Source organism: Sphaerisporangium melleum (assembly GCF_014646695.1).
Taxonomy (GTDB): Bacteria; Actinomycetota; Actinomycetes; order Streptosporangiales; family Streptosporangiaceae; genus Sphaerisporangium; species Sphaerisporangium melleum.
This window is the reverse complement of the sequence record NZ_BMNT01000005.1, coordinates 1-56849: the sequence shown is the minus strand read 5'-3', so window position 1 is coordinate 56849 and position 56849 is coordinate 1. Positions and strand designations below refer to the sequence as shown.

General features: G+C 72.2%; 52 protein-coding genes and 3 tRNA genes (1 of these 55 running past the window's edge). 37 read left to right on the top strand and 18 right to left on the bottom strand.

Annotated features, from left to right (window positions below; all coding sequences use genetic code 11):
- The 4 genes from IEY93_RS05640 to IEY93_RS05625 form a co-directional block, all read right to left on the bottom strand.
- Nucleotides 1-283: the beginning of a response regulator transcription factor gene (locus IEY93_RS05640; RefSeq protein ID WP_189161884.1), read on the bottom strand. It extends 410 nt beyond the left edge of the window; only the first 283 of its 693 coding nucleotides appear in the window; the start codon lies at nt 281-283; its stop codon lies off the left edge, out of view.
- Nucleotides 284-700: 417 nt separating this feature from the next.
- Nucleotides 701-2410, bottom strand: coding sequence for a heparinase II/III domain-containing protein (locus IEY93_RS05635; RefSeq protein ID WP_189161883.1), 1710 nt, complete (start codon nt 2408-2410; stop codon nt 701-703).
- 135 nt (nt 2411-2545) lie between these two features.
- Nucleotides 2546-2830 (bottom strand): hypothetical protein, encoded by a 285-nt coding sequence (locus IEY93_RS05630; protein ID WP_189161882.1) that lies wholly within the window; start codon nt 2828-2830, stop codon nt 2546-2548.
- A gap of 359 nt (nt 2831-3189) precedes the next feature.
- Nucleotides 3190-3579, bottom strand: a complete 390-nt coding sequence (locus tag IEY93_RS05625; RefSeq protein ID WP_189161881.1) for an antibiotic biosynthesis monooxygenase family protein — start codon at nt 3577-3579, stop codon at nt 3190-3192.
- 444 nt (nt 3580-4023) lie between these two features.
- On the opposite strand from IEY93_RS05625, the gene IEY93_RS05620 reads away from it, so the two are divergent.
- The 3 genes from IEY93_RS05620 to gltX all read left to right on the top strand — a co-directional run bounded on the left by IEY93_RS05620 (nt 4024) and on the right by gltX (nt 10109).
- The gene (locus tag IEY93_RS05620; RefSeq protein ID WP_189161880.1) at nt 4024-7860 is read left to right on the top strand and encodes a DUF4062 domain-containing protein; all 3837 of its coding nucleotides are present in this window, start codon (nt 4024-4026) and stop codon (nt 7858-7860) included.
- An 82-nt stretch (nt 7861-7942) separates the two neighbouring features.
- Entirely contained in the window at nt 7943-8719 is a 777-nt protein-coding gene (locus IEY93_RS05615) for a fumarylacetoacetate hydrolase family protein (RefSeq protein WP_189161879.1), read from the top strand.
- On the top strand, nt 8712-10109 hold the full coding sequence (gene gltX, locus IEY93_RS05610) for a glutamate--tRNA ligase (protein ID WP_189161878.1): 1398 nt from the start codon (nt 8712-8714) through the stop codon (nt 10107-10109). Before IEY93_RS05615 ends, gltX begins: the two co-directional genes overlap by 8 nt.
- 198 nt (nt 10110-10307) lie before the next feature.
- Here gltX and IEY93_RS05605 read toward each other — a convergent pair whose 3' ends face one another.
- The 4 genes from IEY93_RS05605 to IEY93_RS05590 all read right to left on the bottom strand — a co-directional run bounded on the left by IEY93_RS05605 (nt 10308) and on the right by IEY93_RS05590 (nt 15498).
- Nucleotides 10308-10961, bottom strand: a complete 654-nt coding sequence (locus IEY93_RS05605) for a response regulator transcription factor (RefSeq protein WP_189161877.1) — start codon at nt 10959-10961, stop codon at nt 10308-10310.
- Nucleotides 10952-12874, bottom strand: coding sequence for a sensor histidine kinase (locus IEY93_RS05600; protein ID WP_189161876.1), 1923 nt, complete (start codon nt 12872-12874; stop codon nt 10952-10954). The genes IEY93_RS05605 and IEY93_RS05600 overlap by 10 nt, the downstream gene beginning before the upstream one ends.
- Entirely contained in the window at nt 12871-13233 is a 363-nt protein-coding gene (locus IEY93_RS05595) for a response regulator transcription factor (RefSeq protein WP_189161875.1), read from the bottom strand. Before IEY93_RS05595 ends, IEY93_RS05600 begins: the two co-directional genes overlap by 4 nt.
- 270 nt (nt 13234-13503) lie before the next feature.
- A complete protein-coding gene (locus tag IEY93_RS05590) occupies nt 13504-15498 on the bottom strand; it encodes a M3 family metallopeptidase (RefSeq protein ID WP_189161874.1) in 1995 nt (664 codons plus the stop codon).
- Nucleotides 15499-15718: 220 nt separating this feature from the next.
- On the opposite strand from IEY93_RS05590, the gene IEY93_RS05585 reads away from it, so the two are divergent.
- From IEY93_RS05585 to IEY93_RS05570, 4 genes are all read left to right on the top strand, one after another.
- Nucleotides 15719-15790 (top strand) — tRNA-Gln (locus IEY93_RS05585).
- Between the two features lie 435 nt (nt 15791-16225).
- Nucleotides 16226-16393 carry a helix-turn-helix domain-containing protein gene (locus tag IEY93_RS39675; RefSeq protein WP_372444474.1) on the top strand — a complete coding sequence of 56 codons (168 nt, stop codon included), beginning with the start codon at nt 16226-16228 and terminating at the stop codon, nt 16391-16393.
- Between the two features lie 115 nt (nt 16394-16508).
- Nucleotides 16509-16581 (top strand) — tRNA-Glu (locus IEY93_RS05575).
- A 42-nt stretch (nt 16582-16623) separates the two neighbouring features.
- Nucleotides 16624-16696, top strand: a tRNA-Glu gene (locus IEY93_RS05570).
- A gap of 120 nt (nt 16697-16816) precedes the next feature.
- On the opposite strand, the gene IEY93_RS05565 is transcribed toward IEY93_RS05570, so the two are convergent.
- A complete protein-coding gene (locus IEY93_RS05565) occupies nt 16817-18460 on the bottom strand; it encodes a hypothetical protein (protein WP_229690890.1) in 1644 nt (547 codons plus the stop codon).
- Nucleotides 18461-18682: 222 nt separating this feature from the next.
- On the bottom strand, nt 18683-19399 hold the full coding sequence (locus IEY93_RS05560; RefSeq protein WP_189161872.1) for an IclR family transcriptional regulator: 717 nt from the start codon (nt 19397-19399) through the stop codon (nt 18683-18685).
- A 141-nt stretch (nt 19400-19540) separates the two neighbouring features.
- On the opposite strand from IEY93_RS05560, the gene leuC reads away from it, so the two are divergent.
- The 4 genes from leuC (at nt 19541) to IEY93_RS05540 (ending at nt 22225) form a co-directional block, all read left to right on the top strand.
- Nucleotides 19541-20917, top strand: a complete 1377-nt coding sequence (gene leuC, locus IEY93_RS05555; protein WP_189161871.1) for a 3-isopropylmalate dehydratase large subunit — start codon at nt 19541-19543, stop codon at nt 20915-20917.
- A gap of 14 nt (nt 20918-20931) precedes the next feature.
- Nucleotides 20932-21519 carry a 3-isopropylmalate dehydratase small subunit gene (gene leuD, locus IEY93_RS05550; protein ID WP_189161870.1) on the top strand — a complete coding sequence of 196 codons (588 nt, stop codon included), beginning with the start codon at nt 20932-20934 and terminating at the stop codon, nt 21517-21519.
- Nucleotides 21498-21758 (top strand): SCO5555 family protein, encoded by a 261-nt coding sequence (locus tag IEY93_RS05545; RefSeq protein ID WP_189161869.1) that lies wholly within the window; start codon nt 21498-21500, stop codon nt 21756-21758. The genes leuD and IEY93_RS05545 overlap by 22 nt, the downstream gene beginning before the upstream one ends.
- A gap of 167 nt (nt 21759-21925) precedes the next feature.
- Nucleotides 21926-22225, top strand: a complete 300-nt coding sequence (locus IEY93_RS05540) for an HU family DNA-binding protein (RefSeq protein WP_189161868.1) — start codon at nt 21926-21928, stop codon at nt 22223-22225.
- 79 nt (nt 22226-22304) lie between these two features.
- Here IEY93_RS05540 and IEY93_RS05535 read toward each other — a convergent pair whose 3' ends face one another.
- On the bottom strand, nt 22305-22517 hold the full coding sequence (locus IEY93_RS05535; RefSeq protein WP_189161867.1) for a hypothetical protein: 213 nt from the start codon (nt 22515-22517) through the stop codon (nt 22305-22307).
- A gap of 67 nt (nt 22518-22584) precedes the next feature.
- Here IEY93_RS05535 and IEY93_RS05530 point away from each other — a divergent pair, with 67 nt between their 5' ends.
- Entirely contained in the window at nt 22585-23817 is a 1233-nt protein-coding gene (locus tag IEY93_RS05530; RefSeq protein ID WP_189161866.1) for an MFS transporter, read from the top strand.
- Here the strand turns inward: IEY93_RS05530 and IEY93_RS05525 are convergent.
- Nucleotides 23814-24632, bottom strand: coding sequence for a TetR/AcrR family transcriptional regulator (locus IEY93_RS05525; protein ID WP_203968361.1), 819 nt, complete (start codon nt 24630-24632; stop codon nt 23814-23816). The two genes, IEY93_RS05530 and IEY93_RS05525, sit on opposite strands and share 4 nt — an antisense overlap.
- Nucleotides 24633-24900: 268 nt before the next feature.
- On the opposite strand from IEY93_RS05525, the gene IEY93_RS05520 reads away from it, so the two are divergent.
- Nucleotides 24901-26610, top strand: a complete 1710-nt coding sequence (locus IEY93_RS05520; protein ID WP_189161865.1) for an MFS transporter — start codon at nt 24901-24903, stop codon at nt 26608-26610.
- Between the two features lie 12 nt (nt 26611-26622).
- Here the strand turns inward: IEY93_RS05520 and cofC are convergent, their stop codons facing one another.
- A complete protein-coding gene (gene cofC / locus IEY93_RS05515; RefSeq protein WP_189161864.1) occupies nt 26623-27315 on the bottom strand; it encodes a 2-phospho-L-lactate guanylyltransferase in 693 nt (230 codons plus the stop codon).
- A gap of 76 nt (nt 27316-27391) precedes the next feature.
- Between cofC and IEY93_RS05510 the strand changes: the two genes are divergently transcribed.
- From IEY93_RS05510 to IEY93_RS05495, 4 genes are all read left to right on the top strand, one after another.
- Nucleotides 27392-28111: a lysophospholipid acyltransferase family protein gene (locus tag IEY93_RS05510; protein WP_189161863.1), complete on the top strand. Its 720-nt coding sequence runs from the start codon at nt 27392-27394 to the stop codon at nt 28109-28111.
- 115 nt (nt 28112-28226) lie between these two features.
- Entirely contained in the window at nt 28227-29234 is a 1008-nt protein-coding gene (locus tag IEY93_RS05505) for an NAD(P)H-dependent glycerol-3-phosphate dehydrogenase (protein WP_189161862.1), read from the top strand.
- Between the two features lie 14 nt (nt 29235-29248).
- A complete protein-coding gene (locus IEY93_RS05500; protein ID WP_189162039.1) occupies nt 29249-30481 on the top strand; it encodes a trans-sulfuration enzyme family protein in 1233 nt (410 codons plus the stop codon).
- 83 nt (nt 30482-30564) lie between these two features.
- Nucleotides 30565-31680 carry a D-alanine--D-alanine ligase family protein gene (locus IEY93_RS05495; protein ID WP_189161861.1) on the top strand — a complete coding sequence of 372 codons (1116 nt, stop codon included), beginning with the start codon at nt 30565-30567 and terminating at the stop codon, nt 31678-31680.
- A 28-nt stretch (nt 31681-31708) separates the two neighbouring features.
- On the opposite strand, the gene IEY93_RS05490 is transcribed toward IEY93_RS05495, so the two are convergent.
- The gene (locus IEY93_RS05490) at nt 31709-32140 is read right to left on the bottom strand and encodes a DUF3515 family protein (RefSeq protein WP_189161860.1); all 432 of its coding nucleotides are present in this window, start codon (nt 32138-32140) and stop codon (nt 31709-31711) included.
- A 22-nt stretch (nt 32141-32162) separates the two neighbouring features.
- The gene (locus tag IEY93_RS05485) at nt 32163-32396 is read right to left on the bottom strand and encodes an Lrp/AsnC family transcriptional regulator (RefSeq protein ID WP_189161859.1); all 234 of its coding nucleotides are present in this window, start codon (nt 32394-32396) and stop codon (nt 32163-32165) included.
- A 66-nt stretch (nt 32397-32462) separates the two neighbouring features.
- Between IEY93_RS05485 and IEY93_RS05480 the strand changes: the two genes are divergently transcribed.
- The 3 genes from IEY93_RS05480 (at nt 32463) to thiD (ending at nt 35847) form a co-directional block, all read left to right on the top strand.
- Entirely contained in the window at nt 32463-33431 is a 969-nt protein-coding gene (locus IEY93_RS05480; protein WP_189161858.1) for a thiamine-phosphate kinase, read from the top strand.
- Nucleotides 33432-33506: 75 nt separating this feature from the next.
- The gene (locus tag IEY93_RS05475) at nt 33507-34979 is read left to right on the top strand and encodes a hypothetical protein (protein ID WP_189161857.1); all 1473 of its coding nucleotides are present in this window, start codon (nt 33507-33509) and stop codon (nt 34977-34979) included.
- Nucleotides 34980-35061: 82 nt separating this feature from the next.
- A complete protein-coding gene (gene thiD / locus IEY93_RS05470; protein WP_229690889.1) occupies nt 35062-35847 on the top strand; it encodes a bifunctional hydroxymethylpyrimidine kinase/phosphomethylpyrimidine kinase in 786 nt (261 codons plus the stop codon).
- Nucleotides 35848-36052: 205 nt separating this feature from the next.
- On the opposite strand, the gene IEY93_RS05465 is transcribed toward thiD, so the two are convergent.
- Nucleotides 36053-36946 carry a LysR substrate-binding domain-containing protein gene (locus tag IEY93_RS05465; RefSeq protein WP_229690888.1) on the bottom strand — a complete coding sequence of 298 codons (894 nt, stop codon included), beginning with the start codon at nt 36944-36946 and terminating at the stop codon, nt 36053-36055.
- A 111-nt stretch (nt 36947-37057) separates the two neighbouring features.
- Here IEY93_RS05465 and IEY93_RS05460 point away from each other — a divergent pair, with 111 nt between their 5' ends.
- From IEY93_RS05460 to IEY93_RS05445, 4 genes are read left to right on the top strand one after another with little or no spacing between them, the layout of a single operon-like run.
- Nucleotides 37058-37504, top strand: a complete 447-nt coding sequence (locus IEY93_RS05460) for a YybH family protein (RefSeq protein WP_189161855.1) — start codon at nt 37058-37060, stop codon at nt 37502-37504.
- Between the two features lie 44 nt (nt 37505-37548).
- Nucleotides 37549-37914, top strand: coding sequence for a YceI family protein (locus IEY93_RS05455; protein WP_189161854.1), 366 nt, complete (start codon nt 37549-37551; stop codon nt 37912-37914).
- A gap of 52 nt (nt 37915-37966) precedes the next feature.
- Nucleotides 37967-38362 (top strand): hypothetical protein, encoded by a 396-nt coding sequence (locus IEY93_RS05450; protein WP_189161853.1) that lies wholly within the window; start codon nt 37967-37969, stop codon nt 38360-38362.
- Nucleotides 38355-39944, top strand: a complete 1590-nt coding sequence (locus IEY93_RS05445) for a multicopper oxidase family protein (protein WP_189161852.1) — start codon at nt 38355-38357, stop codon at nt 39942-39944. Before IEY93_RS05450 ends, IEY93_RS05445 begins: the two co-directional genes overlap by 8 nt.
- A gap of 240 nt (nt 39945-40184) precedes the next feature.
- Here IEY93_RS05445 and rpmB read toward each other — a convergent pair whose 3' ends face one another.
- Nucleotides 40185-40370: a 50S ribosomal protein L28 gene (gene rpmB / locus IEY93_RS05440; RefSeq protein ID WP_189162037.1), complete on the bottom strand. Its 186-nt coding sequence runs from the start codon at nt 40368-40370 to the stop codon at nt 40185-40187.
- Between the two features lie 256 nt (nt 40371-40626).
- On the opposite strand from rpmB, the gene fakA reads away from it, so the two are divergent.
- The 11 genes from fakA (at nt 40627) to smc (ending at nt 53969) form a co-directional block, all read left to right on the top strand.
- Nucleotides 40627-42234 (top strand): DAK2 domain-containing protein, encoded by a 1608-nt coding sequence (gene fakA, locus IEY93_RS05435; RefSeq protein ID WP_189161851.1) that lies wholly within the window; start codon nt 40627-40629, stop codon nt 42232-42234.
- 266 nt (nt 42235-42500) lie between these two features.
- A complete protein-coding gene (recG, locus tag IEY93_RS05430; RefSeq protein ID WP_189161850.1) occupies nt 42501-44711 on the top strand; it encodes an ATP-dependent DNA helicase RecG in 2211 nt (736 codons plus the stop codon).
- Between the two features lie 549 nt (nt 44712-45260).
- The gene (gene rsmD, locus IEY93_RS05425; protein ID WP_189161849.1) at nt 45261-45830 is read left to right on the top strand and encodes a 16S rRNA (guanine(966)-N(2))-methyltransferase RsmD; all 570 of its coding nucleotides are present in this window, start codon (nt 45261-45263) and stop codon (nt 45828-45830) included.
- A 16-nt stretch (nt 45831-45846) separates the two neighbouring features.
- Complete coding sequence (gene coaD, locus IEY93_RS05420) at nt 45847-46323, top strand: pantetheine-phosphate adenylyltransferase (RefSeq protein WP_189161848.1); 477 nt, start codon at nt 45847-45849, stop codon at nt 46321-46323.
- Between the two features lie 48 nt (nt 46324-46371).
- Nucleotides 46372-46944 (top strand): YceD family protein, encoded by a 573-nt coding sequence (locus tag IEY93_RS05415; protein ID WP_189161847.1) that lies wholly within the window; start codon nt 46372-46374, stop codon nt 46942-46944.
- A 1-nt stretch (nt 46945) separates the two neighbouring features.
- On the top strand, nt 46946-47125 hold the full coding sequence (rpmF, locus tag IEY93_RS05410; RefSeq protein WP_189161846.1) for a 50S ribosomal protein L32: 180 nt from the start codon (nt 46946-46948) through the stop codon (nt 47123-47125).
- Between the two features lie 265 nt (nt 47126-47390).
- Nucleotides 47391-48095: a ribonuclease III gene (gene rnc, locus IEY93_RS05405; RefSeq protein ID WP_229690907.1), complete on the top strand. Its 705-nt coding sequence runs from the start codon at nt 47391-47393 to the stop codon at nt 48093-48095.
- A 4-nt stretch (nt 48096-48099) separates the two neighbouring features.
- Nucleotides 48100-49092: a bifunctional DNA-formamidopyrimidine glycosylase/DNA-(apurinic or apyrimidinic site) lyase gene (mutM, locus tag IEY93_RS05400; RefSeq protein ID WP_189161845.1), complete on the top strand. Its 993-nt coding sequence runs from the start codon at nt 48100-48102 to the stop codon at nt 49090-49092.
- Complete coding sequence (locus tag IEY93_RS05395) at nt 49089-49403, top strand: acylphosphatase (RefSeq protein WP_189161844.1); 315 nt, start codon at nt 49089-49091, stop codon at nt 49401-49403. Before mutM ends, IEY93_RS05395 begins: the two co-directional genes overlap by 4 nt.
- A 189-nt stretch (nt 49404-49592) precedes the next feature.
- Entirely contained in the window at nt 49593-49787 is a 195-nt protein-coding gene (locus tag IEY93_RS05390; protein WP_189161843.1) for a hypothetical protein, read from the top strand.
- A 501-nt stretch (nt 49788-50288) separates the two neighbouring features.
- The gene (gene smc, locus IEY93_RS05385; RefSeq protein WP_189161842.1) at nt 50289-53969 is read left to right on the top strand and encodes a chromosome segregation protein SMC; all 3681 of its coding nucleotides are present in this window, start codon (nt 50289-50291) and stop codon (nt 53967-53969) included.
- A 189-nt stretch (nt 53970-54158) separates the two neighbouring features.
- Here smc and IEY93_RS05380 read toward each other — a convergent pair whose 3' ends face one another.
- Nucleotides 54159-54869, bottom strand: a complete 711-nt coding sequence (locus tag IEY93_RS05380; RefSeq protein WP_203968362.1) for an alpha/beta fold hydrolase — start codon at nt 54867-54869, stop codon at nt 54159-54161.
- Between the two features lie 151 nt (nt 54870-55020).
- On the opposite strand from IEY93_RS05380, the gene IEY93_RS05375 reads away from it, so the two are divergent.
- Together IEY93_RS05375 and IEY93_RS05370 are read left to right on the top strand one after the other, a co-directional pair.
- Nucleotides 55021-55662 carry a TetR/AcrR family transcriptional regulator gene (locus IEY93_RS05375; protein ID WP_189161841.1) on the top strand — a complete coding sequence of 214 codons (642 nt, stop codon included), beginning with the start codon at nt 55021-55023 and terminating at the stop codon, nt 55660-55662.
- Between the two features lie 312 nt (nt 55663-55974).
- The coding region (locus IEY93_RS05370; protein WP_189161840.1) for a signal recognition particle receptor subunit alpha at nt 55975-56849 on the top strand (875 nt) is incomplete at its 3' end.

Genomic DNA, 56849 nt, shown 5'->3' with positions numbered 1-56849 from the left:
AGGTGTCGACCAGGGCCAGGAACCGGGGCGGCGACGCCGGCGGCTTCGCGGCGAGCTTGCCCACGGCGCCGACCGAGGTGACGCAGTCGGTGAGTGAGCCGATCACCACGACGTCGGGAGAGAGATCCCGGATGCCGCGAGCCGTGCCGCCGAAGTCCACCGTCTCGCCGGCCACCACCATGTCGCCGGCGGTCTGGACGACCTGCCGCAGGCCGACCCGGAGAAGTGTGCGGCTCTCGGCCAGCAGGATCGTTCTGTTTCGCGGAGCGGACTCGGCCGTCACCGCGCCGGACGGGCGAGCGAGGTCGGGGGCACGAAGCCGATCGGCGTAGTCTCAGGTGAGGGGAGTAAGAGACGCAACAGAGGGACCTCCGGAATCCGAAGTCTCATATCTCCTATTTATAACAAATTAGGCCGTGTTATTGCCAGCGGATAAAAGGTGTCCAGGTCATGACCTGGAGTGCCCGGTGCCGGAGTTCTTGCGGCGGCACAAAAATGCCATTATCGCCTGGTCCGCATGGTGTGCACCTCGTCAGGGAATTCCGGATTCTGTGGCACCGAATCGAATACGGCGGTGTACGCAGCGTGGTGGCCCTGGAGGAGACCTGCTTTTCGTATTTCCGGTGCGGCCTATCCCGGGCTTTCGGTCCATCGGCCCGCGTGACGCCGGCCACCGTGCGCCGCGCCCGGCGTCACGCGGTCAGGACAGGTTGCCCGCCGTCGCGCGGAAGGACGTCGCGCCGTCGGAGGTCGTGACCGTCACCCGCCCGCCCGAGCAGGTGACGTCCGGGTCGCCGGTGCCGGGGACCACCACGGTGAGCAGCGACCCGGCCGGCGGCGAGACCACCACCGAGGCGGGCACCTTGCCCATGTACGAAGGCGACACCCAGCCCTGGTACGGGCCGGTCTGGCCGCGCACCACCGACTGGCCGCCGACCGGCGTGCAGGACGGCATCGCGAGCTGCACCAGCGTCGCCTTCCAGCCCGCCTTGTCCTTCACCACGACCCGGCCGCCGCTGGTGGACACCGGGGTCAGCGCCGGGTCCAGATGCCAGTAGCCGCGGATCCGCTCACCGGCCGGCACCGTGTCGAGCACGGCCATCAGGTCGTCCCCATGGTTGACCAGCACCGTGCGGTCACGGCGCACGCCGTACGCCTTGTCGGCGAAGCGGTACACCTGCCGCCCGTCCTTGACCGACGAGCCCACCAGGGAGGTGGCCGTGCGGCCCCGGAAGGGCCTGCCGACGACCACCGGCACGTTGTGCGCCTCCGGGGACATCGTCCAGTAGCGGTAGGCGCTGCGCTCGTAGGAGTGGAACCCGGCCTCCACCAGTACGTCGTGGCCCTGCGCGTAGTAGGTCACGCCCATGTGGTCCTCATGCCCGTGGAACTTCAGCCCGGGGCCGAACCTGATCGAGTAGTACGCCGACCCCGGCTCGTCCCACTTGGTCCGCCCGAAGACGTAACCGGCCCGGAACACCTGCACGGTCTTCTTCGGGTGCTCGTACCCGGCCGGCTTGACGTCGGCGCCGCCGTCCCCGATCGGCACCATGAACCCGCTCGGCTCGGTGGCGTGCGTGATGTACCCCTCCAGCGTCGCCCAGCGCTTCTTGATCTCGGCGGGCACCTTCCGGCCGCAGTCCTCGATGGCCTCCATGCCGACCTTGAGTCGTTCGTGCACATAGATGCCGTACCGCGGCGCCTGTTCCTGCAGCGCGCCCTGGGAATCGATGTCGAGCTTCACCGACCCGGTCATCCGCCGGATCGCCAGCTCGCTCCACTCCTTGTGACCTGTGCGGCAGCCGATGCGCAGCAGGGCGATGTCCTGGTCCAGGCCGTGGTTGTGGCCCTTCTCGTACAGCGCCGGATCGGCCAGCATCCTGGCGTGGTCCACCAGGCTGCCGGTCAGCCAGGACGCCTTCACGTGCCGGCTCAGGCAGACCAGCACGGGCGCGCGCAGCGCGATCGGGTGCTCCTGCCAGGCGTACTGGCTGGCCCCGGAGCCGCCCCGCGGGTTGCTCTCCACCCAGCTCTTGATCAGCTCGGTGGCGCGGGCGAGCAGCTTGTCGTCCCCGGAGGTCTCGTAGTCGGCCACCAGGCGGCCCACCCAGCGCAGGGAGGAGAACACCATGTCCCACGAGCGGTTCTTGTACGGGCTCCACCGCCAGTTGATCGCCTGGCCGATCTTGACGGGCGGCAGGTCGAGGAACTGCACCTCGCCGGACATCACCTGCGCCGAGGTCGGCGTCGCGGGCAGCCAGTCGCCCTGACACTCGGCGGTGCGCTTCACGGCCGACGTCCCGGCGGAGGCCTGCGCGGGGGTGGCGGACGCGGGGGCCGCGTGCAGAATGCCGCCCCCGGTCAGGAGGAGGGTGGTGAGAAGACCGAGGGCTCGTGTCCGGCGGCGCACGCCAGTTCCTTCCGTGACCGATGATGGGGGGCGGATCATGCTGTCCGATTCCTGACGAACAGGTCAAGCCGCAGCAGTCCCCTCAGCCACATCGTTACAACCAGATGCCCACCCCCCTCGCAGCTTCGCGAGGCGTCACGGGCAGGTGGAGGTCGTCATGGCGAGGTCGGCGGGTACGCGCCAGACGGCCCCTCGGCGGTCCACGACGACCGTCACCCCTTCGGCGGAGCCGAGGAGCAGTACACACCCGGCCGTGCCCACCGGACGGTCGCCGACCCCCTCCAGCCGGACGGCCGTCGCCCTTATCGCGTTGAGCAGGACGCCACAGCCGAAGCTCGGAATCAGCAGATCCACGGAGAGCGGCACGCCCACCCGGAGGGCGAGCAGGAGCACGCCGAGCGCCGTCGCCGCCCCGGTCACCGCCGCCACCTGCCGGCGGCCGGCGCGACGCGCGATGGTCCGTCCCAGACCGGTCGCCGCGCGCCACACCCTACGCGGGCCGGTCGTCCATCCACCGGGCCGCATCCGGAGACTCACCGTCTCCCACAGAAATACACCGACACGTAAGGATGACGCTCGATCACGCCCCGTGGACGGCTTCAGACACCCACGGGGTGGTCCAAGGCGCTCAACACGTTCTCCGGCCCGAGGCGGCCACGGTCGCCTCCGTGCCCGATGGCCGGCAGGTCGGACGCGGGGGGCGCGGACCGGAGGAGTGCCCGCCGTGGCAGGAGCGGTCAGGGCGATGCCGCTGCCGCCCCGTGATGGGGGATGGCCGGTCAGGGTTGCTTGTGGCCGGTGCTCTGGATGACCTCGAAGGTCCACAGGTCGGAGTCGGTCGCGGCCGGGCCCTGGCCGTGCCCATGGCCCGCGGCCTGCCCGTGACCGTGCCCCTGGCCGTGACCGTGGCCCTGGGCGGCGGCGTCGCCGGCGGCCTGGGCGTGGCCGCGCTGGAACGCCGCGCTCTGCTGCCAGCGCTGGAAGTCCTCCTCGCTGCGCCACCGCGTGTACACCAGGTACCGGTCGGTGCCGTCCAGGGGGCGCAGCAGCTCGAACCACTCGAAACCGTCCGAGGACTCCACCATCCCCGCCCGCCCCGCGAACCGGCGTTCGAGCTCCTCGCGCATCTCGTCAGGCACGGTCAGCACATTGATCTTCACAACCGACATGTCCAACTCCCTCGCCACGTGACGTTGTAGCCAGGCCCACGGCCGCACGCGCGCGGAACGCGGTGGGGCCTTGACCCGGCACAGCCACCCTACGATCCGCCCCCGTCGCCCTCGCGGAAGCCACCCGCCCCGGCCCCATCTGGCTTGGAGGCCCCCCTCCTGCTCGCTTCTCGTGGTCCCGGTGGGTGCGGGTGGCCGGCTTTCTCGAAGTGCCGGCTCCGGCACCGGCTGATGTTCGGTTTCTGCGATATGGGTGGGCGTTCTCCGGGATACTCGTGCTGCGCCGGAGATCGGGGGAATTCCGGCCTTTGAGCAGGGCGGCGGGCGGCGGTGCCGACGTGGGAGGGGCTGTACGGGGTCGGCCGGGGGCGAGACCTCCGAGAGGTTGATTTCGGGCGTGCGGTTTTTCGGGAACTCGGGGGAATCGGGTTAGGGCGATCGGTGATGAAGAAGTCATATGTCTCCTCGACCTACCGAGATCTGCGGGACGAACGCGCGGCCGTACGGCAGGCGCTGCACGAGATGCGCGTCGCGGACCTCGCCATGGAGGCGTACGTCGCCGGCACCCGTCCCGCCGCGGAGAAATGCCTGGCGGACGTGCGTGACTGCGACATCTACATCGGCATCTTCGCCTGGCGGTACGGCCACGTCCCGCCCGGCCACAAGCGGGCGATCACCGAAATGGAGTACCGGGCGGCGGTCGAGGCCGGCAAACCCGTGCTGATCTTCCTGCTGCACGAGGACGCCCCCTGGCCGCGATCGAAGATGGACGACGACCTCACCCGCATCGAGACCCTGCGTGCCGAACTCGCCGGGAAGCACATCATCAGCTTCTTCACCTCTCCGGAGGAGCTGGGTCGCAAGGTCGCGGCGGCCGTCCACCTCACGCTCGGCGATCAACGACCCGCTCTGCCGTCCGGCACGCACCTCGACTCCGAGGCCGTGCGGGCCTACTACCAGCGGCTCATCCGGCAGTACAGCAGGCTGGACCTGGAGACGCTGACCCCGCCGCGGTACGCCGACGAGATGCGCTTCGCGCTCGGCTCGGTGTTCGTGGAGCAGGACGTCCGGGAGGACGTGCCGCCGCTGGACCTGCCCAAGGAGCTGTGGCAGTGGATCCGCGCCGAAGGGAACCTCGATGCGCGTGATCTTCCCGACCATGTCGACCGCGAGGAGGTCCGCCGCCTCGCCACCGCCTACCGGGAGCGCCCCCGGCGCAAGGTGCTGGAGTTCCTCACCGGCGGTGAGGCCCGTAACACCGTGCTGCTCGGCGACCCGGGTGCCGGCAAGTCGACCCTGGCCCGTTACCTGATGCTCGCGCTCGCCGGGGCCGGCGCCGAACTGCCGGCCTTCAAGGGGCACCTGCCGCTGCTCGTCGAGCTGAAGTCCTACGCGGGGTCGGGCCGCGCGACGTTCCTCGACTACCTGGACCACCTATGCCGCACCGAGTCGCTGGGCCTGACCTGCGACGACCTGCACGCCTACCTCGGTGCCGGTGGGCCCGCGCTGGTCGTCTTCGACGGCCTGGACGAGATCTTCGACCCCGGGGAGCGGGCGACCGTGACCCGGCGCATCGCCGGATTCGCCGAGCGGTACCCCTCGGCCCGCGTCCTGGTCACCTCGCGGATCATCGGCTACGCCAAGGCCACCCTGGCGGACGCCGGGTTCGCCCACGCCACCCTGCAGGACCTCGACCCCGACCAGGTCAGGTCCTTCCTCGCCTCCTGGTACCACCTCGCGCTGCACGACCGCCCCGCCGACGCGGTCAGCCGTACCGAGCGGATCGCGGACGCGGTGCAGAACATCCGGTCGGTGCGCGAGATGGCGGGCAACCCGCTGCTGCTGACCATCCTGGCGATCATCGGACGGCACCAGGAGCTGCCGCGCGAACGCTGGAAGGTCTACGAATACGCGGCCACGGTGCTCGTGCAGCGCTGGGACGTCGAGCGCTACCTGCGCGACGAGAGCATGCACGTCGACCACATCGGCGAGGAGGAGAAGGGCGAGCTGCTGCGCCGGGTCGCCCTGCGCATGCAGCTCGGCGGCCGGGGCGGGACCGGGGGCAACCACCTGACCGCCGAGGAACTGCGGCAGGAGTTCGAGGACTACCTGACGACCCGGTTCCGCCACCCGCCGGCCGAGGCCACGCGCATCGCCCGGGTGATGATCCGCCAGTTCCGCGAGCGCAACTTCATCCTCAGCCGGTACGGCACCGAGGTGTACGGGTTCGTGCACCGGGCCCTGCTGGAGTACTTCTGCGCCGAGGCGTACCGCTGGCAGCTCGAACGCGACGGCACACTGAGCCTCGACGAACTCAAGACCGAGGTGTTCGGCGCGCATTGGGACGACCCGGCCTGGCGCGAGGTGCTGCGCCTGATCGCCGGCATGGTCACCGACGCCCGCACCGCCGAGATCGTCACCTACCTGGCCGACCAGGTCAACTGGCCCTGGCCCTGGACCATCTCCGGCGACGGTCTGCCGTGGAACGTCATCCTCGCCGCCCAGTGCCTGGAGGAGAAACGCCCCTCGGCCGAACTGGAGGAGGCGGGCGGCCGGGCGATCGTACGTATCGTGCAGGTACTGGAGCACGGCGGCAATGCGCGGAACCTGTTCACCGTGGTGCTCGGCATGCAGATCCTGACCACCGTCCAGACTCTGGGCCCGGCGTGGCCGGGACGCGAGGGCTACCTGGCATGGTTCCTCCGGCGTGGGGCGCACCAGCCCTGGAGACCGGCCGCGGAGTTGGCGGCGGGGATCGCCGTCGCGCTGTTCCCGGGTGACCGCCGGCTGCTGAATGCCTTGCTGAGGATGGTGCAGGCGGACTACTCCCGTCGACGGCCCTCTTCAGACGGAGACGATGGGCCTTTTGGCGCGTTGCCGCTGGTGCTGCGCTTCACGCGGGAAGCCCTCCAGCGGTTCTTCGGCCACCCGGACCACCGTGCCACGCTGCTGCGCCATGCCATGGAACCGGGAGGTGAGGTGCGCGCCGCGGCGGTGGCGGGTCTGGCGGGGGCCCTGGACGACCCCGCTGTGCCGCCCCTGCTGCTGGAATCGACGGCCGATGAGGATTGGCGAGCCCGTGCCGCCGCGGTGACGGCGCTGTCGGGCATGCTGGACGACCCGGCGGTCCGCCGGGCGGTGCTGGACCGGGTCGCCGATGCGGCCACCGAGGTCCAGACCGCCGTGGCGCGGGCACTCGGCGGCATCGCGCACGAGCCCGACGTGCTCCCGTCGATCCTGCGCTGGACCAGGAGCGAGTACAGCGTGATCTGGGACACGGATCATGACCAGCCGGCCATCGTCGCCCGGGGCCATCTTCCCGGCGTGGCCGGTGACCCCGGCGGACTGGCCCTCCTTTTGCGGTACGCGACCGGTGCCGATCATGCGCTTCGTGCGGCCGCGGTGGCCGCACTCGGTCACGCGCCACCGGACGACCCCGCTGTGCGGGACGTGCTGACGCGAGCGGTGGCCGACGCGGACTCGGAGATCCGCGCCATCGCCCTGCGCGCGGCCGTCGGCGCCGTCGCCGATCCCGGCGTGCGCGCGGCCGTGCTGCGGTGCGTTGCCGACGAGGACGGCGAGATACGCGCCGCGGCGGCGCAGGCCCTGGCCGGGGCCGTCCATGACCCCGACGTCCGGACGGCACTCATCGGACTCTGCGCCGACTCCGAAGACAAGGTTCTGCGGGCCGCCGTGACCGCTCTGAGCAAAGCGGCCGGCGACCCCCTGGTGCGAGACATGATCCTGGCGATGGCCGTCGACGAACGACGCGAGAGCAGGGCCGCGGCGATCACGGTCCTGGCGGAGCTGGCCGACGAGCCCGAGGCGCGGCGGCTACTGATCGCCGCCGCCACCCACGGGTCCATCGACATGCAGATCAGCGCCCTTCTGGTGTTGAAGGAGCTGAACGAGGACGCCGCGGTACGTGCTGCGCTGATCGAGTGCGCTCGGACCGAAAGCGCTCAGACCAAGAGAGACATGTTGATCCGGCTGCTGGCCGTGCAGGCGCTGGGCCACCGGCCGGACGCCTCCGCGTCGCGTACGGCACTGATGGAGTCGATGCTCAGTGATCATGGCGAACCGGTCCCGGCGACGATGAGGACCCTCGTCTCGCTCAGTCCGACCCATGAGGAGCTGGCGGAGGCGCTGACGCGTGCCACCCAGTCCGCCGAGCTGAACGAGGTCATCACCAGACACCTGGCCTGCTGCGCGGCGGACTTCTCGATCGCGGACCTGCCCGATCTGCCCGATCCGCTCGCGGAAACGGGGGCCGAGGAATGACCGGGCCACTCGCCGGTGCCCTGTAGGTGGGGCGCTGGTGGCGGTGTCAGCGAGGGGCGGCGGGCGGCACTAGCCTTGTGGGGTGCGTATCGCAAGGTTCTCCACAGGTGAGGGTGTCGCGTTCGGCGTGGTCGAAGGCGCTCAGGGTGAGGAGTTCGTCTCCCGGATCGACGGGCACCCGTTCGGGTCGATCCAGTTCACCGGCGAGCGCTACCCGCTGCAGGAAGTCCGTCTCGTGACGCCGATGCTGCCCAGCAAGGTCATCGCGATCGGGAAGAACTACGCCGAGCACGCCCGCGAGATGGGCGGCGAGCCCCCGGCCGAGCCGCTGATCTTCAGCAAGCCGTCCACCTCGGTGATCGGCCCCGGTGAGGCGATCGCCTACCCGCACAAGCTCTCCGAGCGGGTCGACTACGAGGGCGAGCTGGCCGTGGTGATCGGCCGCCTGTGCCGCGAGGTGCCGGCCGAGCGCGCCCACGAGGTCATCTTCGGCTACACCTGCGCCAACGACGTCACCGCCCGTGACCTGCAGCGCAAGGACGGGCAGTACACCCGCGCCAAGGGCTTCGACACCTTCTGCCCGCTCGGCCCGTGGATCCAGACCGAGCTCGACCCCGCCGACCTCGCCCTCACCACCACCGTGAACGGCGAGCTCAAGCAGAGCGCGCGCACCTCCCAGCTCCTCCACGACATCCCCAAGCTGATCGCCTACATCACCGACGTCATGACGCTCATCCCGGGCGACGTGATCCTCACCGGCACGCCGGAGGGGGTCGGCCCGCTGCAGGACGGCGACGAGGTCAGCGTCGGCATCGAAGGCATCGGCACTCTCACCAACCGGGTGGTTCCCCGTGACTGAAACGCACGAGCCCGCGCTCCGCGTCCGCTTCGCCCCCTCGCCGACCGGCATGTTCCATGTCGGTGGCGCCCGTTCCGCGCTGTTCAACTGGGCGCTGGCCGAGCAGTCGGGCGGCCGTTTCGTGCTGCGCATCGAGGACACCGACGCCGCCCGCAACCGGCCCGAGTGGACCGAGGGCATCATCTCGGCCCTCGCCTGGATCGGCATCCACGGCGACTCCCCGTACTTCGAGGGCCCCTACTTCCAGTCGGCCTACGAGGAGCAGCACCGCGCCGCCGTCGCCAAGTTGATCGCCGACGGCCGGGCGTACCACTGCACCTGCACCCGGGACGACGTCAAGGCGCGCACCGGCTCCGAGCACCAGGGGTACGACGGGTTCTGCCGTGACCGCGGTCTCAGCGAGGGCGCGGTCCGCTTCCGTACTCCGGACGAGGGCGTCACCGTGGTGGACGACCTGGTCCGCGGCCGGGTGGAGTTCCCGAACCAGGCCATGGAGGACTTCGTCATCGCCCGCAGCGACGGCTCGCCGCTGTTCGTGCTGGCCAACGTGGTCGACGACATGGAGATGCGCATCACGCAGGTGGTCCGGGCCGAGGAGCACCTGTCGAACACGCCCAAGCAGCAGTTGCTGTGGGAGGCGCTCGGCGCCACGCCGCCGGTGTGGGCGCACATCCCGGTGATCGTGAACGAGAAGCGGCAGAAGCTCTCCAAGCGCCGCGACAAGGTGGCGCTGGAGTCCTACCGCGACGAGGGCTACCTGCCCGAGGCCATGGTCAACTACCTCATGCTGCTGGGCTGGGGGCCGGGCGGCGACCGCGAGATCATGCCGTGGTCGGAGATGGTGCCGCTGTTCAAGCTCTCCGACGTGAACCCCTCTCCGGCGTTCTTCGACGTGAAGAAGTTGCGGGCGTTCAACGGCGAGTACATCCGGGCGCTGTCGCCGGAGCTGTTCATCGCCCGCTGCGAGCCCTACCTCGACCCCTCGTGGGGGCGTGAGACGTTCGCCAAGGTCGCGCCGCTGGCGCAGACCCGCATCTCGCTGCTGTCGGAGATCCGGGACAACGTCGACTTCCTGTTCCTGGAGGAGCCGGTCTTCGACCAGGCGAGCTGGGACAAGGCGATGAAGCCGGGCGCCGAGGAGATCCTGGCCGGTTATCTCGACAGGCTGGAGACGGTGTCGTTCGACCCCGAGTCGCTGAAGACCGCCCTGGAGGAGGTCGGCGCGGCGCACGGCCTCAAGCTGGGCAAGGCGCAGGCGCCGGTCCGGGTCGCGATCACCGGGCGGACGGTCGGGCTGCCGCTGTTCGAGTCCATCGAGGTGCTCGGCCGCGAACGCGCCATCGACCGCCTGCGCACCGCCCTGACCAAGCTCACCGCCACCGCCTCCTGACCCGGCCACGGCCGCGACGCCCGCGGCCGGGCTCGTGCCCGGCCGCCGTCGCCTCGCGTTCTCCGGGTTTCCCGGAGGCGGAGGCGGCATCGTACGGATGTCGGAACGGGCGTCCCCGAGGAGCACCGGCAGGCGTTCGCGCAGGCAGGCCGGACGCCAGGGGAGGGCACGCGGAGTCCGCGGCAGGCGCCTTGGCGGTCACCCGTCGCGGCCGGTCAGGTAGGTGAGGACGGCGGTGACCCGCCGGTTGCTGGACGGCTCCTCCACCAGGCCGAGCTTGTGGAAGATGCTGCGGATGTGCGTACCGACCGTGGTGACCGCCACGGTGAGCCGTTCGGCGATGCCCCGGTCGGAGAGCCCCTGGGCCATCAGCGCGAGCACCTCCCGCTCCCGTTCGCTCAGCAGCAGCAGCGGATCGGCCGGACGTGGCGCGGCCAGCAGGTGGGCCACCACCTCCGGGTCCACGGCATTGCCGCCGCGCCGCAGGTGGGCGAGGACCTCGTCCAGCATGTCCGGGTCGGTGACCCGGTCCTTGAGCAGATATCCGACCCCGGCCCGCGCCGAGTCGAGCAGCGCGGTGACGTAGGAGCTCTCGACGTAGTGGGACAGGATGAGCACGGGGACGCCGGCGTGGCGGCGCTGGATCGCCGCCGCGAGCCGCAGCCCCTCGTCGGTGAGCGTCGGCGGCAGCCGGACGTCCAGGATGACCAGGTCGGGACGGTGCCGGGCCACCAGGCCGAGCACCTGCTCGGCCCGGCACGCCGCGGCGACCACCTCGTGGCCCAGCGCGGTCAGCACCCGGGCCAGCCCTTCCCGTACCAGCAGCGAGTCGTCGGCGATGATCAGGCGCATGGCAGGTCCACGGTGAGTTCGGTGCCCTGGCCGGGCGGACTGTGCAGGGTGAGCGTCCCGTCGACGGCCGCCACCCGGTCGGCCAGACCGGCGAGGCCCGAGCCCGGCAACGCGGACGCCCCGCCGGCTCCGTCGTCGGCGACGGTGACGATCAGGCGGCCGTCCCGGACGCGGGCGCGGACGTCGATGCGCGAGGCCGCCGCGTGGCGCACGGCGTTGGTGAGCGCCTCGCCGACCACGAAGTAGGCCGTCGCCTCGATCTCCGGCCGCAACCGCGGCAGGTCGTCGAGGTCCAGGTGGACGGGGGCCTTGCCGCGCAGGACGAGCTGCCGCAGAGCTGCGCCCAGTCCCTGGACGGTGAGGATGGCCGGGTGGATGCCACGGGCCAGTTCGCGCAGCTCGGCTCCGGCGGTCCGCAGCTCCTCCTCCGCCTCGTCCAGCAGCTTCATGGTCTCCGCGGCGGGTGCGCGTGCGGCGAGGTCGAGGCGGAGCAGGCGGAGCGCGAGGCCCGCGGAGAGCATCCGCTGCTGGGCGCCGTCGTGCAGGTCCCGTTCCAGCCGCCGCCGCGCCTGGTCCCCGGCCGACACCAGACGGGCACGGGAGGCGCGTACCTGGGCGAGCTGGGCCCGGACGGCGGCCTGCAGCCGGGCGTTCTCCAGGGCCAGATGGGCGACGGCGCTGACGGCCTCCACCAGCGCCGGCTGCCGGGACAGGCTCGGGTCGTGCACCAGCAGGGCGATGGGCGCCCGCGTATCGCCCACGGCGGTCACCGCACGCCCCCGGCGCGCCCGCGCGAGGTCCAGCGGACGGCCCTCGGCGTCGCTGTGGCCGTCCGCCAGCGGGAAGGCCAGGGTGAGATGCGGATCGCCCAGGGCGGTCGCCAGCGCGGCGCACAGCCGTTCGGCCGGCAGCTCGGCGATGTGACGGGCCAGGTCGGACACCCGCGCCTCGTCCAGGCGTTCGCGCAGCAGGCCCATGAAGAACGACGCGGGCACGGCGACCAGGGCGGCGAACTGCGCCAGGGCGAGCGTCGGGCCGAGGATGTCCTGCCCGACCAGCGGCGACATCGCGGCCTGGGTGTTGACGGCCGCCCAGAGCAGGGCGGTGGCCACCATGGCGACGGCGGGGAAGGCGAGGGTACGGCGTTCGCGGCGCCCCGCCAGCGCGTACCGGCGGACGATGACGGCCCCGCCGACGGTGACCAGCAGGGCGGTGCCGATCGCGAGCCCCTTGGCGCCCGCCATCTGCAGGGTGGGGTTGTCGATCAGGGCGAGCGGGTCGCAGACGTCGACGCATCGCCCCCGGGCGGGCGGCGGCCCGACGACCAGGAGGATGAACGCCCAGACGGCGCCGAACGCGTAGCCGGCGCGCATGACGGCCCGGCCCGCGCGGTCCCGGACGACGCCGGACGGGTAGGCCAGGAAGACGTGCGCGCCGAGGGGGAGCTGCAGCGCGGTGAGCAGCAGCCCCGCGGTGACCAGCACCCGCAGGGGTGGCGGGGTGTCCTCCAGGGCGAAGGCGGCGGGAGCGTCGGCGGCCAGGAGCAGGCCGAGCAGCATCATCAGCATGCCCATCGCCGTCGCCGGCCGCAGCCGCGCGACCAGGGCCCCGGCGAGCAGCCAGACGACGACCTGGACGAGCTCCTTCACGTAGAACAGGGAGCCGTAGGCGCCCCACCGGGAGGCCAGCCAGGCGTCGAACCCGGTCAGGGCCAGGCCGGTGACGAGGATCACCGCGCCGCGCGTCGTCGCGGGTGGCGCGGGCCCGGACAACGCGCGCAGCCCGTCCCCCCGCCGGGATGTGTCGCGGGATTCGCCCGGCCGGTGCCGTGCGGTGGTGGGGGTCGTGGGGCCGGGTAACGCGGCCGGGGCGTCCTGCGGCCCCTGCCCGGTCGCGCCTGCGCCCCGGTTCATGGCGTCCCTCCGGTGAGGGCGGCCAGGCACTCGGCGGAGAAGTCCTCCTTGGTGAGGAACCCCCGGACCGGAGCCGCGGCCAGCCGGTCGCCGAGGTCGGCTCGGGACCGGCTGGAGATGAGCACCACGACGGGTGCGTGCGTGAGCCGGGCCAGCCGGTCGGCCACCTCGATGCCGTCGATGTCCGGCAGCAGCACGTCCAGCACCACGATCTCGGGACTCAGCTCGTCCACGTACCGCAGCGCCTGCGCGCCGTCGGCGGCCTCCCCGACCACGTCGAACCCACCGGCCTCCAAGATGCGGCGGGCCATGCGCCGGAATCCGGGGTGATCGTCGACGAGCAGGATGCGTGGGCCCACGATCCGATGGTGACAGCCCCGGGGCCCGGTCGGCAGATCTCCGCACGGCCCGGTGCCCGGATCTCATGGTTTCTCAGGAGCGCCGACGCTCACCGCTCCCGAATCCGGGCGCGCCGGTGCCGGGTCTCCGTACTCCGGCGTCCGCTCGCCGGCCCCGGATGGCGTCCCCCGCCGGCTCCGGGTCCACGGCGTGCCGATGTCGCGGCTCGGGAGCAGGACGTTCCGCCGGCCGCTCCGGGGCCGGGACATCGGACCCGGAGCGGCTCGGGGTCAGAGCAGGCCGCGGCGCTCCAGCAGCGGCTCGATGCGCGGGTCGCGGCCGCGGAAGGCGCGGAAGGCCGTCATCGCGTCCACGCTGCCGCCCTTGGACAGCAGCTCGCGCCGGAAGGTGTCGCCGTTCTCCCGGGTGAGCCCGCCGCTCTCCTTGAACCACTCGACCGTGTCGGCGTCGAGCACCTCGCTCCAGATGTAGGAGTAGTAGCCCGCGCTGTAGCCGCCGGCCCAGATGTGCGCGAAGTACGTGCTGCGGTAGCGCGGCGGCACCAGCGGCAGGTCGACTCCGGCCTCGCGCAGCGCCCGCCGCTCGAACTCCTGCGCGTCGACCGGCTCCTCGGTCAGGGTGTGCCAGGCCCAGTCGAGCAGTGTGGCCGCGAGGTACTCGACGGTGGCGTAGCCCTGGTTGAACTTGCCGGACTCCAGCATGCGGTCGACGAGGTCCTGCGGCATGGGCTCGCCGGTCTCGAAGTGGCGCGCGTAGTTGGCCAGGATCTCCGGCCAGGTGGCCCACATCTCGTTGACCTGGGAGGGGTACTCGACGAAGTCGCGCGGCACCGAGGTGCCGGAGAACCGGGGGAAGCGCACGTCGGAGAACAGGCCGTGCAGGGCGTGCCCGAACTCGTGGAACATCGTGTTGACCTGCTCCCAGGTCATCAGGGTCGGCTCGCCGGCCGGCGGCTTGACGATGTTGAGGTTGTTGACCACGACCGGCTTGACGCCCTCGAGCGCCGACTGCTTGACCAGGCTGTTCATCCACGCGCCGCCCCGCTTGGACGGGCGGGCGTAGAAGTCGCCGAGGAACAGCCCGAGCGGCGAGCCGTCCTCCTCGGCCACCTCGAAGACCCGTACGTCCGGGTGGTAGCCAGAAAGGTCGGGGCGCTCAGTGAATTGCAGGCCGTACAGCTTGCCCGCCGCGTGGAAGACGCCGTCGCGCAGCACCCGGTCGAGCTCGAAGTACGGGCGCATCTGGCGGCTGTCGATCGCGTAGCGGGTGGCGCGCACCTTCTCGGCGTAGAAGGACCAGTCCCACGCCTCGATGGCGAACCCGGCCTCCTCGCGCAGGTCTTCGGCCTCGCGGTGGGCGTTGGCCACCGCCGCCGGGGTGAGCTTGGCGAGCATCTCGGTGACGGCGCGGGTGCCCGGGGCGGTCTGGTCGGCGACGACGTACTCGGCGTGGTTGGCGTAGCCGAGCAGCGCCGCGCGCTCGGCCCGGAGCTTCGCGATGCGGAGCACGAGCTCGGAGTTCTCGGCCAGGCCCCGCTCGGTGGAGGCACGGTGGATGCGCTCGCGCAGCGCTCGGTCGGCGAGCTCCTCCATCGCCGGCTGGCCGGTCGGCAGCACGAGCGTGAGGACGTACTTGCCGTCCAGCCCGCGCGACCGCGCGCTCTCGGCCGCCGCCTTCACGGCGTCCTCGGACAGGCCGTCCAGCTCGGCCACGTCGTCGACGACGATCGCCGCGGCGTTCATCGCGGCCAGGAGGTTCTGCTCGAACCGGGTGGACAGGGTGGACAGCTCCTCGTTGAGGACCTTCAGCCGCTCCTGGTCCGCAGGCTCCAGCTCGGCCCCCGCCCGGACGAAGTCGGTGACGTACCGGTCGAGCAGCCGGCGCTCCTCGGCGTCCAGCCCGTCGGCCGGGATGGCCCTGATGCGGGCGAACAGCCGCCGGTCGAGGTGGATGGCATCGCTGTGCTTGGTCAGCTTGGGGGTGACGTCCTTCTGGATCTCCTGCACCGTGGGATTGGTGTCGGAGGAGGCCTGGTTGAAGAAGACCGCCGAGACACGGTCGAGCAGCCTCCCGGACCGCTCCAGCGCGGCGACGGTGTTGTCGAACGTCGGTGGCTGGTCGCTGCCCGCGATGGCCTCGACCTCGGCGAGCTGCTCGGCCATGCCCCGCTCGAAGGCGGGGGCGTAGTGCTCCTCGCGGATCTCGGCGAACGGCGGCAGGTGATACGGCAGGGCACTGGGGGCGAAGAACGGGTTCTCGGTCAACGCGCGGGCTCCTCACTCGGCATCGGGGTCTTCCTTGCAGAGTTGCACAGCGGGACCGCCGTCGGCACATCGAGGAGTGCCTCTGTGGACGACCGGGCGGATGTGGGGGAGACCAGGGGGAACTCAGCGGTTCGGCGTTCGTTTTGGTCTTGGCCGCCAAGCTGGGCTATTCTTTCGGAGTCGCAAGCGAGCCCGGCGGCAAGCCAGGGCCCGCGAGCAATGGGGTATGGGGTAATTGGCAGCCCGACTGATTCTGGTTCAGTTAGTCTAGGTTCGAGTCCTGGTACCCCAGCAGGGTTTCCTGCTGAGAGCGCCTATGTCCTCCACGAGGACATAGGCGCTTCGCTTTTCCGTCCGCGCCCGCCCAGGCGCACCTCCCTGCCCGGCGGTTTCCGACGTCGGTCGGCCGCCGTGCCCGGGGGCGGGACCACCGCCGTCAGGGCGCCAGGCCGTGCAGGATTTGCACGATCTTCCGCCAGGCTCGGCGTGGCCGCTCCGGCGGTGCGGGTGCTGGTGCTGACCACCTTCGACGGCGACGGTGACGTCTTCCCCGCGCTCGAGGCCGGTGCGGTGGGCTACCTGCTGAAGGACGCGATGCCCGGGGAACTGTCGCACGCCGTCCGCGCCGCCCAGTGGGGCGAGACGGCGCTGTCGCCGTCCGTGGCGGGGCTGCTGGTCGACCGGTTGCGGTGGCCTGTGGGCGGGGCGCTCAGCGCGAGAGCTCCAGGTGCTCGGAGCGGTCGCCGAGGGGGCAACGAACAGGGAGGTGGCCGCCCGCCTGCACATCAGCGAGGCGAGCGTCAAGACGCACCTGGTTCACATCTGCGCCGAGCCGGACGCCCGCGACCGCGCCTCCGCCGTCGCCGAGGCCTACCGCCGCGGACTCCTCGGCTAGCCGTGCGGGCCGCCCGGCGGGTGAACGGTTTGGTCGTGCTCTGCGGGGTGCGGTAGAGTTACGGCCGTTGCCGGGGCGTCCGAGAGGGCGCCTCCGTCGATTGAGATCACTGCAGGGTCCCGTCGTCTAGTGGCCTAGGACGCCGCCCTCTCAAGGCGGTAACGCCGGTTCGAATCCGGTCGGGACTACTCTGCAGCGGTCGATGGACATGACTCACCTCATGTCGTCCTGGCTCCGTCGTCTAGCGGCCTAGGACGCCGCCCTCTCAAGGCGGTAGCGCCGGTTCGAATCCGGTCGGGGCTACAGATGGGGAAACCCCCGGAAAGCATGCTTTCCGGGGGTTTCGTCATGTTCGCCGGTTCTCACTTTCCCGGACGGGCCCGCGCCCGCGCGGGAAAGGGCCCGCGCGGGCGATCGGAACAGCTACTGGGCGGCGTCCGTCGAGGCCTTGGAGCGGGCCTTGAAGAGGGCGCGCTTGGCGGCCTTGGCCACCTGCCGGTCGGGATGGGCCTCGCCGATGGCCTCCAGCAGCTCCTCGACGTGCGGGTGCGGCACCTTCCAGATGATCTCCAGCAGGCTGCTCAGCACCGGCGCGGGGCCGATGTCGTGCAGGCTGCTGACGAACTCGGGCCGGCCGAGGCCCGCCGCGATCGTCCACATGTCGAGAATCAGCCAGTGGGTGTCGCTCTGGGTGGGCTCGGGCACGTCGTCCACTCCGAGCTGGGCCAGGTGGGTCGCGGCGTACGGGCGCAGCGACGGCTCGCCGAGGGCCTCGCGCCACGCGGGCACGGCGACCGGCCCGAGCGAGCCGACCAGGCTGGCCGCCTGCACGCGGATCAGCGCGTCCGCCTCGTCCTCCGAGGCGGCCTCCAGCAGCTCTTCGGCGGCCGTGGCGGGCTCGCGCAGCTTCATCCACGCGGCGAACTCGGCGTCGGCCTCCTCCTCGGGCAGGTCGGCGCTGAGCGACAGCAGGTCGAGCGCGCTCATGGCGTCGATCGCCGGCCGCGCGTCCACCTCGACGTCGTCGTCGTCCAGCAGGTGGACCACGCCCTCGGTGCCGAGCGAGGTGAGGCGTACGGCGTCGCCGGAGACGGTGACCATGCCATAACCCGACAGCCACGTGAGGACCGGGGCGAGCGGGTCGCCGGCCTCCTCCCAGGCGGCGGCGCCGAGGTCGTCGAACTCGGCGGCGGCCTCGGCCAGCTCGTCGCGCAGCCCGGGAAGCTCCCGCTCGCCGCCGGCCAGCAGCAGCCTGATCAGCAGCGCCCGGGTGAGGCCGGAGAGGGCGAGGGTGAGATCGTCGTCGTCCAGCTCGGGGTCGCCGTAGTCCACCGAGTGCAGGCCGAGCATCCAGGCGTCCAGGACGTCCTCGTCGTCGTCGAACGGCCAGGCGGCGGTGTCCTCGTCGACGCTGACGGTGTCCTCGCCGTCGGGGGCGATGAACTCCAGGTCGACGGCGAGGTTCCACAGGTTCCACAGCGCGGGGACGGCGTGGGCGAGCGGCTTCTCGTCCGGCTCGGGCAGGCCGAGCAGGGCGAGGGCCTGGCGGATCTCGTCGTCGCTCAGCAGGCTGTCCTCGCCGACCTGGCGCGCGGTGCCCACCCACACGGCCAGGTCGCGGGCCTTGCCGATCAGCGGCACCTCGCGCGCCGCCGCGGCGAGCTCGGCGTCCGGGCGCAGGCGGATGGTGGGCAGATCGGCCAGCTCGTCGGCGAAGGGCTCGAAGTCGCCGAGGCCCTCGACCTCCTCCTCGTCGAGCTCCTCGTCCTCGTCGTCCCAGTCGCGTTCGCCGGTGACCTCCTCCATGGCCTCGACGAAGTCCTCCTCGACGGAGTCCAGCTCGTCGAGCAGGGCGTCCAGGTCGTCGGACCCCTCGGCGAGGCGGCCGGTCTCGGAGAGGAAGGTGAGATAGGCCCGCACGGCGGGGATCATGCCGTCCGTGGCCGCGTCGGCATCCTCGACGACCTGCGGCAGGCGCTCGACCAGGACCATGCGCAGGTCTTCGCGCTTCCACAGGTGGACGTCGTCGCGAGCGATCAGGCGGTGCCAGAGAGCGGCGGGTCCCACCAGGTCTGGATCACTGTCCGGTGCGTTGTCGGGTGCCCAGAGAATGAACTCTTGAAGGAGGGGACGCAGCTCCGTCGCGGCTGCCTCGATGCGATCTGTCACTCCGCCAGGCTAGTGCTTGGCGGCGGCCGTCTCTAACCAGTTCGCACGGGTCGGGGGCGGGGCCGCCGGCCGGGGCGCCGGTGGGTGGGGCAGGGGCGCCGGCCGGCCAGGCACGCGAGGTCAGTTGGCGCGGCGCATCGCCTCGGTGATGCGCTCGGCGGCGGCGACGACCGGGGCGGCGTGCAGGCGGCCGGGGGTGCGGGTGAGGCGCTCGATGGGCCCCGAGACCGAGACGGCGGCGATGACCTTGCCGCCCGCGCCGCGCACGGGCGCGGAGACGCTCGCGACGCCCTGCTCGCGCTCGCCGACGCTGTGCGCCCAGCTCCGGCGGCGCACGCTGGCGAGGGTGGCGGCGGTGAACTTCGCGCCGCGCAGCCCGCGGTGCAGCCGGTCGGGCTCCTCCCAGGCGAGCAGCACCTGGGCGGCCGAGCCGGCGGTCATCGGCAGGGAGGAGCCGACCGGCACGGTGTCGCGCAGGCCGCTGGCCCGCTCGGCGGCGGCAACGCACACACGCTCGTCGCCCTGCCGCCGGTACAGCTGGGCGCTCTCGCCGGTCAGGTCGCGCAGGTGGGTGAGGACGGGGGAGGCCACGGCGAGCAGGCGGTCCTCGCCGGCGGCCGTGGACAGCTCGGACAGGCGTGGCCCGAGGATGAAGCGCCCTTGGGTGTCGCGGGAGACGATGCGGTGGTGCTCCAGGGCGACGGCGAGGCGGTGGGCGGTGGGGCGGGCCAACCCGGTGGCCTGGACGAGCTGTGCCAGGGACGCCGGACCGGCTTCGAGGGCGTTGAGCACGAGCACGGCCTTGTCGAGTACGCCGACTCCGCTAGAGTTGTCCATAACCCGATACTGCCGTCTCGCTATCCGAGATGCAACTGGCGTCCTGGTGGGGGGCGGGTAGGCTGTCCGTATCCCGAAATTACTGTCTTGTTATCTGAGACGTAAGCGGGGGGTCACGAGACGCAAGGAGGCGTTGGAGACATGGGTCGCACACTGGCCGAGAAAGTATGGGAGCAGCACGTCGTCCGCCGTGCCGACGGCGAGCCCGACCTGCTCTACATCGACCTCCACCTCATCCACGAGGTGACCAGCCCGCAGGCGTTCGACGGCCTGCGCATGGCGGGGCGCAAGGTGCGCCGGCCCGATCTCACCATCGCCACCGAGGACCACAACGTCCCGACCGTTCTCGGCCCGATCGCCGACCCGGTCTCCAAGGCCCAGGTCGAGACCCTGCGCAAGAACGCCGCCGAGTTCGGCGTCCGCCTGCACCCGATGGGCGACGCCGGTCAGGGCGTGGTCCACATCATCGGCCCGCAGTTCGGCCTGACCCAGCCGGGCATGACCATCGTCTGCGGCGACTCCCACACCTCGACCCACGGCGCCTTCGGCGCGCTCGCCTTCGGCATCGGCACCTCCGAGGTCGAGCACGTGCTCGCCACCCAGACCCTCCCGGCCTACCGGCCGAAGACGATGGCCATCGAGGTCAGTGGCGCCCTGCCGTACGGCGTCACCGCCAAGGACCTCATCCTCGCCATCATCGCCAAGATCGGCACCGGTGGCGGCCAGGGCCACATCGTGGAGTACCGCGGGCAGGCCGTCCGAGACCTGTCGATGGAAGGCCGCATGACGGTCTGCAACATGTCGATCGAGGCGGGCGCCCGGGCGGGCATGATCGCGCCGGACGAGACCACCTTCGCCTACCTCCAGGGCCGCCCGCACGCCCCCACCGACGAGGCGTGGGACGCCGCGGTGGAGTACTGGCGCTCGCTGCGCACCGACGACGACGCCGTCTTCGACACGGTGGTCGAGATCGACGCCTCGACCCTCTCGCCGTTCGTGACCTGGGGCACCAACCCCGGGCAGGGGGCGCCGCTCAACAGCGCGATCCCCGCACCGGAGGAGACCTCCGACCCGGCCGCCGCCGACCGCGCCCTTTCGTACATGGGCCTGACCGCCGGCACCCCGCTCAACCAGATCGAGGTCGACACCGTCTTCGTCGGCTCGTGCACCAACGGCCGGCTGGAGGACCTGCGCGCCGCGGCCGACGTGCTGCGCGGCCGCACGGTGAAGGCCCGCACGCTCATCGTGCCCGGCTCGATGCAGGTCAAGGCCGAGGCCGAGGCCGAAGGGCTGCACGAGGTGTTCCAGGCCGCCGGGGCCGAGTGGCGCCAGGCCGGCTGTTCCATGTGCCTGGGCATGAACCCCGACACCCTCTCCCCGGGGGAGCGCAGCGCCTCCACCTCCAACCGCAACTTCGAGGGGCGCCAGGGCAAGGGCGGGCGCACCCACCTGGTGTCGCCGGCCGTCGCCGCCGCCACCGCCGTCACCGGCCGACTGACCGCGCCCGCCGACCTGTAAGGAGTTCGCCGACCATGGAAGCCTTCACCACGCACACCGGCCGGGCCGTCCCGCTGCGCCGCAGCAACGTCGACACCGACCAGATCATCCCGGCGGTCTGGCTCAAGCAGGTCAGCCGCACCGGCTTCGAGAAGGGCCTGTTCGCCGCCTGGCGCGAGGACCCGGGGTTCGTGCTCAACGACCCGGCGTACTCAGGGGCCTCGATCCTGGTCTCCGGGCCCGACTTCGGCACCGGCTCCTCGCGCGAGCACGCCGTATGGGCGCTCCAGCAGTACGGCTTCCGCGCCGTCATCGCCGCGCGTTTCGGCGACATCTTCCGCAACAACGCCACCAAGATGGGCCTGCTGCCGGTCGTGCTGCCCACGGCGGCGGTCGAGGCGCTGCAGGCCGCCGTCGAGGCCGACCCGGCCACCGAGGTGACCGTCGACCTGGAAGCGCGCGAGGTGCGCTGGGGCGGCGAGACGGCCGCGTTCGAGATCGACGACTACACCCGCTGGCGGCTGCTGGAGGGGCTGGACGACATCGGCCTGACCCTGCGGTACGCCGACGAGGTGGCGGCGTACGAGAATGGGCGGCAGCCATGGCTGCCGACGACCGTCTGACCGACACCGCGGGCTCCGGAGACGAGCTGGCGCGGCGGTTGCGCGATGTTTACCGTCGGGTGGCCGCCGCGCGGTTGTCTCCGGAGGAGAAGGAACGCTTCACGCGACGATTTGTCGTGATATGTGATCTTGCGAAGCACGATCTGGATCATGCTCGTGTCCGTCTGGACGCCTTTCTCGCCGACCTCGAAGCCGAAATCGACACGCCGGGTAGGCGAAACATCGCGGAATGTGATTGAGTCCTGGCCGTGTGTCCCTTAATTTCAAGCGGGTAAGGGGTTTCTGACCGTTGACTGGTGGGTGCGTGCCGAAACCCCGCACCCGGCACACCGGGTGAAGACGGGGCCGCGCAACTGCCGGCCGCGATGTTCATCCTCAGACAGCGGTGACAGGGGGAGCAAGCCAGATGAACAAGCGAGAACTCGTCGATGCGATCACCGATCGGGTCGGCGACAAGAAGACGGCCACCGAGGCCGTGAACGCCATAATCGAGGCCATCCAGCATGCTGTCTCGAACGGGGACAAGGTCTCCATCACGGGCTTCGGGGCCTTCGAGATGGCACACAAGCCGGCTCGCCAGGCCAGGAACCCTTCGACCGGTGCGCCGATCAAGGTCGATGAGAGCTGGGCGCCCAAGTTCCGGCCGGGCGCCGACTTCAAGGACCAGGTGAACGCCGCGGGGAAGAAGCTCGCCAAGAAGAAGTGAACACCTGAGTGGCACCGACGCCCGGAACCCTCACCAGGGGTCTCCGGGCGTCACCGCGCCCGGCCGTCCCGCGGGTGGCTCAGAGACCTTCGCCGGGCAGGGGGAAGGTCGACAGGGTGATCGCGGTGATGATGCCGTCGGTGAGGGAGATGTTCACCCGCTGGCCCGGGCGCAGCAGTCGCAGCGAGCCGGCGCCGAAGGCCACGGCGTCGAACGGGATCTCGGCGCCGTCGTCGAGGAAGACCGAGCCTGACCGGGTGTCGGGGTCGAAGGTCCGCACGGTGGCCTGCACGGCGGCCAGTCTACCGGCCCGTTAATCGGTTGACCGGCCGCCGGGGAGCCGGTCATGGTGGCTCTTCGTGGTCACAACCGGCACTTCCCACGCTCTGCGCCGCAATCGGCCCTACGTCATGTTCGTGGGCGCCGACGCCGTCAGCCAGGTCGGCACCCAGGTCAGCCTCGTCGCCCTCCCGCTGGTCGCCGTCGTGACCCTGAGCGCCGGCCCGTTGCAGGTGGGCCTGCTGACCGCCGCGGAGATGGCCGCGTTCCTGCTGGTCGGGCTGCCCGCAGGCGTCTTGGTCGACCGGCTCTCCCGCCGGCGGGTGCTGGTCGCCGCCGACGCGCTGCGCGCCGTCGCGCTCGGGAGCATCCCCGCCGCCGCACTGGCCGGCGTCCTTTCGCTTCCCCAGCTCTACGCTGTGGCGCTGCTCGCCGGGCTGTGCGCGGTCTTCTTCGACGTCGCGCACATGAGCTTCCTGCCGTCCATCGTGCACGGGCCCGACCTGGCCCGCGGGAACGGGACGGTCGAGGCCATCCGCTCCACGGCCTCGCTCGCCGGGCCGGGGCTGGGCGGCTGGCTGGTCCAGGTCGTCACCGCGCCGCTCGCCCTGCTCGTGGACGCCGTGAGCTACGCACTGTCGGCCACCCTGCTCTCCCGCATCGCGGTCCCCGAGACGTCACCGGACCGGACGCCGGAGCGGGGAAGCCTGGTCAAGGAGGTCGCCGAGGGGGTGCGGTTCGTCGCCGGGCACCCGGTGCTGCGGGTCATCGCGCTGGTCGGCGCGCTCAACATGCTCGGCTTCGGAGCCTGGACGTCGGCACAGGCGCTGTTCGTCCTGCGCGAGCTGGGGCTGGGCCCCGGCCTGTACGGCGCGGTGGTGGCCGCGGGTGCGGTGGGCGGCCTGCTCGGCGCGGTGGCCGCCCCGCGTGCCGTGGCCCGCTGGCGGACGGGGCCGACGCTCTACGTCTCCGCCGCGCTGGCGCTGCCCGCGCTCCTGGTCGCCTGTCTGGCCGCACCCGGCTGGCGGGTGCTGTTGTTCCCGCTCGGCCTGGCCCTGGGCGGGTTCGCGAGCACGATCTTCAGTGTGACGCAGCTCAGCTACCGGCAGGCGATGTGCCCGCCGCACCTGCTCGGCCGGATGAACGCCTCGATGCGTTTCCTGATGTGGAGCGCCATGCCGTTCGGCGGGGTTCTCGGCGGACTGGTGGGGGAGTGGCGTGGAGTGGGGACCGCGCTGTGGGTGGCCGGGGCCGTCATCGCCCTGGCGCATGTGCCGGTGCTGGTCTCCCGGCGCACGTTCGTGGCTCTCTAGCCGGTCGCCTGGCCCGGGTCGTCGCCGCCGCGTTCGGCCGGTCCGGGTTCGCCGGTGCCGTGGCCGGGCGGGATGTAGGAGGCCAGGCCGCGCAGGATGATGTCCAGGCCGAGCTCGAACCGGCTGTCGTTGTTCTCCGCGATCATCATGGCGGCCAGGTCGCGCAGGTGCGGGAACCGGTCGGGCGGCAGCGACTGGAAGTACTCCACCATGCCGGCCCGCAACTCGGGCCAGCTCGCGACCTCGGCCTCCCGGCGGCGCTCCTCCCACATCGACTCCTCGTAGGCGAACCCGTCGAGGTAGGTGGAGAGCATGTCGCCCGCGGCGGCGGCCACCCGGTCGGGCAGTCCCGCCGCGCGGAAGACGGCGAGCAGTTGCTCGATGTGCGGCAGCAGCTCCGGGGTCATCGGCACGCGGGCCATGGAGATGCGCGCCATGTCGCGGTGGGCCCGCAGCCGCGCCCGGCCGTCTCGCGCGTACTGCTTGATCTGCTCGCGCCACCGCTCGGGATCGGGGTCGGGCAGCCCGTGGCCGTCGAACAGCCTGGCGTACATGCGGTCGAGCAGCTCGTCCTTGCTCGTGACGTGCGCGTACAGGGCGGAGACCGCGACCCCCAGCTCGGCCGCCACCTGGCGCATGCTGAGCCGGTCGTACCCCTCGCGGTCGAGCACGGTGTAGGCGGCGTCGACGATGCGGTCGAGGGTGAGCGGCACCCGTACCGGCGCGGCTCGTCTGCGTGCCCGCTCCCAGGGCGGCGCCGGCACGGCCTCCGCGTCGTGGGCCGGCTCGGTCATGGTGCCACCGCCTCCGCTCATCCTGGGTTTCCCCGGAGTCTAGCCCGCCCCCCGAACGGCGCTCGCCGCACAGAACACCGCTCGGTTTCGCGATATATCTTGTCTGCATCGCAATCGCGACATATCTTAAGAACGCCGAACGTTTCGACGAACACTGTTCAATGGTAGAACAGCGATCGGCTATGGTGAACACCGTTCTACTCGCACGTCCGTGGGTGTCGTGGGCCGGTGTCCCGGTACGCCCCGCCCCGTCGTCCTCCCGTTCCCCCACTCCCGTCAAGGAGCCCCCATGACCGCGGCAGACCTCACCGCGCAGACCTCTCCACCGCAGACCGCCCCCTACCGCTGGCGCTGGGCCGCCCTGTTCATCGTCCTCGCGGCCGAGGTGATGGACATGCTCGACGCGATGGTGACCAACATCGCCGCGCCGACCATCCGGGCCGAGCTCGGCGGCAGCGCCGCGATCATCCAGTGGCTGGGCGCCGCCTACACCCTGTCCATGGCCGTCGGCCTGATCACCGGCGGCCGGCTCGGCGACATCTACGGCCGCAAGCGGATGTTCCTCATCGGCGCCGCGGGCTTCACCATCGGCTCGCTGCTGTGCGCCGTCGCCCAGGGGCCCGAGCTGCTGGTCGCCGCGCGCGTCGTCCAGGGCCTGTTCGGCTCGGTCATGCTGCCCCAGGGCCTCGGCATGATCAAGGAGATGTTCCCGCCGAAGGAGATGCAGGCCGCGTTCGGCCTGTTCGGCCCGGTCATGGGCCTATCGTCGGTCGGCGGCCCCGTCCTGGCCGGATGGCTGGTCGACGCCGACTTCTTCGGCACCGGCTGGCGCATGATCTTCCTGATCAACCTGCCGCTCGGCCTGGCCGCCGTCCTGTGCGGGCTGCGCTTCCTGCCCGAGTCACGCTCGCCGCATCCGCTCAAGCTGGATGTCGCGGGTGTCCTGCTCGCCTCGCTGGCGGGCCTGCTGATCATCTTCCCGCTGGTGCAGGGACGCGAGCACGACTGGCCGCTCTGGTCGTTCCTGATGATCGCCGCCTCGATCGCGGTCTTCGCGCTCTTCGGCTGGTACGAGTCGCGCAAGGCCAAGGCGGGCGGCGACCCGCTGGTCGTGCCCAGCCTGTTCCGCAAGCGCGCCTTCACCGGCGGCCTGGTCACCGGCCTGGTCTTCTTCTCCGGCATGACCGGCTTCGCGCTGGTGTTCAACCTCTACACCCAGATCGGGCTCGGCTACGACGCCCTCAAGGCCGGCCTGGCGATGGCGCCCTGGTCGGTGGGCATGGTCATCGGGTTCGGGCTGGCCCAGCCGCTGCAGAAGTACGGCCGCAGGCTGCTGCACGGGGGCACCCTGCTCATGGCGGCGGGCGTGCTGGGGATCCTGGTGACGCTGAACATCGCCGGAGTCGGCGTCAGCCCCTGGCAGCTCCTGCCCGCCCTGCTGGTGACCGGCGCCGGCATGGGCCTGCTGATGGCGCCGTTCTTCGCCATCGTCCTGGCCGGTGTCGAGCAGCACGAGACCGGCTCGGCCTCCGGCACCCTCACCGCGATCCAGCAGCTCGGCAGCGCGTTCGGCGTGGCCCTGCTCGGCACGGTGTTCTTCGGCATGCTCGGCAGCGGAGTCGCCGCCGCGGCCGGCGACGCTGCGCCGAAGCTCCGCGCCGAGCTGGCCGCCGTCCAGGTGACCGGTGAGCACCAGGAGCGCATCGTCGCCGGAGTGCGCGCGTGCACGCACGACCGCGCGGTCGCCAAGGACCAGGAGGCCACCCCCGCTTCCTGCGAACGGCTGGTGGCCGACGTCGGTGCCGCGGCGCCGACCCCGCAGGCCGCCGAACCGATCGGCCGGATCGTGACCCGGGCCGCCGGCGAGGCGGCGAAGCAGGGGTTCAGCACGTCGATGAAGGCGATCCTGTGGGTCGTGGACGGCATGCTGCTGCTGACCTTCCTGGTCGCCTTCCTGCTGCCCAAGCACGCCCGCGAGGAAGACCAGGCCGGGCACTGACCGGCCCGCCGTTCACTCCCGCTCCTCGACCCAGGCCCGCCCCTGCCACGGCCGCATCGCCTGTACGACGGCCCGGGTGCGCGGGCCCACGCCGAGCGTGATCGCCTCCCGCAGGTCGGCCGGGGTGTCGACGTCCCGTCGCAGGGACGGGATGCCGTCGAGCGCCAGCTCCTTGGCCCCGCCCGCCAGATGCCTGGCCCGCGACTCCCCGCCGAACCCCGGCCGGAACGGCACCCCCGCCCGCACCCCGTAGAAGGTGGTGCCGACCTCGGCCGCGTCCGGCACGAACGAGGCGTCGAGATCACCGGCCGCCGCCAGCGCGACCCCGAGCTCGGCGGGCCGCAGAGCCGGCAGGTCGGCCTGCAGCGCCGCGACCGGCCCGTCCGGCACGAGCCGCAGCGCGTGCGCCGCCCCCGCCCGCAGGGCGGCGTTCAGCCCGGCCAGCGGGTCGGGCACCACCAGCGCGCCCAGGGCGGCCAGCGCCTCGGCGGGCACCGGGTCGCCGGTGACGACCACGACCCGTGCCACGGCCGGGCAGGCCAGCGCCGCCGCCACCGTGTCGCCGGCGATCGCCACGGCCAGGGCGGCCCGGTGCGGGCCGGCCGCGTCGGCCAGGCGCGTCTTGGCGGCGATGAGGGTCTTCACCGGCACCACAATGGTCCAGCGCTGCCGCGGGCGGGGCCCGCCGGGTTCGGTACGGCGCATAGCCTAAGCATCCCGCCTCGACATTCCCTGGAGCCAACCGGGAGACTGATGGCGCACTGCATGACTGGAGGAGTCGATGAGCCGCCCCGGACGCCCGCCCATCTTCTGGGAAGTCCTCGTTGTCGCGATCGTGAAGTCGCTGCTGCTGCTGTTCACCAAGCGCGACTGGCGGGGCCGCGCCAACGTCCCCCGCACCGGCGGCGTGATCATCGCGGCCAACCACCTGTCGTGGACCGACCCGCTGCTGTTCGCCCACTTCGCCTACAACAGCGGCCGCTGGCCGGTCTACCTGGCCAAGGCCGGCGTGTTCGACATCCCGGTCATCGGCACCATCGTCCGCAAGTGCCGGCAGATCCCGGTCCACCGCGGCAGCACCGACGCGGCCCGCTCGCTCAAGGACGCCGAGCAGGCGCTCAAGGACGGCTCCTGCGTGATCTTCTACCCCGAGGGCACGATCACCCGCGACCCCGATCTGTGGCCGACGACCGCCAAGACCGGTGTCGCGCGCCTGGCCCTGGCCACCGGCGTGCCGGTCATCCCGGTCGCCCACTGGGGCGCCCAGGAGCTGCTGCCGTACGGGGAGAAGAAGCCGCGGCTGTTCCCCCGCAAGACCTTCCGGGTGCTCGCCGGCCCGCCCGTCGACCTGTCCAAGTACGCGGGGCTGCCCATGCGCTCCCAGGTGCTCAAGGACGCCACGGCCGACATCATGGCCGCCATCACCGCCCAGCTCGCCGAACTGCGCGGAGAGAAGGCACCGGACACCCCCTTCGGCGAGACCGAGAGCCAGGCCGGGTGACCCGCGGCGCCGGCGGCCGGGGCGGTGCCCCGCCCGCCGGTGGGGACGGTGGCCGGCTAAGTGATCGATCCAGCGGCGGCGACGACGCGTCGCGGAGTGGGCGTACGGTGAGCAGATGACCAAGGCCGTCGTTTTCGGGACCGGTTCGTGGGGCACGACCTTCGCCATGATCCTGGCGGAGGCGGGCACGCCCGCGACGCTGTGGGGGCGGCGCGCCGAGGTGGTGGAGGCCATCGACCGGCGGCACGAGAACCCCGAATACCTTCCCGGCGTGCGGCTGCCCGACTCCGTCCGCGCCACCACCGACCCGGCCGAGGCGATGGAGGGCGCCGATTTCGTGGTCCTCGCCGTCCCCTCCCAGACGCTGCGCGAGAACCTCGCCGCCTGGAGCCCGCACATCCCGCCGGACGCCGTGCTGGTCAGCCTGATGAAGGGCGTCGAGCGCGGCACCCGCAAGCGCATGAGCGAGGTCATCGGCGAGGTCGCCGGGGTCCCGGCGAACCGGATCGCGGTGGTCTCCGGGCCGAACCTCGTCGGCGAGTTGATCAGGCACGAGCCGGCCGCCACGGTCGTCGCGAGCGAGGACGACGCGGTCGCCGCCCGCCTGCAGGAGGCCTGCCACCTGCCGTGGTTCCGCGCCTACACCAACACCGACGTCGTCGGGGTCGAGCTGGGCGGCGCGGTCAAGAACGTCATCGCCCTGGCGGTCGGCGTGGCCGCCGGCATGGGGCTCGGGGACAACGTCCGGGCGACGCTGATGACCCGTGGGCTGGCCGAGATCGCCCGGCTGGGCGCCGCGCTCGGCGCCGACCCGCACACCTTCGCCGGTCTGGCCGGCATGGGAGACCTCGTCGCGACCTGCACCTCCCCGTTGTCGCGCAACCGCACGTTCGGGGAGAATCTCGGCCGTGGCATGACCATGGCCGAGACCATCGCCGCCACCAGGCAGACCGCCGAAGGGGTCAAGTCCTGCGAGTCGGTGCTCGACCTGGCGAGGAAGCACGACGTGGAGATGCCGATCACCGAGGTCGTGGTGGGCGTCGTCCACGACGGAATGACCCCCAGCGAGGCCGCGATGCTGCTCATGTCGCGGACTCCCAAGCCCGAACGGTACGGCGTGTGACTTCCTCCCGACGTATGCGCAGGCGGCTCGGCGAGAACAGCCGGGCCGTCCACCTCCCCCCGCCGCCGGACTCGCGCCGGCTCCCCATCGGCCTGCCGGTGTGGCGCACCTCCGCGTGGAGCTTCGACAGCTCCGCCGAGTACGCCGACGTGCTCGGGGAGCGCGTGCCGGGGTACGCCTACAGCCGCATCGACAACCCGACCGTGGCGGCGTTCGCCGAGGGCATCGCCGCGCTGGAGGGCGCCGCCGCCCCCGAGGACGTCGCCGGTCAGGCGTTCGCCTCCGGCATGGCGGCGGTGCACGCCGTGTTCATGACCTTCCTGCGGGCCGGCGCCCACGTCGTGGCGCCCGCGCAGTTATACGCCGGCACCCGCTCGCTGCTGTCGAACGTGCTGTCGCGCTTCGGGGTGTCGGTGGACTTCGTGGACTACTCCGACCTGCGCCGGGTGCACGCCGCCGTACGCTCCAGCACCGAGATCGTCTACGCCGAGACGCTGAGCCACCCGAGCATGGCGGTCGCCGACATCCGGGGCCTGTACCGCATCGCGCGGGACGCCGGTGCGCTGCTCGTCGTGGACTCGACCTCCGCCACCCCGGTGGTCTGCCGTCCGCTGGAGCACGGCGCCGACCTGGTCGTCCACTCGGCGACCAAGTACATCGGCGGGCACGACGACGGCATGGGCGGTGCCGTGGTCGGCCGCCCCGACCTGATCTCCCAGATCCGCGAGGTCCGCGTCGACACCGGGGGCGTCATGGCCCCCGACGAGGCGTTCCTGCTGCGCAGGGGCCTGGCCACGCTGACGCTGCGGGTGCGGCGCATGTGCGCGACGGCGATGGTGTTCGCCGCCGCGGTGGCCAAGCACCCGGCGGTGCGCCGCGTCGACTACCCCGGCCTGCCCGGCCACCCGGGCCACCAGCTCGCCCGCCAGCTCTTCGACGCCGGCCCCGAGGGCACGCGGTACGGCGCCTGCGTCACCGTGGTCCCGCACGGCGGCTACGAGGCCGGGGTCATGCTCGCCGACACGCTGCGGATGCCCCTCATCGCGGCCTCGATCGGCGGCACGCACACCAAGGTCGCGCACGTCGCCTCCACGACCCGGCGGGCGGGCGACGCGGCCCCGGCCTCCTCCGGGGCCGACGCCGGCGCGGTGCGCTTCTCGATCGGCCTCGAGGACGCCGAGGACCTCATCGCGGACGTCACCGAGGCGCTCGACGCCCTTCGCTCCACCTCCACGACCCGGGCCTGACCCGCTGGTTGCGGGGCACTGACCGGAGATGGGTAGGTCCTGACAAGCAGGGACGACAAGGACGCAAGGTAGATTCGGGCATCATGAACGAGCAGCAGGAATCCCGGCCTCGCGTACGGGTGGCGGTGGTCTTCGGCGGCCGCAACTCCGAGCACGCCGTGTCTCTGATGGGCGCGGGCAGCGTCCTGGCGGCCATCGACCGGTCCAAGTACGACGTCGTGCCCATCGGCATCGCGCCGGACGGGCGGTGGGTGCTCGCCCAGGACGACCAGAGGTTCGAGATCGAGGGCGAAGAGCTGCCCAGGGTGGACGACTCGGGCAGGGCGCTCGCGCTGCCCTCCGGCGACGGCTCCCTCGTGGCGTTCGACGCCGGGACCATCCCCGCGTCCCTCGGGCGGGTGGACGTCGTCTTCCCGATGCTGCACGGTCCGTTCGGCGAGGACGGCACCATCCAGGGCCTGCTGGAGATGGCGGGCGTCCGCTACGTCGGGTCAGGGGTGCTGGCCAGCGCCGTCGGCATGGACAAGGCGTACATGAAGACGCTGCTGGCCGCCGCCGGGCTGCCGGTGGGTGCGCACGTCGTGGTGCGCGACCGCGACTGGCGCCTCGACCGCGAGCGGGTGCTCAAGGACATCGAGGTGCTCGGCCTGCCGGTCTTCGTCAAGCCGTCCCGCGCAGGCTCCAGCCAGGGCATCTCCCGGGTGGACGACTTCCAGGACCTGGAACGGGCGGTGGAGCTGGCCCGCGAGCACGACCCGAAGATCCTCGTCGAGGCGGCCATCCAGGGACGCGAGATCGAGTGCGCGGTGCTGCAGTCGCCCGGCGACGACCCGCCCGCCGCCAGCCTGCCGGGCGAGGTGCTGGTGGCGGAGTCGCACGAGTTCTTCGACTTCAGCGCCAAGTACATCGGGTCGGACATGCGGCTGCAGGTGCCCGCCGACATCCCCGAGGCGGTGAGCGAGGAGCTGCGCGCGATGGCGGTGCGGGCGTTCGAGGCGCTCGGCTGCGAGGGGTTGTCCCGCGTCGACTTCTTCTACACCGCGTCGGGCGGCCTGATCGTCAACGAGATCAACACGATGCCGGGGTTCACGGCCATGTCGGTGGCGCCGCAGTTGTGGGCGGCCTCCGGAGTGCCCTACGCCGATCTGGTGGACCGCCTGATCCAGCTCGCGCTGCACCGCCCCGTCGGCCTGCGTTGAGCCTCCGGCGGTGGAGCCGGGGTGGGCGTCAGGCGGAGAAGGCGGCCTTGATGGGCGCGGCCAGGTCGAGGAGGACGCTCGCCGCCTGATGCCGTGGAGAGATCGTCACCTCGACGTAGCCGTCCCGGATCAGCGCCGTGAACAGCGACGGCCTGGCCGGGTCGGCGAACCACGGCACCCCGTTGATCTCGGGCACCTGTTGCGTCGGGTCCAGGGCCGCCGGCCGTGGCACCCCACAGCGGAGCGCGATCTCTCCCTCGCCCCACACCGCGACGTACGGCGAAGGGGGGTCGGACGGGACGCGCTCCGCGCCGTCCAGGGTGCGGGGAAGCCGGTCGGTCAGCGCCGCGCACGCGGTCGCCGCCGTCCCCCGCGGGGTGGGAGGATCCACGCGGACGGCCCCGCCGCACCCGGCCGCCAGCAGCGACAGGGCCGCCACGGCCATGACGGCCCGCTTCATGGCTCCCCCCGGAAAGACTCGCTCAGATGTGCACGATCGGACAGGTAAGGGTACGCGTGATCCCCTCGACGGCCTGAATCTGCGCTACCACCAGTTTGCCGAGCTCGTCCACGTTGTTGGCCTCGGCGCGGACGATCACGTCGTAGGGGCCGGTGACGTCCTCGGCGCGGGTCACACCCTGGATGCCCGCGATCGCGCCGGCGACCGCGGCCGCCTTGCCGACCTCTGTCTGGATAAGGATGTAGGCGTGCACCATCACGTCCTCCCGCGGGGGCGAATTGTTTCAGTGCCGTTACTCGATCAGTCCGAATCGCCACCGTACATGCAACAGACCTGGAGGTGTGCTATCAGAGCCGCAGATCTTGGGGAATTCGGGATCATTGCCCGTATTGTTGGACGATTGCCACAATTTCCGGCGGTTTTGCTCGGTCCCGGGGACGACGCCGCGGTCCTCCGCGCCCCCGATGGACGGGTCGTCGTGACGACGGATCTCCTACTCGAGGGTAGGCACTTCCGCCGCGATTGGTCCAGCGCCTACGACATCGGCCGCAAGGCCGCGGCGCAGAACCTCGCCGACGTCGCGGCGATGGGCGCCGACCCGACGGCCCTCGTGGTCGGCCTCGGCCTGCCCGCCGACCTCCCGGCGGAGTGGCTGGACGGGCTGACCGACGGCTTCGGCGACGAGTGCGCGCTGGTCGGTGCGAGCGTCGCGGGCGGCGACATCACCCGCTCCGAGCAGATCGTCCTGGGGGTGACCGCGCTCGGCGACCTCGGCGGGCGCGCCCCGGTCACCCGGAGCGGCGCCCGTCCCGGAGATGTGGTGGCGATCGCCGGGCGGCTCGGGTACGCGGCGGCGGGGCTCGCCCTGCTCCTCGCGGGCCGGACCGGCGAGGCGTTCCAGGAGTTGACGGACGCGCACCGGCGGCCCCGCCCGCCGTACGCCTGCGGCCCGGGGGCCGCCGTGCTGGGGGCCACGGCGATGGCCGACGTCAGTGACGGGCTCGTGCAGGACCTCGGCCACATCGCCGCGGCCGGTGGGGTGAGGGTGGAGGTCGACCCGGACGCGCTGGAGGTGCCCGCGGAGCTGACCGCCGCCGCGGCCGAGCTGGGAGAGGACCCGCTGCGGTGGGTGCTGACCGGCGGTGAGGACCACGCGCTGGTCGCCTCCTACCCGGCGGGTGTGCGGCTGCCGCCGGAGTGGCGGGTCATCGGGCGGGTCACCGATGGTGAGGGAGTGCAGGTCACCGGGCGGGTCGAGGCGCGGGGTGGCTGGGATCACTTCCGGGATTAACGGGAAAATTGTGACAAAGCCGTGCTGAAGGTGTTATGAAGTGTCCCGCTGTGATTTCTAAGAGGAAGGCGCTTCATGGGACGGGGACGCCACACGTCATGGCGAGGCCGAGGGTCCGAACCGGACGGGGCGGACGGCCGCGGCCGTGCCGGGCGCCCGGACGACGACCAGCGCGGGACCGCGGAGTGGCTGAACGCCCCTGACCCCTCCTGGCCGGCCGAGCCCTCGCCCACCGGCCCTTCGACGGGCGACGTGGCCCCCGCGCACGCCTCCGCCGCGAACGGTCCCTCGCCCAGCGGGCCGTACGCGTCGGTGGGGGAGGAGACACAGTCGTGGGAGCTCCCACAGGAGCCGGAACCACCGCGCCCGAGCGCCTGGGACACCGCTCCGGCGCTGCCCTGGCCCAGCTCCTGGTCGGATGTCGCACCCGACCCGGCCTCCGGTTCGGCGTCCGCCGAGGCCGGCTTCGGCGCGGTTCCCGGCTCCGGCCCAGAGTCCGGGCCCAGGGAGGCGGACTTCGGCTCCGGCGCCAGGCCGGGCCACACGGACCCCGCCACTGCGGAGGACACCGTACGCGTCGGCCTCGGCGCCCCTGATCAGGACGCGGAGGCCGGCGGCGACGGGCCCTGGGCTTCCAGCGCGGACTCAGGCGATGACGGTGCGGACGGGCGCTCGCGCGGCCGGCGCCGCGCGGCCAAGCCGAGGGCGGGACGCGGGCGGCGGATCGCCGCGCTGTCCGCCGCGGCGGTCGTCACGGCCGTCGCCACCGTCGTCATCGGCCTCCGGCTCAGCTCCGGCCAGATGAACCTGGTGGAGACCCCCGACTGCCCGAGCGGCCAGGTCTGCGCGGCCGTCGGCCCGGCCAAGCCTCCGGTGGAAGATCCCTCGACCACTCCCTCCGACTCCGGCACCGCCGACACCTTCGGTGACGACGCGGACGAGGAGACCGCCACACCGACCGCCACCCCCCGCGACCCGGCGCCCTCCGGCACCCCGTCGTCCAGGGCGAGCCGTACACCGGCCCGCCCGACCACGCGCCCGTCCACCCGGCCGACCCCCAAGAACACCGAGACCGCCCCTGAGGACGAGCTGACGTCCCCCACCACCCGCCCGACCTCGGACGAGACCTCCGACCCGGTGCCGACCGAGGAGGAGACCGAGATCACCACTCCGGAGGCCACGCCGACGGCCAGTGGCCCCGACCCGCTGATCGCGCCCGGCCGGGTGTCGGTCGAGTTCGACCTGCCCGAGACGACCTCGGCCGGCTACACCGGCCGGCTGACGATCACCAATACCGGGGCCACGCTGGGCGGCTGGACCCTCCGCGTCCCGGTGAGCGGCACGGTCACCGGAGCGGACGGTGCCGAATGGACGCAGGAGGACGGCGTCCTGGTCGTCTCCTCCGCCGGGAGGCTGCGCGAAGGCGAGCAGATCGCCGTGTCCTTCACCGCAGAGGGCGAACCGGTCCTCCCGGACACCTGTGAGCTCACCGGCGGTCGCTGCCGCCTGTCCGCCGACGCCGTTCCCCCCGCGCAGGCCACCCCTTAGCGCCGGCCCCGAGAGCCATCCGCCTTCCACGACCGCCGGAGCGGCGGGACGGGCCTCGTACGGGGTTTGGTTTGATGGACGGGTGACTCCTCCCCGCGTGCTGACCGTCGCAGGCTCCGACTCGGGCGGAGGTGCGGGCATCCAGGCCGACCTGAAGACCATGCTCGCCCTCGGCGTCCACGGCATGAGCGTGATCGCGGCCGTCACGGCGCAGAACTCCCTCGGTGTCCAGGGCTACTGGGAGCTGCCGCCCGAGGCGGTACGCGCCCAGCTCGACTCGGTGCTCGGCGACATCGGCGCTCAGGCGGTCAAGACCGGCATGCTGGCCTCCCCGCGGCTCGTCACGGTGGTCGCCGAGGTGCTGGGCGGCCTGGACGTGCCCGTGGTGGTGGACCCGGTGGGCGTCTCCAAGCACGGCGACCCGCTGCTCGCTCCCGAGGCCGTCCAGACGGTGACCTCCCGGCTGCTCCCCGTGGCGACCGTCGTGACGCCCAACCTGTGGGAGGTCGAGCAGCTCACCTCGGTGAAGGTCGAGGACGAGGGCGGCCTGCGCCCGGCCGCCGAGGCGGTGCTGGCGCTCGGGCCCACCTGGGCACTGATCAAGGGCGGGCATCTGCCCGGCCGTCCGGTGGACCTGCTCACCGACGGCACCCGCGAGTACCGCTTCTCCGCCGAGCGGCACGACAACCGGCACACGCACGGCACCGGCTGCACGCTGGCCTCCGCCATCGCCTCCTACCTGGCGCTGGGCGAGGACGTCCCGGGTGCGGTGGCCAAGGCCAAGGAGTACGTCACCGGGGCCATCGCCCACGGCTTCCCGCTCGGCGCCGGCATCGGCCCGGTCGACCACGCCTGGCACTGGCGCTGAGTCCCCGCACCACGCCGCCTCCGATTCGGCCTGCGGGGGGAGGCAGGCGCCTCGACGGCGTCCCCTGGCGGTCATCTACATCGACCGCGGCCGGCACGACCCGAGCGCTTCCTTCTGGCCCTGGTGCGGGCCCTGCCAATCGACGCGCTGACCAGCGCGGACGGGGTCGGCGGCCCCTTTCCGCCGTGTTCCGGCTCCGCCCCTATTAGGACGGGGGTTCGCCGGTGGTCCAGTTCCAGTCGGTGATCGTGGTGCGCATCAGGCGGGCCGCGGTGGACAGGTGGGAGTCGGCGGCCCAGTAGAGGGTCACGGTGCGGCGGGAGGCGGGGTCGTCGACGGGGATCCAGGCGAGGGGCGCACGGGTGGCGCTGCGGCGGGCGAAGGCGGGGACGAGGCCGACGCCCAAGCCGACGCTGATCAGGTCGGCGATCGCGCTGTGCTCGTCGCTCTCGCACACGATCTTCGGGACGAGGCCGTGGGCGGCGAAGAGCCGGTCGAGCAGGCGGCGCAGCCAGTGTCCGCTGCGGGCGGTGACGAACGGCTGGTCGGCGAGCTCGCCCATGGTCACCGAGGTGCGGCCGGCCAGCGGGTGGTCCAGCGGGAAGGCCACGCCGACCTCCTCTTCGAACAGGGCGGTCCCTTCCAGTCCTTCGGCGTGGACGGGCTGGGAGGCGACGCACAGATCGATCTCCTGGGAGCGCAGCCGGCGGGCCATGTCCTCGGGCGGTGACCAGTGGAGTTCGAGCTCGACGGCCGGATGGGAGCGTTTGAAGGCGGCCAGCGGTCCGGTGAGGGTGAGGAAGGTCTCCGAGGCCAGCCGGACGGCGCCCAGGCCCTGATCGGTGGCCTCGGTGACGGCGCGCCGCCCGGCCTCGAGCTCCCCGAGGGCGCGTTCGACATGGTCGCGGAAGAGCCTGCCGGTGTCGTTCAGCCGGAGTCGGCCGCTGCGGTCGAACAGCGGCGCGCCGAGCTCGCTCTCCAGCCGGGCGATGGTGCGGCTCAGCGAGGGCTGGGCGACGCGCAGCTCGTCGGCGGCCCGGCTCAGGTGCTCCAGCCGGGCGACCACCAGGAACTGCCGGAGCGAGTGGAGCTCCATCATGCCTCCAGTGCTATAGCCCGATAGCAATATTGATCTTCGACAGGATAGCCGTGGCGGCATAACTTCGTGGTCTGAAGGGGCCGACAGGCCTCACCGCGAAGGGAGACCCCCATGACGCCGTCCACGCAGCGCGAGCAGGACGAGGCGCAGATCCGCCGGCAGGTCGGCAAGATCATCGATGCTCTCCGGGACAAGGACCTCGAGACGCTGAAGAGCGTCTATGCGGCCGAGGTCGTGTCGTTCGACGTAGAACCGCCGCTGCAGCACGTCGGGGTGGAGGCCAAGGCCCGGAACTGGGCGAACGTGTTCCTGTTCTTCGAGACCGTGCGCTACGAGATCCGCGACCTGACGCTCACCGTGGGCGACGACGTGGCCTTCGGATACGCCTTCGCCCGGCTCGGCGGCACGCTCAAGAACGGGACCGCCACCAGTGGCATGTGGGTCAGGGTCACCTACGGCCTGCGAAAGATCGACGACCTCTGGCTGATCGTCCACGACCAGGTCTCGGTGCCCCTCGACATCACCTCCGGCAAGGGCGCCACCGACCTCGATCCCTGACTCCCCACCACGTCCCCGCACAGCCCCGCATTCAGGAGACGTACATGAACACCATCCCCGCGACCATCGCGATCCCCGACCACCTGGTCGGCGCGTGGAAGGCCGACCCGGTCCACTCCGAGGTCGCCTTCACCGTCCGCCACCTCATGATCAACAAGATCCGCGGCCGGTTCTCCGCCTTCGACGTCACGATCGTCACCGGCGAGGACCTGCTGGACTCCTCCGTCACCGCGACCATCGACCTGGCCTCCATCGACACCGGCAACGCGATGCGCGACGACCACCTGCGCACCGCCGACTACCTCGACGTCGGCGAGTACCCGCAGATGCGCTACCGCTCGACCGGCATCCGCCGGGTCGGCGACAAGATCGCGATCAGCCTGGAGATCCAGGCCGTCCTCCAGAAGTGACCACCTGAACCGGGCGTCCGGGTCCGGTTCCTACCGATGAGGAGGACGATCCATGGTGCCGCGAACCGGCCGCGCCTGGTGGGTCCTGCGGGCGGCCGTCAGCGCCCACACCGTGGCGATCTTCGGTCAGCCGGTGTTCGCCGGCGTCTACCTGAGCGGCTCCTATGACGGCCTACGCCTGCACGCGGCCGGTGCCGACACCGTCACCTCCCTCGGCTACCTCCAGCTGATCGCGGCGATCGCGGTCTGGGTCCGGCTGCGTCAGGCCGGACCCTTCCTCGCCACGCTGGCGCTGGCGGCGGCGGAGACGGTGCAGTACTTCGCCGGGATGGCCGGCGCCCTGTGGCTGCACCTGCCGCTGGGCGTGGCGACCGTCGCCGGGATGGTCGCGCAGTTCGCCGCCGTGTGGCGGCGGCCGCCCGTTCGAGTGGAGGCCGACGGTGAGTGAACCGACCAGGCGCCAGGCGCTGGGCATCGGCGGAGCTCTGGGCCTGACCGCGTTCGCGGGGCTGTCGACCGCGGCGGCGCTGTCCCGCCGTCCGCCGGCCACCGGAGCGCAGTTGCGCAGCGCCCTGCCGCTGCCGCCCGCGTTCCGGACGCCGCTGCCGCTTCCCGCGGTCCTGAAGCCGGTCGCGACGGTCGGCGGCGTCGACCGGTACGAGGTGACGCAGCGCGAGGCCGCCATCGAGATCCTGCCCGGCGTCCGGACGCCGATGTGGACCTACGAGGGCGTCTTCCCCGGACCGACGATCGAGGCCCGCCGCGGCCGGCCGGTCACCGTGACGCACCGCAACGAGCTGCCCGTGCCGACCGTCGTCCACCTCCACGGCGGGCACACCACCGCGGCCTCCGACGGCTATCCGACCGACCTCGTCCTGCCCGAGGGCCGGCACGATGCGACCCACATGGCCCACCACATGCATGACATGCCCGGGATGGGCGACCCGCGGGCGGTGGTGACGCGGCTGACCCGCGACTACACCTTCCCCATGGACCAGCGCTCGACGATGCTCTGGTACCACGACCACCGGATGGACTTCACGGCCCCCGCGATCTGGCGCGGCCTCGCCGGGCTGCACATCATCCGCGACGAGGAGGAAGAGGGGCTCGGCCTGCCCGCGGGGGACCGCGAGCTCCCGCTGGTGATCACGGACCGCGCGTTCGACGGGGAGGGCGGTCTTCTGTACCCCTCCCTCGACCCCGGCCTGCGGGAACGGCCGGGCGTCCGCGAGTCCTACCTCGCCGGGGTCCTCGGCGACGTGATCCTCGTCAACGGCGCCCCCTGGCCGGTCCACGAGGTCGACGCGGTCCGCCACCGGCTGCGCGTCCTGAACGCCTCCAACGCCCGGCACTACGAGCTCGAGGCCGTCACCGACGACGGGCGCCGACTCGACCTCGTCCAGATCGGAGCCGACCAGGGGCTGCTGGCGGGGCCGGTGACCCACCGGTCCCTGCCGATCGCCCCGGCCGAGCGCTACGACCTGGTCGTCGACTTCTCCGGCGTCCCCGCGGGCGGCCGGGTCAGGCTCCGCAACCGGCTGGGCTCGGGCCGCACCCGCGAGGTGATGGCCTTCCGCATCGCCCGCACGGCCGCCGATCCCAGCCGCGTCCCACCCGTCCTGTCCCGGGACCTGCCGTCCTGGCAGCGGCCGGACGCGGCCCGCGTGCGCGACTTCTCCTTCCGCGCCGGACGCATGCACGGCGGCCACGGCTGGCTGATCGGCGGCCTCCCGTTCGACCCGGCCCGCACCGACGTCACCACCCGCCTCGGCGACGTCGAAATCTGGCGCCTCATCGCCGATGTCCACCACCCCGTCCACCTGCACCTGGTCGGCTTCCGAGTGCTCTCACGCGGCGGGAGGGCGCCCCGCCCCCACGACGCGGGACTCAAGGACACCCTGTCGCTGAGACCGGGCGAATCGGCGGAGATCATCACCCGCTTCACCGGCTACCGCGGCCGCTACCTCTTCCACTGCCACAACGCCGAACACGAGGACATGGGGATGATGGCCAACCTTGAGATCATCTGACGTCACGGGGCGGGGACGCCACCGGCCAAGGTTCCTCCGGTGGAGACGACCATGAACTCCACCCCACTTAGAGACCCACCTCACGGCCTGCGCTGCCCCTCGCCGGAGCTATGGGCGTTCCGGGCCGAAACGCTGGAACCGGTCCTGCTGGGATCTTCCTGTGAAACCGGGAGTGGGTCCAGGAAAACACCGATGGCCTGCCGGCCCTCAGGGGCGGCAGGCCAATCGGAAGGACGCGGTCTAGCGGGTGATCTTGCCCGCCTTGATGCAGGAGGTGCAGACGTTGATCCGCTTCGGCGTGCTGCCCACCATCGCGCGAACACGCTGGATGTTGGGGTTCCAACGGCGGCGGGTGCGGCGGTGCGAGTGCGAGATGTTGTTGCCGAAAGTCGGCCCCTTACCGCAAACGTCGCAGACGGAAGCCACGGTCATCGCTCCTTAGATCAGTCAATAGGCCCGAAACCGAGGTAGAAGCGGCGGTCGGGCATGCCGGGACAACCGGCTGGCCACACGAGGGTATCCGATGTCGCCCGGTGCTCGCCAAACGGAGGGGCGGGCGAACGGGGATAATCTCGTATCACCAACCGTAGCGCATCAGCGGAGCCGGCGCGGTCCCGCGCGTGCGAACCACCGTGCGTCGTGCCGTGCGGGGGCGTCTCGCCGCGCGCAGGAGGGAGCCCCCATGCCTTCGCAGCCCGCCGCGGAAGCGCTGCGCACACTCGACCCGGCCGCGGTGCGCCGCTGGTCACGGCTGTGCGCCGACTCGCTCGGCCGGGTGCGCGCCGAGATCGACGCGCTCAACGTCTTCCCGGTCCCCGACGGGGATACCGGGACGAATCTCCACCTGACCATGCTGTCGGCCGCCGAGGCCGTGGAGGCGCTGCCGCCCGGCGCCGACGCCGGCGCCACGTGGCGTACCCTCGCCCGCGGCGCGCTGCTCGGCGCCCGGGGGAACTCCGGAGTGATCGTCAGCCAGGCGCTGCGCGGGATGGCCGAGGCGCTCGGAGCCGCCGAGGGGGTGGGCCGCGACCTTCGCCAGGCGCTCGCGCGCGCCGCCGAGATGGCGAGGAGCGCGGTGGCCCGCCCGGTCGAGGGGACGGTGCTGAGCGTGCTCAGCGCCGCGGCGCACGCCGTGGAGCCCCTCAAGGACGCCTCCTGCGAGCTGGCCGAAGTGGCCACGAAGGCCGCCTCCGCCGCCCGTACGGCCCTGGGGCGCACGACCGGGCAGCTCGACGTGCTGGCCCGCAACGGGGTGGTCGACGCGGGCGGCGCGGGGCTCACCGTCATCCTGGAGACCCTGGCCTCGGTGATCACCGATTCCTACGCCGCCCGGTACGAGGTGCCCGCCGCCCGGCACGCCCCGGTCGCGGACGAGGAGCACCGGCACGCCGAGGGCTTCGGCTACGAGGTGATGTACCTGCTGGAGGCGGACGAGGACGCGGTCGCTGTGCTGCGCGGGGAACTCGACCGTCTCGGCGACTCGCTGGTGGTCGTCGGCGGGGAGGGCCTGTGGAACGTCCACGTGCACGTGGACGACGCGGGCGCCGCCGTCGAGGCCGGGATGCGCGCCGGACGCCCGTACCGTCTCAAGATCGCCCATCTGGAGGCGGCGCCCGCTCCCCGGCGCGGGCAGGGCCGCGGCGTGGTGGCCGTCGCGGCGGGAGACGGCATCGCCCGGCTCTTCGAGGAGGCCGGGGCCGTGGTCGTGCGCCGCGAGCCCGGGTCCAGCCCCACGCTCGGCGCGGTGCTGGAGGCGATCAGGCGGGCCGGCACCGAGGTCACGGTGCTGCCCAACGACTCCGGGGTCACGGCCGTGGCCATGGGCGCGGCGGCGATCGCCCGCGAGGAGGGCGTGGTCGTCAGCGTCCTGCCCACCAAGGCCACCGTCCAGGGGCTGGCCGCCCTCGCCGTCCACGACCCGATGCGGCGCTTCGACGACGACGTGGTGGCGATGACCGACAGCGCGGGCCACGCCCGCCACGGCCACGTCTGGGTGGCCGACCGTTCCGCCGTGACCAGCGCCGGCGTGTGCCGGCCCGGCGACGTCCTCGGTGTCATCGACGGCGACGTCGCCCTCATCGGCTCCGATGTCGCCGCCACGGCCGTCACGACCGTCTCCCGCATGCTCTCGGCCGGCAGCGAGCTGGTGACCCTCATCGTCGGCGCCCAAGGCGGGGAGGAGCCCTGCCGCGCCGTCCAGGACCACCTGGCGACGGTGCGCCCCGACATCGAGGTCGCCGTCCACGAGGGCGGCCAGGGCGGCTACCCCCTCCTCATCGGCGTCGAGTGACCCGCCCCGCACAAGCGCCCGGCCCTCGCGTCTGAGTTCCGGGCGCCGTGCCATGCCTCCATAGGGGGCGCCGACGTGACGTACGGAGTGCTCCCGCCTCGTCGCGAGGGTGATCGGCGCCGGGGCGGCGGGGTGGTGTGCGGTGAGGCCGGCGCCGGAATACGGCGGCCGGCCGGTGAGCCTGTGCGACGGGCTTGCCGGGTGTGCGGGATTCGTTGCGGGGGCTTGGAGGTTCTTGTCGGCACGGAGCGGTAGAACTGGTTGGCGTGACGCGTTTCGACGAGCCGCTCAGCAAGGCGCTGGACCCCAAGACGGCCAAGCCGCTGGAGAGTTCGCTCAACATCACCACGGTCGGCGAGCTGCTGCGCCACTACCCGCGGCGGTACGCCGAGCGGGGCGAGCTGACCGCGCTCGACGCCCTGGAGGTCGACGAGCACGTCACCGTGGTGGGCGAGGTGTCGCGCCACATGCGCAAGCCCATGCGCAACCGCATGGGCACCTGGCTGGAGGTCGAGGTCGTCGACGGGCGGCGCAACAAGATCTACCTGTCGTTCTTCGGCAAGGTCTCCCACGTGGTCGAGACCCGGCTCAAACCCGGCACCCGCGCCATGTTCTCCGGCAAGGTCGGGCGGTTCGGGCGGGGCGAGCGGGCCAAGTGGCAGCTCAACCACCCCGAGTTCGAGCCGCTGGAGGAGGCCGAGTCGTCGGCGGCCGAGTTCGCCGCCGCGCCCGTGCCGATCTACCCGGCCGCGGCCGGCATCAGCTCCTGGGTCATCCGCCGGGCCATCGGCGTGGTGCTGGACACCCTCGGCCCGATCCCCGACCCGCTGCCGGACGACCTGCGCGCCCGGCACCGCCTGTCCGGCCTCGCCGAGGCGCTGGAGGCCGTCCACCGTCCGCGCGACCAGGACGACGTCTCCCGGGCGCGCCGGCGGCTGAGGTTCGACGAGGCGTTCATCCTGCAGGCCGTGCTGGCCCAGCGGCGCCTGGCCGCCGCCGCGTGGCCGGCCACCCCCCGTCCGCGGCGCGACGACGGGCTGCTCAACGACTTCGACGGGCGACTGCCCTTCCAGCTCACCGAGGGCCAGGTAGCCGTCGGCGAAGAGATCGCCGCCGAGCTGGCCCTGGCCCACCCCATGCACCGGCTGCTCCAGGGGGAGGTCGGCGCCGGCAAGACCGTGGTCGCGCTGCGCGCGATGCTCCAGGTCGTCGACGCGGGCGGTCAGGCGGCCCTGCTCGCCCCCACCGAGGTCCTGGCGCAGCAGCACCACCGCTCCATCGTCCGCATGCTGGGCGACCTCGGCACCGGAGGGGTGTTCGGAGGTACGGCCGTGACGCTGCTCACCGGTTCGATGGGCGCGGCCGGCCGGCGGGCGGCTCTGCTCGACGCCGCCTCCGGCGCGGCCGGCATCGTCATCGGCACACACGCCCTGCTCCAGGAGCACGTCCAGTTCGCCGACCTCGGCCTGGTCGTCGTGGACGAGCAGCACCGCTTCGGCGTCGAGCAGCGCGACGCCCTGCGCGAGAAGGCCGGGGGCGGGCGGCCGCACGTGCTGGTGATGACGGCCACGCCGATCCCGCGCACGGTCGCCATGACGGTCTTCGGCGATCTCGAGGTCTCGACGCTCAGCCAGTTGCCCGCCGGCCGGGCGCCGATCACCACCCATGTCGTCCCGGCCGCCGACAAGCCGCACTATCTCGAACGCACCTGGGGGCGCATCCGCGAGGAGGTCGGCCTCGGCCGCCAGGCGTACATCGTGTGCCCCCGCATCGGCGACCTGGAGGGGGACGAGGGCGACCTGAGCGACCCCGGCGACCTGGACGCGCTGCACGAGGCGGCCGAGGGCGCCGGCGGCGAGCGCCGCCCGCCGCTGGCCGTCCTGGAGGTCGCCCCCATGCTCGCGGCGGGGCCGCTGGCCGGGCTGCGCGTCGAGGTGCTGCACGGCCGCCTGGCGCCCGAGGAGAAGGACGCCGTGATGCGCGCCTTCACCCGCGGCGAGGTCGACGTGCTGGTGGCCACCACGGTGATCGAGGTCGGCGTGGACGTCCCCAACGCCTCGGTCATGGTGATCATGGACGCCGACCGGTTCGGCGTCTCACAGCTCCACCAGCTCCGTGGCCGGGTGGGCCGCGGTGGCCTGCCCGGGCTGTGCCTGCTGGTGACCGACTTCCCGGCCGGCACCGCCGCCCGCGAACGGCTGGACGCCGTGGCGGCGACCCTCGACGGGTTCGAGCTCTCCCGGGTCGACCTGGAGCAGCGGCGCGAGGGCGACGTGCTCGGCGCCGCCCAGTCCGGCCGCAGGTCCTCGCTCAAGATGCTGCGTCTGCTGCGCGACGAGGATGTCATCAGGGCCGCTCGCGAAGAGGCCGCGAGCCTGCTCTCGGGCGATCCCGAGCTGGCGGAGCACCCCGCGCTCAAGGCCGAGATCGACCGCCTCCTGGGCGACGACCGCGCCGAATACCTGGAGAAGACCTGATCCCGCCCCTCGCCCCGGAAGCCCCCTAGCCCTCCTGGCAGGACCCCAACCGCACTCACCAAGCGAAGCGAGCCCCCGAGACTCTCCCGGGCCTCCCTTTCGCCCCTCCTGCCCTCGGAGCGCTCGTGGCGCGGCGGTGCTCTGAGGGCAGGAGAGAGCGAGTGCGAGGAACGAGCCCGTACGACGACGAGGAGCGCCGCCTCAAGGGCGCCACGAGCCGCCGAGCGGAGCGAGGCCAATAGGCACAGCACAAAAAATGACCCAGGGCCCAGCCTTGGGACGGCCTCCCCCCGAATGCCGTCCCTGGCTGGGCCCACCCTCGGGTCAGGTGCCGAGGGCACCGGCGCGCGGAAGGGCTCACGATCACGCCGGTCGGCCTTCCTCTGGGTCACCATGAAGGCCGCAGAACTCATCATGTGGGGTCGGGCGGCGCGGGGGAACGACCCTTGCGCTTTCGTCGACGACACTTGGCCACTCTTGACCTGGTGCCCCGGCCGGCGATCTCGGGCTGGGTGCGCCGGCCGGTACGGCGGCGGCGAGAATGGGCCAATGAGCCGAGTCATCGCAGGAACCGCCGGCGGGCGGCGCATCTCCGTCCCTCCGGGGCGTGGCACGCGGCCGACCAGCGACCGTGCCAGGGAGGGGGTGTTCTCCACCGTCGGGTCCCTGCTCGGCCCGCTGGACGGCGCCCGGGTGCTGGACCTGTACGCGGGGTCGGGGGCGGTGGGCCTGGAGGCGCTCTCGCGGGGAGCCTCGCACGCGCTGCTGGTGGAGTCCGACGGCAAGGCTCTGCGCACGATCAGGGCGAACATCGCCGCGCTCGGCCTCCCCGGGGCCGAGGTCAGCGGGGACAAGGTGGAGCGGGTGGTCGCCGGGCCCTGCCCCGAGCCGTACGACTTCGTGTTCGCCGACCCGCCGTACGCGCTGCGGGACGAGACGGTGCGCGAGGTGCTCGATCGGCTGCGTGACAACGGCTGGCTCGCCGAGGACGCCCTGGTCGCGGTGGAGCGCGAGTCGCGGGGGAAGGATCTGCAGTGGCCTCCCGGCTACACGGAGGAGAGGGTCCGTCGCTATGGCGAAGCGTCCGTTTGGTACGGTCGCGCCGCCGGGAACCAGTAGAAACTGGGGGTACGCCTTGCGTCGCGTCGTCTGTCCGGGGTCGTTCGATCCTGTCACCAACGGTCACCTCGACATCATCGGCCGGACCTCCCGGCTGTACGACGAGGTGGTGGTCGCCGTGCTCATCAACGTGGAGAAGAAGAGCCTGTTCACCGTGGACGAGCGCATCGAGACGCTTGAGGCGGTGACCCGCGAGTACGGCAACGTGCGCGTCGAGAAGTTCTACGGCCTGCTCGTCGACTTCTGTAAGCAGCAGGGCATCCCGACGATCGTCAAGGGCCTGCGCGCGGTGAGCGACTTCGACTACGAGCTGCAGATGGCGCAGCTCAACTACCGCATGTCCGGGGTCGAGACGCTGTTCATGTCGACCAACCCCGAGTACTCGTTCCTGTCGTCCAGCCGGCTCAAGGAGATCGCCCGCTATGGTGGGGACGTCTCCGGCCTCGTGCCCGATCTGGTGCACCGCATGCTCGTCGAGCGGCTCCGCGGCTGAGTGCTGGTATTCTTTCTCATCGGCCTTGTACGACGGCGGTGATTCGCCATGCCTCAAGAGAGCAGGAAGACGCTGCATAGCCTCGACCCCCGGGCCCCCTGGGTCATTTCGACCCATGATCTGGGACGGCGGCCGGGTTCCATGCGCGAGATGTCCCGTTCCCTCCCGGCACCGGGGAATCTCACCGTCGGCATGATCGGCGTCCCCAAGGACGCCGAGATCGAGCTGGACATCCGGCTCGAGGCAGTGATGGAAGGCGTGCTCGTCACGGGCACGGCGCGGGCGCCGCTCAGCGGCGAGTGCTCGCGCTGCCTGGACCCGTTGACCTCGGAGATCGAGGTCGGCTTCCAGGAGCTCTTCTTCTACTCGGCGGAGGACGCCGCCGAGGACGACTCACTCCTCGACGGTGAACTCCTCGATCTCGAGCCGACGTTCCGCGACGCGGTGGTGCTCGCACTGCCGTTGAGCCCGGTCTGCAGTGAAGACTGCCCCGGTCTCTGCGTGGAGTGTGGGGTCAAGCTGGCGGAAGCCGGCCCGGACCACCGGCACGAGGTCATCGACGCCCGCTGGGCGTCGTTGCAGGGCCTGAACATCGAGAACAACAACCACCAGGAGGGTTGACGTGGCCGTCCCCAAGCGGAAGATGTCGCGGAGCAACACCCGCTCCCGCCGCGCGCAGTGGAAGACCGCCGCGCCGGCGCTCGTGAGCTGCAACCAGTGCCGGTCGCCGAAGCTGCCGCACGTGGCATGCCCGACCTGCGGCACCTACAACCGCCGACAGGTCATCGAGCCGTCGGCCTGATCACGCCTGCGGTGGCCGGTGAGCCGGCCGGATGCCTCGCATCCGGCCGGGATGACCGTCCACCGTGTCAAGGCGTGCGGTGGCGGTTCGCCCGCGGCCGTGGTGGGCGCCGGGGCCGCCGCAATCTCCCGGCGTCCACCACGTTTTCGGGCACCCGCGTTCCATCCGCCATCGCGACCATGGTCGTGACGTGCTGCGTGACGGCCGGATACACACCGTCCGAGGAGGAGACGTGGCCGCAGGTGGAAAGCCGATACCGGTAGAGATCGCCAGGGACGAGCTCGAGCACAGGCTCGACGTCAAGCTGGACGAGCATCTCCTTGAGCGGGCGCTGACGCACCGCTCCTATGCCTACGAGAACGGCGGCCTGCCCACCAACGAGCGCCTTGAGTTCCTCGGCGACTCGGTGCTGGGCCTGGTGGTCACCGACACTCTGTTCCGGGGGCATCCCGACCTTCCCGAGGGCCAGCTCGCCAAGCTGCGGGCGGCCGTCGTCAACATGCGGGCCCTCGCCGACGTGGCCCGTGGTCTGGACCTCGGCCGGTTCACCCGGCTCGGCCGGGGCGAGGAGGGCACCGGCGGGCGGGACAAGTCGTCCATCCTCGCCGACACCCTGGAGGCCCTGATCGGCGCGATCTACGTCGACAAGGGGCTGGACGAGGCGTTCCGCGTGGTCCATCTCCTCTTCGACCCGCTGATCAAGCGGTCGGCCTCGCTCGGTGCGGGCCTCGACTGGAAGACCTCGCTGCAGGAGCTCACCGCGGCCGAGATGCTCGGCGTCCCCGAGTACCACGTGGAGGAGAGCGGGCCCGACCACGCCAAGTCGTTCACCGCGACCGTCCGGGTGGGCGGGCAGGAGTACGGCTCGGGGGCCGGGCGCAGCAAGAAGGAGGCCGAGCAGCAGGCCGCGGAGGCCGCCTGGAACGCCATCCGCGCGGCCGCCGAGGCTCGGGACAAGAAGGCCAGCTGACCTGATGCCTGAACTGCCGGAGGTCGAGGTCGTCCGGCGGGGGCTCGCGCGCTGGGTCACGGGGCGCACGGTCGCCTTCGCCGAGGTGCTGCACCCTCGCGCGGTGCGCAGGCATGTGGCGGGGTCCGCCGATTTCGCCGCGCGGCTGGCGGGCCGCACGCTGCTGTCGGCCGAGCGCCGGGGCAAGTACCTCTGGCTGCCGCTCGGTGATCCGGTGAACGGCTCCCACGGCCCGGCGGGGGGCGCCTCGGCCGCCTCGCCCAACGGATCCGCCCGCCTGGCACCGCAGGCCGTCCCCGGCATGGACGTCCCGCAGGTGCCGCGACCGCCGGACGCCGTGCCGCACGCGTCGGAGGCGCTGCTCGCCCACCTGGGGATGAGCGGGCAGCTTCTGGTGGTCGAGCCGGGCGCGCCGCGTGAGAAGCACCTGCGGGTGCGGCTGGGCTTCGCCGACGGCGGCCCCGAGCTGCGGTTCGTGGACCAGCGCACCTTCGGCCACCTGCTCGTCGCCCCGCTGCTGCCGCCGCCCCGGGCGGTGCCCGAGCCGATCGCGCACATCGCGGCCGATCCGCTGGAGGAGGCCTTCGACGAGGAGCTGTTCGCGCTGCGGCTCGCCACCCGGCAGACCGAGGTCAAGCGTGCGCTCCTGGACCAGTCCCTGATCAGCGGGGTCGGCAACATCTACGCCGATGAGGCGCTGTGGCGGGCGGGGCTGCACGGGGGCACGCCGACCCGGTCGCTGAGCAGGCGGAAGGTCGACGAGCTGCTGACGGCGGTGCGCGAGGTGATGTCCGAGGCGCTCGGCCAGGGCGGTACGTCCTTCGATAGCCTGTACGTCAACGTCAACGGCGAGAGCGGCTACTTCGACCGGTCGCTCAACGTGTACGGCCGGCAGGGTGAGCCGTGCGCTCGCTGCGGCGGGCCGGTCCTGCGGGAGTCTTTCATGAACAGGTCCTCCTACAGTTGCCCCCGCTGTCAACCTCGGGCGGCCACATGAGCCGGGAAGCGGCGTCCGGCGCAAGCGAGGCCGACAGGAGTGACATTCGTCTCAACGCCTGGGTGCGCGGGCACGTCCAGGGCGTGGGTTTCCGCTGGTGGACACGGTCACGGGCTCTGGAGCTCGGCCTGGTCGGTTCGGCGTCGAACCTGGACGACGGCCGGGTCGAGGTGGTCGCCGAGGGGCCGCGCGAAGCCTGTGAGAAGCTTCTTGCCCTGCTCAGGGGTGGGAACACGCCCGGGCGGGTAGATAGCGTGGTGGAGCGCTGGTCACCGGTTCGCGGTGGTCTTGGTGGATTTGTGGAGCGGTAGGCGCTTCCCTTAAACCCCCTAAATGCGGTATATTTACATGTCGGGAGTGCCCATTGGCGCATTCATGGGGAGCGTTCAACTTGACCGCCTCCATTGCCGGTGCGACTCTTGATAGGAAACACGCGCACCCCTCCCGCGGCAAGAAGTGCGCGAACCAGTTTGGTCACTCAGCGTGGAGGACCCTTAACCATGGCGAAGGCTCTACTCGGCCACGTCGGCGGTCTCGACCCTCGGATGGTCTCGGAAATGCGCCGTCTCCAGCAGCGCATCCGCGATCTGGAGGCTGAGCTCACAAGGCTCCAGGCGCAGAACGACGCTCTCGCGGCCCAGTCGCGTGACGAGACGTTCTCGCACCTGCAGGATCGCGAGCCGGCCCTCACCTGAGGTTCGGTACGGCAACACACCGTGAGGGACGCCCCCCAAAGGCGTCCCTTGTCATTTTCCGGCGCGTCCGCGGCCCGCGCCCGGTGACTCACCGTGCCGCGAGGCCGTCCCGAGCTCCCCGCTGCTCTCTCCAGTCCCGGCGGTCACGAGTCTTCCCACCCGTGCCTGGTCTCGTCCACGCCTGTTCGCCTTCCGTACAGGCTCGCGTACGGCCCCGGCATCAGGCCGGTGACCCGCGACGGCTTCTCGTCGGGCCCGGCCTTCGCTCCTCCGTACGAACTCGCGTGTTCCACCGGGTTCGCGGGCGCTCCGAGCGTGCTCTGTGGGTGTTCGCCGGATGTGCGATGGACCTCCACCGCCTGTTCGCGCGCGCGGTCATCCCCATCCGCGCCGGTGAGCACACCTGAGGCCGTCTGAGCCGGTAGTGTGCCCCGAAGGGCCAGATGGGACCGTCCCGGGCACGCGAGGCGGTCCGCGAGCAGACGGGGAGGTCGGCGCCGCGTGTACCTCAAGACCCTCACGCTGCGCGGCTTCAAGTCCTTCGCCTCCGCCACCGCCCTGAAGTTCGAGCCCGGCATCACCGCCGTCGTCGGCCCGAACGGCTCGGGCAAGTCCAACGTCGTCGACGCCCTGGCCTGGGTCATGGGCGAGCACAGCGCCAAGTCGCTGCGCGGCGGCAAGATGGAGGACGTCATCTTCGCCGGCACCTCCTCGCGGCCGCCGCTCGGCCGGGCCGAGGTGACGCTGACCATCGACAACACCGACGGCGCCCTGCCGATCGACTACACCGAGGTCACGATCAGCCGGCTGATGTTCCGCTCCGGCCAGAGTGAGTACGCCATCAACGGCGACACCTGCCGCCTGCTCGACATCCAGGAGCTCCTGTCGGACTCCGGCATCGGCCGTGAGATGCACGTCATCGTCGGCCAGGGCCAGCTCGACACCGTCCTGCACGCCGGCCCCGAGGAGCGCCGCGCCTTCATCGAGGAGGCCGCGGGCGTGCTGAAGCACCGCAAGCGCAAAGAGAAGGCCCTGCGCAAGCTCGACGCCATGCAGGCCAACCTCACCCGCGTCCAGGACCTCGCCACCGAGCTGCGCCGCCAGCTCAAGCCGCTCGGCCGCCAGGCGGAGATCGCCCGCAAGGCCGCCGTCATCCAGGCCGACCTGCGCGACGCCCGGCTGCGCCTGCTCGCCGACGACGTCGCCCGCCTGCGCGACCACCTCGAGCGCGAGGCCGCCGACGAGGCGGCGGTTCAGGCGCGGCGCTCCCAGGTGGAGACCGAGCTGGAGCAGGGGCAGGCTCGCGAGGCCGAGCTGGAGGCCGCCGAGGCCGCCGCCCAGCCCCGCCTGGCGGCGGCCCAGGAGACCTACTACCGGCTGGCCGGGCTCAAGGAGCGCTTCCACAGCGTCGAGACCCTGGCCGCCGAGCGGCACCGCCACGCTGTCGAGGCGGCCTCGATCGAGCGGCGTGGCCGCGATCCCGAGGAGTACGAGCGCGAGGCCGCGGAGGTGCGCGAGCGCGAAGAAGCGCTCAAGACCGAGCTGGAGCAGGCCGAGGAGATCCTGGAACAGGCCGTCTGGCGGCGCTCGGAAGCCGAGAGCGCGCTCGCCGAAGAGGAGCGGCGCCTGGCCGCCGCGGCGCGGGCGGCCGCCGACCGGCGCGAGGCGCTGGCCCGGCTGCGCGGCGAGGTCGCCGCCGTACGCGGCCGTGCGCGGGCCGCCGAGGAGGAGATCGGGCGGCTGGCCAAGGCCCTTGCGGAGGCCCGCCAGCGCAGCGAGCGGGCGCGCGAGGAGCACGACGCCGAGCAGGAGGCCGAGCCGGCCGCCGATCCCGCCCTCGCCGAAGAGCTGGCCCGCGCCGAGCAGGGCGTCGAGCAGGCCAAGGCGGCGGTCGAGGAGGCCCGGGCCGCGGTCGAGGAGGCCAGAGCCGCCGTCGAGGCGCCGCGCACGGCGCTGTCGCAGGCGCGTACGGCCCTGAGCGCGGCCCGCGCGGCCGACCAGGAGGCCCAGCGGGCGGTCGCCGCACTGGAGGCCCGGCGGGACGCACTGCGCATGGGCCTTGCCGAGGGCGCGGACGGCGGGGCCGCCCTGCTCGCCTCCGGTCTGTCCGGGGTGCTCGGGCCGCTCGCCGCGATGATGACCGTCCGGCCGGGCGCCGAGGTGGCCGTGGCCGCCGTGCTCGGCGCCGCCGCCGGGGCCGTCGCGGTCGAGTCGCTGTCCACCGTCGTCGACGCGGTCGAGCTGCTGCGCGCCGAGGAGGCCGGGCGGGCCGCGCTGGTCGTCGCCGCCACCGACGCCGTGCCCAGGCCCGCTCCGCTCGACGACGCCGAGTGGGTGGCCGACCTGGTCACCGTGGCCGACGAGCTGCGCCCCGCCGTCGAGAGCCTGCTGTCCGGCGTGGTCGTCGCCGAGGACGTCACCGTGGCGAGGAAGCTCGTCGAGCAGCGCCCCGACCTGCGGGCGGTCACCTGGTCCGGAGACCTGGTCGGCGCCTACCACGCCCACGGTGGCTCCGCGGGCGGCACCTCGGTGCTCCAGGTGCGCGCCGCGCTCGACCAGGCGGTCACCGATCTTGAGCAGGCCGGGGCCACCGTCGAGGTGACCGCCGGCGAGCTCGACCGCGCCACGGCGGCCGAGCGGGCCGCCCAGCAGGCCGTGGAGGCCGCCCAGGCGCGCGCCGCCCAGGCCCAGACCGGGGTGAACACCGCTCAGGCCGGGGTGAACGCCGCGCAGGGCGAGCTCGACCGGGTGCGGACCCGCCAGCGGGAGGCCGACCAGCGGGTCGCGCTCGCCGCCCGGCGGCTGGCCCAGCTCGACGCCGCCGCCAAGGCCGCGAGCGACGAGTGTGAGCGGCTGGCCCGCGGCGTCGCCACCGCCGAGCAGGCTCGCGATCGTGACCTGGCCGGGGTGGTGGAGCTGGAGGAGCGCCTGGCCGAGGCCGAGTACGCCGATGAGCTGGCCGCCGAGCCGACCACGGAGGCACGCGACGACCTGGCGACGGAGCTGGCCGTCACCCGGCAGGCCGAGATCGAGGCGCGTCTCGCCGTCCGCACCGCCGAGGAGCGCGTCCGGGGCATCGCGGGTCGCGCCGACCAGCTCATGGCCGCCGCACGGCGCGAGCGGGCCGAGCGTGCCGACGCCGTCACCCTGCGCGAGCGGCGCCGTGCCCAGGCCCAGGTGGCCGAGGCCGTCGTCCGCGGCGCCGCGCGGGCCCTCGGAGTGCTCGAGACGTCTCTGGGCCTGGCCGCCGACGAGCGTGAGGAGGCCGACCGGGCGCGCGCCGCGGTCGACGCCGAGCTCAAGGCCGTACGCGCCCGGGTGCGCGAGCTGGCCGCCGAGCTGGACAAACTGGTCAACCGCGCCCACGGCAACGAGGTCGCCCGCACCGAGCAGCGGCTGCGCCTTGAGCAGATGGAGCAGCGGGCCATCGAGGAGTTCGGGGTCGAGACCGAGGCGCTGATCTCCGAGTACGGCCCCGACCAGCCCGTGCCGGTCGCCGACGGCGAGCCGGTGCCCTACGTCCGCGAGGAGCAGGAGAAGCGCGCCCGGGTCGCCGAGAAGCAGATGACCCAGCTCGGCAAGGTGAACCCGCTCGCGCTGGAGGAGTTCGCCGCCCTTGAGGAGCGGCACGCGTTCCTCAACTCCCAGCTCGAAGACCTGCGCAAGACCCGGCGCGACCTGCTCACCGTGGTCAAGGAGGTCGACGACCGGGTGGAGCAGGTGTTCACCGCGGCCTACCAGGACGTCGCCCGCGAGTTCGAGACGATCTTCACCCGGGTCTTCCCGGGCGGGGAGGGGCGGCTGGTGCTCACCGACCCCTCCGACATGCTCACCACCGGCGTCGACGTCGAGGCCCGGCCGCCGGGCAAGAAGGTCAAGCGCCTGTCACTGCTGTCCGGCGGCGAGCGTTCGCTCACCGCCGTGGCGTTCCTCGTCTCGATCTTCAAGGCCCGGCCGTCGCCGTTCTATGTGATGGACGAGGTCGAGGCCGCGCTGGACGACACCAACACCCAGCGCCTGCTCACTCTGTTCGAGGAGCTCCGGCAGAGCTCCCAGCTCATCGTGATCACCCACCAGAAGCGCACGATGGAGATCGCCGACGCCCTGTACGGCGTGAGCATGCGCGGCGACGGCGTCACCCAGGTCGTCAGCCAGCGCCTCCGCGAACGCGAACCCGCCTGACCCCGCCGGCGCACCGGTCGCGTACCAACCTGCTTTTCACGCCGCACCGGTCGCGTCGGCCTGCCCCTCTACGGGAGGGCCTGGGCCCGGGCCGGGCCCCGGCTGAGGTGCCGGAGCCCCGGCGTGACCGTTCTTCTGAGGCCACCAGGGGAGCGCTCATGGGGCTCGGTCGCCGAGCTTCATCAGGGATCAGTCGTCGAGCAGTGCCTTCGCCACCTCATCGGGGTGGGTCAGCAGGCTCTCGTGCGTGCCCGGGACCATCACCGGCTCGACTCCGAGCCGGGCGGCGAACTCGGCGCCAGGACGCGGCAGAGCGCGGTCGTCCTCGCTCAGGATGTACCGGCCCGGGACGCCGAGCTCGGTCACCTCGGGGATGTCGAGCGCGTCCTCCCAGTAGCCGCCGGGCTGGGGCGTCAGCAGTTCGGCCAGTTGGCGCTGGGCCGCCTCGGCGACGTCCTGCATGAGCATTTGCTGAACGAACTCCAGGGCCATCGGAACGGAGCCCGTGGGGGAGGACTCCATCAGCGACCGCAGCAGCGCGACGTTCTCGGGAGGGTTCTCGCCCAGCAGCGAGACGCCCGGCCTGGGCACGAACGCGTTGTAGTAGACGAGCTCGGCGACCCTCCCGCCGAGACGGTGCGCGGCCCCGGTCATCGGGTAGCCGCCCCAGCTGTGCGAGACCAGGACCACATCGGTGTGGTCGAGCCCCTCCACCTTGTTCACGACGTGGTCCACCGCGTCCGAGAGGCGCAGGCCGGTGGGGTCGTCCCCGTCGGCCAGGCCGGGAAGCGTCAGGGTGACCGCGCGGTGCCCGGCGGCGCGCAGCCGCTCGGCCACCGGCCGCCAGGCCCAGCCGCCATGCCAGGCGCCAGGGATCAACACGTAGGTACGAAGCGGCATCGGCCACCCTTTCTCGCAGGTCATCCACGCCGAATGTTGGACATGGTGTTGGACGAAGTGTTGGACACTCTGTCCAGCGCAGCCTACATTAGGGTGGGGCAGGTCACGGGACCAGGTGAAAGTGCACCTTCGCACCGAGCATCGGAAGGCCATGGCATCCACAACCCGGCGGACCTCCGCCGCCACCGCGGACCGTCGTGCGGCGGCCGAGGCACGCACGCTCGGCGTCGTCGAGAAACTCCTCGCCGAGGGCGCGAGCTTCACCGAGCTCAGCGTCGAGCGAATCGCGTCGCAGGCGGGTCTGTCGCGATCCACGTTCTACCTGTACTTCCGCGACAAGACCGAGCTGATCCTGCGGCTGACCGCCTCGCTGAAATCCGGCACGTTCGAGGTCGGGAGGGACTGGGGTCCCGACGGGCCCGCCGACGGGCTGACGTGGCTGGGGGACGCCTATCTGCGCATCATCCGCCACTACCGGTCGCGTCCCGGCACCTACGCGGCGATCATGGAAGTGGCCGGGTACGACCGCACGGTGCGCGAAGCACTGGAGGCCGGCCAGCGGCGCTTCATCGACCGCGTCGCCGGGCATCTGGCGGAGGAGCAGCGAGCCGGGCGCACGTCCCCCGCCCTCGACCCCGAGCGCGCGGCCCGGGTCATCGTGTGGGGCGGTGAGCAGGTCATCGCCCGGCACGTGATGGACACCGAGGACGACCCCGCCGAGGATGCCCGCGTGGCCCACGAGCTCGCCGCCGCCCACTGGTACGGCACCTACCGCCGCCTGTCGCCCGCCTGAAACCCCGCCGGCCCGGAGCGGGAGCCCCTCATCGCCGGGAGTGCCGCCGCTCACCGGCGACGCCGAGTTCGCCGGCTCCACCGGTCACCGGGCGGAGATCCACCGTCGTCTCCACCCCTGGGGTGACGCGGCCCTCTCGCCGTCCCGCATGACGTGGCCGAACCTGGGGATCACGTGTGGAGCCGCGCTGCTCTGCGGCGGACGCACAAGTGATCGCTTCAGCGCTCCAAAGAGGAAATGTCGGGGAAAGCGGCGCGGCGTGGGCAAGCCCGGGGCGTGAGCACGGGTGGCCGTCTGGAAAACTGACATCTTGTGGATGGGTATCTCGGCATCGTCGTGATCGTTGTCGTCGTCGCGTTGCTCGCGGTCGGCGGCATGTTCCTGCTGTTCCGGCCCAGGGATCGGCACGCGCCTCCGCCGGTGCGCCCTCCGGAGGCCCCGACCATCACCGAGCCCGGACCAGGGCAGGCCACGGGTGTGCTGGAGGAAGAGGCGGCGACGACCACCGTCCCGCCTCCGGTCAAGCCCGCCGAGCCGGTCGCGCCCCCCGCGCCGGTCATCGAGATCCCGCCGCCGTCCGCCGGCCGCATGGTCCGGCTGCGCGCCCGGCTCGCCCGCTCACAGAGCACGCTGGGCAAGGGCCTGCTGGAGCTGCTGTCCCGTGACCGGCTGGACGACGACGCCTGGGACGAGATCGAGGACACGCTGATCACCGCCGACGTGGGCGTCGCGCCCACGCGCGCGATGGTCGAGGAGCTGCGCACCAGGGTCAAGGTGCTCGGCTCGCGCAGCCACGAAGAGGCGCGCGCTCTGCTGCGCGAGCAGCTGCTCACCCAGATCGGCGCCGACATGGACCGTACGCTGCACACCGCGCCGCACGGCGAGCGTCCCGCCGTCGTGCTCGTGGTCGGGGTGAACGGCACGGGCAAGACCACGACCACCGGCAAGCTCGCCCGCGCCCTCATCGGCGACGGCCGCAAGGTGCTGCTCGGCGCGGCCGACACCTTCCGGGCCGCCGCCGCCGACCAGCTCCAGACCTGGGGCGAGCGTGTCGGCGCGGAGGTGGTGCGCAAGGACGAGGGGGCCGACCCGGCGTCGGTCGCCTTCGATGCGGTGTCCAAGGGCATCGACGACAAGGTGGACACCGTCATCGTGGACACCGCCGGCCGCCTGCACACCAAGACCGG

Coding starts and splice junctions, on each gene's coding strand:
- IEY93_RS05625 (WP_189161881.1), bottom strand. CDS start 3,579: ATGTCGGTTGTGAAGATCAATGTGCTGACCGTGCCTGACGAGATGCGC.
- IEY93_RS05620 (WP_189161880.1), top strand. CDS start 4,024: ATGAAGAAGTCATATGTCTCCTCGACCTACCGAGATCTGCGGGACGAA.
- IEY93_RS05605 (WP_189161877.1), bottom strand. CDS start 10,961: ATGCGCCTGATCATCGCCGACGACTCGCTGCTGGTACGGGAAGGGCTG.
- IEY93_RS05600 (WP_189161876.1), bottom strand. CDS start 12,874: ATGAACCGGGGCGCAGGCGCGACCGGGCAGGGGCCGCAGGACGCCCCG.
- IEY93_RS05560 (WP_189161872.1), bottom strand. CDS start 19,399: ATGGACAACTCTAGCGGAGTCGGCGTACTCGACAAGGCCGTGCTCGTG.
- leuC (WP_189161871.1), top strand. CDS start 19,541: ATGGGTCGCACACTGGCCGAGAAAGTATGGGAGCAGCACGTCGTCCGC.
- leuD (WP_189161870.1), top strand. CDS start 20,932: ATGGAAGCCTTCACCACGCACACCGGCCGGGCCGTCCCGCTGCGCCGC.
- IEY93_RS05545 (WP_189161869.1), top strand. CDS start 21,498: ATGGCTGCCGACGACCGTCTGACCGACACCGCGGGCTCCGGAGACGAG.
- IEY93_RS05540 (WP_189161868.1), top strand. CDS start 21,926: ATGAACAAGCGAGAACTCGTCGATGCGATCACCGATCGGGTCGGCGAC.
- IEY93_RS05525 (WP_203968361.1), bottom strand. CDS start 24,632: ATGAGCGGAGGCGGTGGCACCATGACCGAGCCGGCCCACGACGCGGAG.
- IEY93_RS05520 (WP_189161865.1), top strand. CDS start 24,901: ATGACCGCGGCAGACCTCACCGCGCAGACCTCTCCACCGCAGACCGCC.
- cofC (WP_189161864.1), bottom strand. CDS start 27,315: ATGCGCCGTACCGAACCCGGCGGGCCCCGCCCGCGGCAGCGCTGGACC.
- IEY93_RS05510 (WP_189161863.1), top strand. CDS start 27,392: ATGAGCCGCCCCGGACGCCCGCCCATCTTCTGGGAAGTCCTCGTTGTC.
- IEY93_RS05505 (WP_189161862.1), top strand. CDS start 28,227: ATGACCAAGGCCGTCGTTTTCGGGACCGGTTCGTGGGGCACGACCTTC.
- IEY93_RS05500 (WP_189162039.1), top strand. CDS start 29,249: ATGCGCAGGCGGCTCGGCGAGAACAGCCGGGCCGTCCACCTCCCCCCG.
- IEY93_RS05495 (WP_189161861.1), top strand. CDS start 30,565: ATGAACGAGCAGCAGGAATCCCGGCCTCGCGTACGGGTGGCGGTGGTC.
- IEY93_RS05490 (WP_189161860.1), bottom strand. CDS start 32,140: ATGAAGCGGGCCGTCATGGCCGTGGCGGCCCTGTCGCTGCTGGCGGCC.
- IEY93_RS05485 (WP_189161859.1), bottom strand. CDS start 32,396: ATGGTGCACGCCTACATCCTTATCCAGACAGAGGTCGGCAAGGCGGCC.
- IEY93_RS05480 (WP_189161858.1), top strand. CDS start 32,463: ATGCAACAGACCTGGAGGTGTGCTATCAGAGCCGCAGATCTTGGGGAA.
- IEY93_RS05475 (WP_189161857.1), top strand. CDS start 33,507: ATGGGACGGGGACGCCACACGTCATGGCGAGGCCGAGGGTCCGAACCG.
- IEY93_RS05465 (WP_229690888.1), bottom strand. CDS start 36,946: ATGATGGAGCTCCACTCGCTCCGGCAGTTCCTGGTGGTCGCCCGGCTG.
- IEY93_RS05460 (WP_189161855.1), top strand. CDS start 37,058: ATGACGCCGTCCACGCAGCGCGAGCAGGACGAGGCGCAGATCCGCCGG.
- IEY93_RS05455 (WP_189161854.1), top strand. CDS start 37,549: ATGAACACCATCCCCGCGACCATCGCGATCCCCGACCACCTGGTCGGC.
- IEY93_RS05450 (WP_189161853.1), top strand. CDS start 37,967: ATGGTGCCGCGAACCGGCCGCGCCTGGTGGGTCCTGCGGGCGGCCGTC.
- fakA (WP_189161851.1), top strand. CDS start 40,627: ATGCCTTCGCAGCCCGCCGCGGAAGCGCTGCGCACACTCGACCCGGCC.
- rsmD (WP_189161849.1), top strand. CDS start 45,261: ATGAGCCGAGTCATCGCAGGAACCGCCGGCGGGCGGCGCATCTCCGTC.
- IEY93_RS05415 (WP_189161847.1), top strand. CDS start 46,372: ATGCCTCAAGAGAGCAGGAAGACGCTGCATAGCCTCGACCCCCGGGCC.
- mutM (WP_189161845.1), top strand. CDS start 48,100: ATGCCTGAACTGCCGGAGGTCGAGGTCGTCCGGCGGGGGCTCGCGCGC.
- IEY93_RS05395 (WP_189161844.1), top strand. CDS start 49,089: ATGAGCCGGGAAGCGGCGTCCGGCGCAAGCGAGGCCGACAGGAGTGAC.
- IEY93_RS05390 (WP_189161843.1), top strand. CDS start 49,593: ATGGCGAAGGCTCTACTCGGCCACGTCGGCGGTCTCGACCCTCGGATG.
- IEY93_RS05380 (WP_203968362.1), bottom strand. CDS start 54,869: ATGCCGCTTCGTACCTACGTGTTGATCCCTGGCGCCTGGCATGGCGGC.
- IEY93_RS05375 (WP_189161841.1), top strand. CDS start 55,021: ATGGCATCCACAACCCGGCGGACCTCCGCCGCCACCGCGGACCGTCGT.